48 protein-coding genes (2 of these 48 cut by a window edge) are annotated in these 57,671 nt (G+C 72.3%); 18 read left to right on the forward strand and 30 right to left on the reverse strand.

Features of this window, described 5'->3' with window-relative positions; all coding sequences use genetic code 11:
• On the forward strand, nt 1-82 hold the 3' end of the coding sequence (locus tag AB0M08_RS07045; protein ID WP_364489769.1) for a LysE family translocator. 548 nt of this gene lie to the left of the window's left edge; 82 of the gene's 630 nt are visible here — the last part of the coding sequence; the start codon falls outside the window, past its left edge; it ends in the stop codon at nt 80-82.
• A gap of 58 nt (nt 83-140) precedes the next feature.
• On the opposite strand, the gene AB0M08_RS07050 is transcribed toward AB0M08_RS07045, so the two are convergent.
• From AB0M08_RS07050 to AB0M08_RS07080, 7 genes are all read right to left on the reverse strand, one after another.
• Nucleotides 141-842 carry an HAD family hydrolase gene (locus tag AB0M08_RS07050; RefSeq protein ID WP_364489772.1) on the reverse strand — a complete coding sequence of 234 codons (702 nt, stop codon included), beginning with the start codon at nt 840-842 and terminating at the stop codon, nt 141-143.
• A gap of 60 nt (nt 843-902) precedes the next feature.
• Nucleotides 903-2,042, reverse strand: a complete 1,140-nt coding sequence (gene wecB, locus AB0M08_RS07055) for a UDP-N-acetylglucosamine 2-epimerase (non-hydrolyzing) (protein WP_364489775.1) — start codon at nt 2,040-2,042, stop codon at nt 903-905.
• Entirely contained in the window at nt 2,039-4,183 is a 2,145-nt protein-coding gene (locus tag AB0M08_RS07060; RefSeq protein ID WP_364489778.1) for an ATP-grasp domain-containing protein, read from the reverse strand. Before AB0M08_RS07060 ends, wecB begins: the two co-directional genes overlap by 4 nt.
• Nucleotides 4,180-5,514, reverse strand: a complete 1,335-nt coding sequence (locus AB0M08_RS07065) for a glycosyltransferase (RefSeq protein ID WP_364489780.1) — start codon at nt 5,512-5,514, stop codon at nt 4,180-4,182. Before AB0M08_RS07065 ends, AB0M08_RS07060 begins: the two co-directional genes overlap by 4 nt.
• A complete protein-coding gene (locus AB0M08_RS07070) occupies nt 5,511-6,197 on the reverse strand; it encodes a PIG-L family deacetylase (protein WP_364489783.1) in 687 nt (228 codons plus the stop codon). Before AB0M08_RS07070 ends, AB0M08_RS07065 begins: the two co-directional genes overlap by 4 nt.
• A 2-nt stretch (nt 6,198-6,199) precedes the next feature.
• Entirely contained in the window at nt 6,200-6,727 is a 528-nt protein-coding gene (locus tag AB0M08_RS07075; RefSeq protein ID WP_364489786.1) for an LPXTG cell wall anchor domain-containing protein, read from the reverse strand.
• Between the two features lie 90 nt (nt 6,728-6,817).
• Nucleotides 6,818-8,068, reverse strand: a complete 1,251-nt coding sequence (locus AB0M08_RS07080; RefSeq protein ID WP_364489789.1) for an alpha/beta fold hydrolase — start codon at nt 8,066-8,068, stop codon at nt 6,818-6,820.
• 103 nt (nt 8,069-8,171) lie between these two features.
• Between AB0M08_RS07080 and AB0M08_RS07085 the strand changes: the two genes are divergently transcribed.
• Nucleotides 8,172-8,573 carry a hypothetical protein gene (locus AB0M08_RS07085; RefSeq protein WP_364489792.1) on the forward strand — a complete coding sequence of 134 codons (402 nt, stop codon included), beginning with the start codon at nt 8,172-8,174 and terminating at the stop codon, nt 8,571-8,573.
• A 100-nt stretch (nt 8,574-8,673) separates the two neighbouring features.
• Here AB0M08_RS07085 and AB0M08_RS07090 read toward each other — a convergent pair whose 3' ends face one another.
• Nucleotides 8,674-9,645, reverse strand: coding sequence for a lipase (locus tag AB0M08_RS07090; RefSeq protein WP_364489794.1), 972 nt, complete (start codon nt 9,643-9,645; stop codon nt 8,674-8,676).
• Nucleotides 9,646-9,830: 185 nt separating this feature from the next.
• Here AB0M08_RS07090 and AB0M08_RS07095 point away from each other — a divergent pair, with 185 nt between their 5' ends.
• The 3 genes from AB0M08_RS07095 (at nt 9,831) to AB0M08_RS07105 (ending at nt 14,567) form a co-directional block, all read left to right on the forward strand.
• Complete coding sequence (locus AB0M08_RS07095) at nt 9,831-11,699, forward strand: diguanylate cyclase (RefSeq protein WP_364489797.1); 1,869 nt, start codon at nt 9,831-9,833, stop codon at nt 11,697-11,699.
• A 202-nt stretch (nt 11,700-11,901) separates the two neighbouring features.
• Nucleotides 11,902-13,323, forward strand: a complete 1,422-nt coding sequence (mptB, locus tag AB0M08_RS07100; protein WP_364489800.1) for a polyprenol phosphomannose-dependent alpha 1,6 mannosyltransferase MptB — start codon at nt 11,902-11,904, stop codon at nt 13,321-13,323.
• A gap of 284 nt (nt 13,324-13,607) precedes the next feature.
• Nucleotides 13,608-14,567, forward strand: a complete 960-nt coding sequence (locus AB0M08_RS07105; protein WP_364489803.1) for a Midasin — start codon at nt 13,608-13,610, stop codon at nt 14,565-14,567.
• A gap of 29 nt (nt 14,568-14,596) precedes the next feature.
• On the opposite strand, the gene AB0M08_RS07110 is transcribed toward AB0M08_RS07105, so the two are convergent.
• From AB0M08_RS07110 to AB0M08_RS07145, 8 genes are all read right to left on the reverse strand, one after another.
• Nucleotides 14,597-14,857, reverse strand: coding sequence for a Txe/YoeB family addiction module toxin (locus AB0M08_RS07110; RefSeq protein ID WP_364489806.1), 261 nt, complete (start codon nt 14,855-14,857; stop codon nt 14,597-14,599).
• Nucleotides 14,854-15,111: a type II toxin-antitoxin system prevent-host-death family antitoxin gene (locus tag AB0M08_RS07115; RefSeq protein WP_364489809.1), complete on the reverse strand. Its 258-nt coding sequence runs from the start codon at nt 15,109-15,111 to the stop codon at nt 14,854-14,856. Before AB0M08_RS07115 ends, AB0M08_RS07110 begins: the two co-directional genes overlap by 4 nt.
• A 54-nt stretch (nt 15,112-15,165) precedes the next feature.
• Nucleotides 15,166-16,662, reverse strand: coding sequence for a M1 family metallopeptidase (locus tag AB0M08_RS07120; protein ID WP_364489812.1), 1,497 nt, complete (start codon nt 16,660-16,662; stop codon nt 15,166-15,168).
• A gap of 78 nt (nt 16,663-16,740) precedes the next feature.
• Complete coding sequence (locus AB0M08_RS07125; RefSeq protein ID WP_364489815.1) at nt 16,741-17,139, reverse strand: hypothetical protein; 399 nt, start codon at nt 17,137-17,139, stop codon at nt 16,741-16,743.
• Nucleotides 17,136-18,230, reverse strand: coding sequence for a hypothetical protein (locus AB0M08_RS07130; RefSeq protein WP_364489817.1), 1,095 nt, complete (start codon nt 18,228-18,230; stop codon nt 17,136-17,138). Before AB0M08_RS07130 ends, AB0M08_RS07125 begins: the two co-directional genes overlap by 4 nt.
• A complete protein-coding gene (locus AB0M08_RS07135; RefSeq protein WP_364489820.1) occupies nt 18,227-20,674 on the reverse strand; it encodes a hypothetical protein in 2,448 nt (815 codons plus the stop codon). The genes AB0M08_RS07130 and AB0M08_RS07135 overlap by 4 nt, the downstream gene beginning before the upstream one ends.
• 1 nt (nt 20,675) lies before the next feature.
• The gene (locus AB0M08_RS07140) at nt 20,676-21,728 is read right to left on the reverse strand and encodes a hypothetical protein (RefSeq protein WP_364489823.1); all 1,053 of its coding nucleotides are present in this window, start codon (nt 21,726-21,728) and stop codon (nt 20,676-20,678) included.
• Between the two features lie 49 nt (nt 21,729-21,777).
• Nucleotides 21,778-23,598 carry a hypothetical protein gene (locus tag AB0M08_RS07145; RefSeq protein ID WP_364489825.1) on the reverse strand — a complete coding sequence of 607 codons (1,821 nt, stop codon included), beginning with the start codon at nt 23,596-23,598 and terminating at the stop codon, nt 21,778-21,780.
• A 180-nt stretch (nt 23,599-23,778) separates the two neighbouring features.
• Here AB0M08_RS07145 and AB0M08_RS07150 point away from each other — a divergent pair, with 180 nt between their 5' ends.
• The 4 genes from AB0M08_RS07150 to AB0M08_RS07165 all read left to right on the forward strand — a co-directional run bounded on the left by AB0M08_RS07150 (nt 23,779) and on the right by AB0M08_RS07165 (nt 32,998).
• Nucleotides 23,779-26,406, forward strand: coding sequence for a hypothetical protein (locus AB0M08_RS07150; RefSeq protein WP_364489828.1), 2,628 nt, complete (start codon nt 23,779-23,781; stop codon nt 26,404-26,406).
• A gap of 244 nt (nt 26,407-26,650) precedes the next feature.
• The gene (locus AB0M08_RS07155) at nt 26,651-31,573 is read left to right on the forward strand and encodes an AAA family ATPase (RefSeq protein ID WP_364489831.1); all 4,923 of its coding nucleotides are present in this window, start codon (nt 26,651-26,653) and stop codon (nt 31,571-31,573) included.
• 7 nt (nt 31,574-31,580) lie between these two features.
• Entirely contained in the window at nt 31,581-32,630 is a 1,050-nt protein-coding gene (locus AB0M08_RS07160) for an alanine racemase (RefSeq protein ID WP_364489834.1), read from the forward strand.
• Between the two features lie 59 nt (nt 32,631-32,689).
• Entirely contained in the window at nt 32,690-32,998 is a 309-nt protein-coding gene (locus AB0M08_RS07165; RefSeq protein WP_364489837.1) for a hypothetical protein, read from the forward strand.
• 24 nt (nt 32,999-33,022) lie between these two features.
• On the opposite strand, the gene AB0M08_RS07170 is transcribed toward AB0M08_RS07165, so the two are convergent.
• The 10 genes from AB0M08_RS07170 to AB0M08_RS07215 form a co-directional block, all read right to left on the reverse strand.
• Nucleotides 33,023-33,541 carry a hypothetical protein gene (locus tag AB0M08_RS07170; protein ID WP_364489840.1) on the reverse strand — a complete coding sequence of 173 codons (519 nt, stop codon included), beginning with the start codon at nt 33,539-33,541 and terminating at the stop codon, nt 33,023-33,025.
• 41 nt (nt 33,542-33,582) lie between these two features.
• The gene (locus AB0M08_RS07175; protein ID WP_364489843.1) at nt 33,583-34,104 is read right to left on the reverse strand and encodes a hypothetical protein; all 522 of its coding nucleotides are present in this window, start codon (nt 34,102-34,104) and stop codon (nt 33,583-33,585) included.
• Nucleotides 34,105-34,137: 33 nt separating this feature from the next.
• Nucleotides 34,138-34,668, reverse strand: coding sequence for a hypothetical protein (locus AB0M08_RS07180; protein ID WP_364489846.1), 531 nt, complete (start codon nt 34,666-34,668; stop codon nt 34,138-34,140).
• Nucleotides 34,661-35,659, reverse strand: a complete 999-nt coding sequence (locus AB0M08_RS07185; RefSeq protein ID WP_364489849.1) for a hypothetical protein — start codon at nt 35,657-35,659, stop codon at nt 34,661-34,663. Before AB0M08_RS07185 ends, AB0M08_RS07180 begins: the two co-directional genes overlap by 8 nt.
• A 5-nt stretch (nt 35,660-35,664) precedes the next feature.
• On the reverse strand, nt 35,665-35,985 hold the full coding sequence (locus AB0M08_RS07190; protein ID WP_364489852.1) for a hypothetical protein: 321 nt from the start codon (nt 35,983-35,985) through the stop codon (nt 35,665-35,667).
• Nucleotides 35,982-36,380, reverse strand: a complete 399-nt coding sequence (locus tag AB0M08_RS07195; protein ID WP_364489855.1) for a YbaB/EbfC family nucleoid-associated protein — start codon at nt 36,378-36,380, stop codon at nt 35,982-35,984. The genes AB0M08_RS07190 and AB0M08_RS07195 overlap by 4 nt, the downstream gene beginning before the upstream one ends.
• 190 nt (nt 36,381-36,570) lie before the next feature.
• Nucleotides 36,571-37,002, reverse strand: a complete 432-nt coding sequence (locus tag AB0M08_RS07200) for a response regulator (protein ID WP_364489858.1) — start codon at nt 37,000-37,002, stop codon at nt 36,571-36,573.
• A 161-nt stretch (nt 37,003-37,163) separates the two neighbouring features.
• Nucleotides 37,164-37,742 (reverse strand): hypothetical protein, encoded by a 579-nt coding sequence (locus AB0M08_RS07205; RefSeq protein ID WP_364489861.1) that lies wholly within the window; start codon nt 37,740-37,742, stop codon nt 37,164-37,166.
• Nucleotides 37,739-38,260, reverse strand: a complete 522-nt coding sequence (locus AB0M08_RS07210) for a sigma-70 family RNA polymerase sigma factor (protein WP_364489864.1) — start codon at nt 38,258-38,260, stop codon at nt 37,739-37,741. The genes AB0M08_RS07205 and AB0M08_RS07210 overlap by 4 nt, the downstream gene beginning before the upstream one ends.
• Before the next feature lie 62 nt (nt 38,261-38,322).
• A complete protein-coding gene (locus tag AB0M08_RS07215) occupies nt 38,323-39,978 on the reverse strand; it encodes a rhamnogalacturonan lyase B N-terminal domain-containing protein (protein ID WP_364489867.1) in 1,656 nt (551 codons plus the stop codon).
• Between the two features lie 213 nt (nt 39,979-40,191).
• Here AB0M08_RS07215 and AB0M08_RS07220 point away from each other — a divergent pair, with 213 nt between their 5' ends.
• From AB0M08_RS07220 to AB0M08_RS07230, 3 genes are read left to right on the forward strand one after another with little or no spacing between them, the layout of a single operon-like run.
• Nucleotides 40,192-40,668, forward strand: coding sequence for a SigE family RNA polymerase sigma factor (locus AB0M08_RS07220; protein WP_364489870.1), 477 nt, complete (start codon nt 40,192-40,194; stop codon nt 40,666-40,668).
• A gap of 2 nt (nt 40,669-40,670) precedes the next feature.
• A complete protein-coding gene (locus AB0M08_RS07225) occupies nt 40,671-41,783 on the forward strand; it encodes a hypothetical protein (RefSeq protein WP_364489873.1) in 1,113 nt (370 codons plus the stop codon).
• Nucleotides 41,784-41,826: 43 nt separating this feature from the next.
• Nucleotides 41,827-42,504: a BTAD domain-containing putative transcriptional regulator gene (locus AB0M08_RS07230; RefSeq protein WP_364489876.1), complete on the forward strand. Its 678-nt coding sequence runs from the start codon at nt 41,827-41,829 to the stop codon at nt 42,502-42,504.
• An 18-nt stretch (nt 42,505-42,522) separates the two neighbouring features.
• Here the strand turns inward: AB0M08_RS07230 and AB0M08_RS07235 are convergent, their stop codons facing one another.
• Nucleotides 42,523-43,383, reverse strand: coding sequence for an RICIN domain-containing protein (locus AB0M08_RS07235; RefSeq protein ID WP_364489879.1), 861 nt, complete (start codon nt 43,381-43,383; stop codon nt 42,523-42,525).
• Nucleotides 43,384-43,484: 101 nt separating this feature from the next.
• Between AB0M08_RS07235 and AB0M08_RS07240 the strand changes: the two genes are divergently transcribed.
• Complete coding sequence (locus AB0M08_RS07240) at nt 43,485-45,638, forward strand: molybdopterin oxidoreductase family protein (protein ID WP_364489882.1); 2,154 nt, start codon at nt 43,485-43,487, stop codon at nt 45,636-45,638.
• A 421-nt stretch (nt 45,639-46,059) separates the two neighbouring features.
• Here AB0M08_RS07240 and AB0M08_RS07245 read toward each other — a convergent pair whose 3' ends face one another.
• Complete coding sequence (locus AB0M08_RS07245; protein ID WP_364489885.1) at nt 46,060-48,150, reverse strand: serine/threonine-protein kinase; 2,091 nt, start codon at nt 48,148-48,150, stop codon at nt 46,060-46,062.
• 198 nt (nt 48,151-48,348) lie between these two features.
• Between AB0M08_RS07245 and AB0M08_RS07250 the strand changes: the two genes are divergently transcribed.
• The 5 genes from AB0M08_RS07250 (at nt 48,349) to AB0M08_RS07270 (ending at nt 55,276) form a co-directional block, all read left to right on the forward strand.
• The gene (locus AB0M08_RS07250; protein ID WP_364489887.1) at nt 48,349-49,518 is read left to right on the forward strand and encodes a histidine kinase; all 1,170 of its coding nucleotides are present in this window, start codon (nt 48,349-48,351) and stop codon (nt 49,516-49,518) included.
• Nucleotides 49,515-50,186, forward strand: a complete 672-nt coding sequence (locus tag AB0M08_RS07255) for a response regulator transcription factor (protein ID WP_364489890.1) — start codon at nt 49,515-49,517, stop codon at nt 50,184-50,186. The genes AB0M08_RS07250 and AB0M08_RS07255 overlap by 4 nt, the downstream gene beginning before the upstream one ends.
• A gap of 524 nt (nt 50,187-50,710) precedes the next feature.
• Complete coding sequence (locus AB0M08_RS07260) at nt 50,711-51,256, forward strand: PadR family transcriptional regulator (RefSeq protein ID WP_364489893.1); 546 nt, start codon at nt 50,711-50,713, stop codon at nt 51,254-51,256.
• Nucleotides 51,257-51,271: 15 nt separating this feature from the next.
• Nucleotides 51,272-52,927, forward strand: a complete 1,656-nt coding sequence (locus AB0M08_RS07265) for an acyl-CoA dehydrogenase family protein (protein ID WP_364489896.1) — start codon at nt 51,272-51,274, stop codon at nt 52,925-52,927.
• A 72-nt stretch (nt 52,928-52,999) separates the two neighbouring features.
• The gene (locus AB0M08_RS07270; RefSeq protein ID WP_364489899.1) at nt 53,000-55,276 is read left to right on the forward strand and encodes an EAL domain-containing protein; all 2,277 of its coding nucleotides are present in this window, start codon (nt 53,000-53,002) and stop codon (nt 55,274-55,276) included.
• On the opposite strand, the gene AB0M08_RS07275 is transcribed toward AB0M08_RS07270, so the two are convergent.
• Nucleotides 55,221-57,314, reverse strand: a complete 2,094-nt coding sequence (locus tag AB0M08_RS07275) for a 3-hydroxyacyl-CoA dehydrogenase NAD-binding domain-containing protein (protein ID WP_364489902.1) — start codon at nt 57,312-57,314, stop codon at nt 55,221-55,223. The genes AB0M08_RS07270 and AB0M08_RS07275 overlap by 56 nt on opposite strands.
• 13 nt (nt 57,315-57,327) lie before the next feature.
• Nucleotides 57,328-57,671: the final stretch of an acetyl-CoA C-acetyltransferase gene (locus AB0M08_RS07280; RefSeq protein ID WP_364489904.1), read on the reverse strand. Its footprint extends 868 nt past the window's final position; the window shows 344 of its 1,212 coding nt (coding positions 869-1,212); the start codon falls outside the window, past its right edge; its stop codon occupies nt 57,328-57,330.

Here is a 57,671-nt window from a genome sequence, read left to right on the forward strand (position 1 = left end):
GCGGATGCGGACGCTGGGGCGGATCGGGGCGTTCTGCATGATCGGGCTGGGGGTCTCGACCGCGCTCGCCGACGCGCGATAGCCGGGCGCCCGGGGAGGCGGCGGCTACCGGAACGCGGCGGACGGCCGGAACGCGGCGGCTACCGGAAGGTCAGCAGCAGGGCCACCGCGCTCTCCAGGTCCGGCACCACCGCCGTGGCCGCGGGCTCGTCCGGAGCCTCCGCGTACTCCCCGGTCCGCACCCGGATCGACTGCGCACCCACCCCCGCGGCGACCGCCACGTCCTTGCCCGGGCGGTCGCCGATCACCACCACGTCCCCCGCGGCCACGCCGAGCTCGCTCGCCGCCCGCAGCAACCCGCCCGGGTGCGGCTTGCGTGTTTCCCGTCCCCCCAGCTCGTCCGTGATCACGACCGTGCTGAACGCCTCGCTCAGACCGGTCGCGGCCAGCTTCGCCCGCTGGATCGCCGGGTTGCCGTCGGTCAGGCACGCGAGCGGGTACCGGGCCCGCAGCGCGGCCAGCGCCCTCGACACCCCGGGGTAGCGGGGGAGCCGCCGCGGCTGGTAGCCGGTGAACGCCGCCACCAGCGTGGGCAGAAGCTCGCGCGCCCGGACGGCGGGTACGCCGTACACCTCCAGCGCCCGGTCGATCGTCCCGCCGCGGTCCGAGCCGGCGACCAGCTGACGGCGGACGGCCCGGCTGAGCCGGATCGGGTCGAGGCCGGCGGCGGCACCGGCGCGGCCCACCGCGCGGGACGCCCCGTACAGGTAGGCGGCCTGCGGGTACAGCGTGTCGTCCAGGTCGAGGACGACGGCGGCCGGCGGTCGCTCCAGGGTGATCATGCGGCGCTCCCCAGGGTCCGCAGGGTGATCATGCGGCGCTCCCCGGCATCCGTGGCGTGATCACGCGACGCTCTCCAGGGTCCACGGCAGGCTGCCGTCGGTGTAGTCCGGCTCGTCCAGGGCCAGCAACTCCTCGGTGGACGGGTCGGCGAGCAGCGCCGCGATCCGTGCCCCGGTGTAGCCGTCGCCGTAGGGGCACGGCAGCGCCGCGATCCGGGCCAGCTCGTCCGGTGCGCTCAGCCGTCCGGCGGCGGCCACCGCCTCGTCGCTGATGCCGGTCAGGACCGCGGTGCCGGCCTCGACGCCCTCCCAGCGCGGGGTGGAGCGCCGCAGCACCACGACCGGCACGCCCAGGTGGGCCGCCTCCTCCTGCAGACCGCCGGAATCGGTCACCACCACCCTGCTGCGGGCCAGGGCGCCGAGGAGTTCGTCGTACCCCAGTGGGCTCTCGCAGGTGACGCCCGGCAGGGCGGTGAGGCGGTCGATCAGGCCGTGCTGCTCCAGCCTGGCCCGGGTTCTCGGGTGGATCGGGAAGCGCACCGGACCGATTCCGGTCAGCCGTCCGATCACCTCGACCAGCTCGGTGAGGCGCGCGGGGTCGTCGACGTTGGACGCCCGGTGCGCGGTGACCAGCACGCCGGTGCGGCCGGCGGGCGGGACCGGGCGGACGCCCCGTTCGCGCAGCGCGTCGATCACCGGGTTGCCGACCACGAAGATCCGCTCGGCGGCCACGCCCTCGCTGATCAGGAACGCCGCGGCGCGGTTCGTCGGGGCGAAGTGGATCTGCGCGGTGGCGGCGGCGACACGGCGGTTCACCTCCTCGAGGCTGCGCGGGTTGAAGCTGCGCAGGCCCGCTTCCAGGTGCGCGAAGGGTACGCCGGCACCCCGGGCGGCCAGCGCGTACGCCGGCACGGTGTGCGTGTCGCCGAGCGCCAGCACGACGTCGGCCGGGTGCTCGGCGAGGGCCTCGGCGGCACCGGCGACCAGGTCGGCGAGGCGACTACGGCTGCCGGGCGGGGTGAGCCGGACGTCGGGGGTGAGGCCGAGGTCGCGCTGCACGTCCCCGCTCATGGCGGCGTCCTGGTGCTGCCCGGTGTCGACGGTGACGACGTGGTGCCCTGCGGCGCGCAGCGCGTGCACCACCGGCGCCAGCTTGATCACTTCCGGTCGCGTGCCGAACGGCACCATGATCCGCTTCATCGGGCGAGCTCCAGCTCAGGTGCAGCCGTGACGCCAGCAGGAATTTCCGAGATGTCGGGAACCTCATAAAAGATCTCGTCGAAGTGACGGGTCATCCGCAGGCCGGCGCGGAAGCCCATGGCCGGGAGCGCTTCGCCGGGGTTCAGGATCCCCTTCACGTACGCGTTCACGACGTTCGCACCCGCGGCGAGCGTGAGCGGGAGTCCCCCGGAGAAGCGCGGGTTCACCTCCACCACCGTCACCTCGCCGTGCTCGTCCACGAAGCCCTGCACGTTGGCCGGCCCGGTGTGCCGTACCGCGCGCAGGGTCGCCGCCACCACCTCGGTGACCGCGAGCGACGCGAACGTGGTGCCCTGGACCGAGATGCCGCCCCGGGTCTCCTCGCGCCACCGCGGCACGCAGGCGACCATGGTCCCGTCCCGGTCGACGAGCGCGTCGGCGGTGAACTCGCGCCCGCCGAGCCGTGTCTGCGCGATCGGCTCGGGCACGGTCGCGAACGCGTGCGCCAGGTCCGCCGGGTCGTCGACCAGGACCACGTCCCGGCTGCCCCGCCCGTGGGCCGGCTTGACCACCCACGGGCCGGGGATCCGGTACGCGGTCTCGAGTGTCCACGCCGTCGCCGGGTGCGGTACGCCCGCCGCGTGCAGCGTGGTCGCGAACGTGATCTTGTCCAGGCAGATCTCCGGGTGCTCGGGAAGCCAGACCGGCGTCGCGGTGCCCGCGGCCCGGAGCGCGCCGTACTCCTCGGCGACCGTGCAGACCAGCGCGTCCGGCCGGTGCTCGGCGAGGATCGCGCGCAGCGCCTCGGCGTATCCCGGCCGGTCGGCCCGGGGCAGCACGGCACTCCTCGCGGCGAGCCGCAGGCCGGCCCCGTCCGGGTTGGCGTCGAGCGCGAGCACCTGCTCACCGGCCGCCTGGAGTGCGCGGATCACCGCGACCCCGGCGGGTCCGCCGGCGCCGGTGACCGCGATGAGTCGCCCGGTCGGCGTGACGGCACCCATCGGGGAAGCAGCGGTACCCACCGAGCCGGCGGCGCCCACCGGGGAACCGGCGGCGCCCACCGGGGAACCGGCGTCGCCCGCTGAACCGGTGTCGCCCGCCGGGGCGCGCATCAGCCAGGCGCGGGCCCAGAGGCGCAGCGCGGTCACCTCGGCCGAGCCGAGCGGCTCCCACTGCCGTTCGGCGACCGCCTCGGCGAGGGCGTCCAGCACCTGCGGGTCCGTCTCGTACGACGCCACGGCCAGCAGCGTCGCCGTGTGCACGGAGAGACCCTTGCCGGCCAGCTCACGGACGATCGCGGCGCGCCGGGCGGCGTTCTCGTGGCCCACCCGGTAGTCGACGCGCCGTTGTTCCCGGCGCTTGGCGAGCCTCCGGGCGAGCGCCTTCGGCAGCACCCGCCGGTACATGAACGAGGTCACCTGGATCTGCGACGGCTTGGCGTCCGGTGTGGTGGTGCCCGGTGTGGTGGCGTCCGAAGCGGTGGTGTCCGGCGAGAGAGGTGCGCGGTGTCCCAGGCCCGGCTTCGCCCACGCGGCGGGACGGTCCGCGGTGTGCCGGCCCGAGCGGTCCTGCTCGGCGCGCTGTGCGTCGTACATGGTCAGTCCGATCATGATGAGCAATCCGAAGAGGGTGTACGCGAAGTTGATGACCGCGCCGATCCAGTCGTGGAAGAAGATCAGCGCGTCCACCGCGAGGTAGCGGCCGGCCAGGAGCGAGAGCACCAGGCGCACCTGGTTGGCGGCGAGCACGAAGACGGCGGCCACCACGAAGCCGAGCAGCGCCTGCGGCCGTTGCCGGAGCGCCACCAGGGCGAGCGCGGCCAGGGCCAGGACGCTGCTGAGGATCGTGCAGGAGCCGGTCACCGTGGCGATGACGGGTTCCATGCCGGGCCCGAAGACCACGAAGGAGTCGCCGAGGACGCCGGAGATCCGGTCCACGTGGAGCAGGTCGATGATGTGCGAGGCGAGCGAGACCTCGAAGTACCGGGCCCGTTCGACGAGCAGGAGGTAACCGACGACGCAGCCGAGGACGGCGGCGAGCATCTCGGCCATCACCAGCCCGCGGCGGCGAGACGTGGCATTCGTACGGCTGTTCCGCGACAGGAGGAGGTCGTCGAGGCGGCGGGAGATGCGCGAACTCACGTCGCCCCCGAACGGGCCGTCTTCACCCAGCTGTAGGTCGTACCCCACATGCCCTCGAAGTAGGACTTGGTGGCGGTGAGGATCGACATGCCGAACGCCGGGATGAAGCCGACCAGCATCCACACCGCGCGCCGCTCCACCCGGCCCAGCACCAGGCCGACCGCGAGTTCGCAGAACGGGCCCGCGAAGAGCAGCGCGGAGAGCGACACCATCTGGATGATCGACGCGTCGCCGATGCCGAAGGCGTGCAGCGCGATCAGGATCAGGCCCAGACCGCAGAGCACGGGTACGTGGTAGACCCAGAGGAAGAGGATCGTCTCCAGCTTCTCCATCGGGCTCAGGTGCGGCGTACGCAGAATCGGCCGCCAGTAGTCACGCAGGCACTTCTGATGGCCGCGGGCCCACCGGTACCGCTGCTTCCAGAAGCGCTGGGACGAGAGCACCGCCTCCTCGAAGTCCACGGCGGACGGGTCGTACCGCACCCGGTGCCCCTCCAGCAGCAGGCGCAGGGTGAGGTCGGTGTCCTCGGTGACCGTGTGCGGGTTCCAGCCGCCGAGCGCACGGATCAGCGAGGTCCGTACGGCACAGTTCGCCCCGCCGTACGCGGGCAGCTCGAACAGGGCCTGCCGGCCGTACTCGTTGACCAGGTAGCCGGAGAGGTAGTCGATGAAGATGGTGGTCGCGAGCGACGACTCGACGCCGTTGCGGACCACGCACCGGCCCATCACCGCGCCCACCTTCCGGTCGCGGAAGTGCCGGACCAGCCGGCGCAGCACGTCCGGCTCGGGCTGGTGGTCGGCGTCGAAGATCACCGCGATCTCCGCGTCGACCAGCGCGAGCGCGTCGTTGAGCGCACCGGACTTGCCGCCGCCGGCGCCGGGCCGCCGGTGCAGCACCCGCAGCCGGGGGTCGGCGAGCGCCCGCTCGTCCAGGCGCGCGCCGGTGCCGTCGGTCGAGGCGTCGTTGACCACGACCACGGTCAGCCGCTCGCGCGGGTAGTCGAGCGAGAGCAGCGCCGACACCATGCCGTCGACCACCAGCTCCTCGTCCTTGCAGGCGACCAGCACGGCCACCGTCGGGGTGAAGTCGTCGGTGCCGATCAGCGGCGCGTTCAGGTCGCCCTCGGCCCAGCGGGCGGCGGAGACCGCGAACGCGAGGTGCCGGAAGAAGAAGACCAGGAAGATCACGTTGAGGGCGGTGGCCATCCAGCCCAGCGTCCGGTCGACGCCGAAGAGCAGGATCGCCCCGACGAGGACGACCGCGTGGACGAGCAGGGCGAGCCGATAGCTCTCCCGGTTCGCGCCAGGCCGGTGGCGTCCTCCTCGGTTCATGTCATCCTCTTCGTCTCGTAGGTCGGCATCTCCAGCGACAGGGACGCGGTGGTGGTCAGCGCGGGTGGCGGCGCCAGGTCCCAGACGAACCGGGACGGCGTGAACGCCTCGGCGAACCGGACCCGGGCCTGCGCGCCGAAGTGCCGGGCGGTGGCCGCGACCACCTCCGGGTCGACCATGGCGGAGCTCTCCACCTGGCTGCGGTGACACGACAGCGCCGCGATCTTGCGGTCCAGGTGCGCCGAGATGTCGACGTAGAGCGACGGCTCGAACCGGGTGGTGGACGGGCTGCGGTAGTGCAGGACGCGGCGGCTGTGCCGGGCGGCCGAGACGGTCGCGGCGGCCACCGCGCGGTGGTCCTGGTGCGAGTCGTCCGGCGCGTGCACGTAGACCACGTCCGCCTCGACCTCGCGGATCGCCTCCTCGATCACCGCGATCGTGGTGGCGTCCGGGGCGACCGCGCAGTCCAGCATCCGGCCCCAGAGCAGCAGGCAGTCCAGGCTGCGGGCGGCCGCCTCGGCCTCGGCGCGGCGGTCGGCGACCAGGCCGGGGCCGTTCTGGCCACCGGTGACCACCAGCATGGTCACCGCGTCCCCGGCGGCCCGGTGCGCGGCGAGCGTGCCGCCGCAGCCGAGCTCGATGTCGTCGGGATGTGCCCCGATCGCCAGCACGCTGCGCATCATGGCTACTGCGCCGCCTTGCGCCGCTTGCGCCAGAACACGAATCCGGCGATCAGGCCGGCGCCGACCAGGGCGATCAGCGGGCCGGTGCCGTTGCCGGAGGCGGGCAGGCTGACGTCGCTGCCGCAGGTCTGCTTGTTCCAGTTGGCGGAGACGCTCTGGCCGCCGACGGTCCAGGTGGCCGTGGTGCCCTTGCTGAGCCAGCCGGTCGCCCAGGTGGCCGTGTGCGTACCCGGCTTGAACGTGGTGGTCACGTCGTCGTCGGTGCTGGAGGTGCCGCCGCTGAGGGAGAGCTTGTTGTTGCTGCCGGCCGCGATGGTCGTGGTGGAGCTGGAGTTGTTCACGTATCCGTACACGGCGCGGTAGGTGTTGTTCTTGCTGTTCTGGACCACGCAGTTACAGGTGGGCGAGCCGTTCAGCGTCGACGAGGCCTCGGCCACCCCGGGGGTGAGCGTGACGATGGCGGCGACCATCGAGACCGCGGCGGTCGACATCAGGGTGCCGCGACGGCGCAGTGACGATAGGACGGGCATGGGAGAACCTCCGCGATGGGGTAGTGGTCGCGATCTCCCCGATCGGCCGCATCCCCGCCCGCTTGAGGCGCTGCCCGGTTGCGAGCCGGGTCACCGCAGCCCGGCGGCCATCTCCATGAGGTGTTCCAGTACGGCCGTGCCGGAGACGCGCAGGCCGTCGTGCTCGTATTCGTTCGTCACCCATGTCCGGACGTTGCCCACCGCCGCGGCGGTCTCCAGGGAGAGGCCCATGTCGACGTACATGTCGTCGGCGTAGACCGCGGCGCAGACCGGGACCTCGTTGGCGGCCAGGCGTGCGGGGTCGACGAGCGGCGTCCAGTCGTCCTTGGCGGCCAGGATGTCGGCGGCGCCGGCGAACGGCCGCAGCGCCCGGATCTCCCGGAACATCCAGGGGTACATCATCTCACCGGTGAAGAGCAGCGGGTCGGCGAACTCCGGGTGCCGCTCCATCGCCCGGGCGGCGGCCCAGCCGGTCGCCGCCCCCTGGCCGTAGGTGTACTCCTGCAGCGCGAAGAGCGGTTTGTCGACGAAAGCGGTCCGCTGCATCACCTCGTACCGGAAAGTGTCGGAAAGATCTTGATCGTGCCAGGCCTCGTCGAGCAGCCAGTGCAGGGCGGCGAACCCGCTGCTCGCCCCGAAATCGCTGCCGAGTAGGCGGAACCGGTCGACGGTGAGCCGGTCCCCGTCCGGCAGCCGGACATCGTTCTCGGTGAGATGCCGATATATCCGCTTCAAAGCCGCGGCGTCGCCCGGGAACTGACGGTAGTACTCGGCGTTCTTCGCGGCCACCCGCGGGTAGGTGCGAGCGTAGACGTCGTCGGCGGTCGCGGTGAGACCCGGCAGACCGCCGGTGATGTAGCAGGTGCGCAGCCCCTCGGGTGCCTGGGAGAGGTAGCTCAGCGTGACGAAGCCACCGTAACTCTGCCCCAGCGTGTCCCACGTCGCGCCACCGGCGACGCGCTGTCGCAGGATCTCCGCGTCGGCGACGATGCTGTCCGCCCGGAGCAGGCCGATGTATGCCGCCAGCTCCGCGTCGGTCGTTCCGCAACTGATCGTACGACCGGAGAGGGGCGTGCTCCGTCCGGTGCCCCGCTGGTCGAGCAGGAGCACGCGGTGGCTGCGCGTGGCGTGCGCGATCCAGCCCTCGGCGCGCGGCGGACGGGGCGACTTGCCACCCGGCCCGCCCTGCAGGAACAGCAGCCACGGCAGGTCGTCGCCGGCCCGGTCGCTCGCCACCACCTCCCGGGCGAACACCTCGATGGTCTCGCCGTCCGGCCGCCGGTGATCCAGCGGGACGACGACGGTGTGGTCGGCGAAGCGGAGCCCGGGATGTGCGATCACCGGATCAGCCTATCCAGCGATAAACATCGACGTCGGTGTTTATCGGGGTGGTGTCCGGACATTACCTCGCCGATCCTTTCCGCTCCCGATAGGAGGAAACGGCATGATCGTCACCAAACTGCGGGCCACCGCGGTCGCGGCGAGCCTCGTCGGAACGGCCGGACTGGTCGGCTTCACCGCGTCCCCGGCCCTGGCGCAGGCCTCCCCCTGCGTGCAGAAGGTCGCCGTGGTCAACAACGGCGGCTTCGTCATCGACTTCCAGCTGACGTCCCGCGACGGGCAGCTCTCCGCCGCGACGGACGACTACCCGATCAACCAGTGGCGCCTGGTGGACCTCGCCTCCACCCCGTTCGCCGAGGGCACCGACGTGCGCCCGCTCGTGCACGCCGAGGCCGGCGACGACGTGCTCGGCAACGTGTTCGTGTCGTACTGCGCGAACGGACAGACCGCGACGTACACGGCCAGCGGCACCACCCTGAACTACTCGGTCACCCTGCTGACCTGAGAAACCCTGCTGACCTGAGAAACCCTGCTGACCTGAGATCACCCTGCTGACCTGAGATCCGGCCCGGGTGCGCGGCTCATCGGGCCGTGCACCCGGGCCGTCAGCCACGGGCGTAGGCGCGCAGCGGTGGCTCGGCCGCGAACATCGGTGCGGTCAGCATCGACGTGGTGCTCTGGGCCAGGGCCGCGGCCGCGTTCGCCGGGAACGCGAGCGGGTCGACCGACGGCATCAGCGGCCATCCGCACGTCGCCCGGTTCGTGCGGGACGGCCGGACCGGGCCCGGGTGGGTGAGCGCGTCCTCGCCGAGCAGCCAGGCCGCGTTGTCGTACGCCATCCCGAAGTGCTCGACCGTCTCGTACCGGCACAGATCCTGCACCCGCACGTTGGCGACCAGCGCGGACGGGGGCAGCGCCGACCGGGCGTACGGAAGAATGATCTCGTCGTGTTCGGTCATGATCTGGGTGTAGCTGATGCCGGGCCAGATCTGAGGGCCGGTGTTGAGCGCGGTCAGGAACGCCGAGCCGGTGCGCTGTTGCCAGTACGCGGCCGAGCAGGACCGGGTGGCCCCGCACTGGACGGCGAACTCGTCGGTGCCGTGGTTCGAGGACGCGAGCGAGACGTAGTCGTCGACCATCCGGCGGGTGTCCGGCCAGTACTTGAGCGCCCAGCGGCCGATCATCCCGCCCTGGCTGTGGCCGACCAGCGAGATCCGCCCGCCCGCGACGGCGTGCATCCGGCGGATCCCGTGGACCACGTACTCGGCGGCGGTCTGGATGTCGCCGTTGCCGCTCTCCGGCAGGTCGACGTCGCAGTGCGCGCGGTGCCCGGCGTCGAGGGCCCGGTCCCAGTTCCAGGAGAAGTTCGCCCGGGCGGTGGAGGTGGTGCCGTGCACGAGCAGCACCGGGGCCCGCCCCGAGCGCCGGGTGCCGGCGAGGTCCCCGGTGCAGTGCAGCGCCCCGTCGAGCCGGGCCCGCGGCACCGAGAGCGGGATCCCTGGGGCCGGTGCCGCGGCGGCGCCCGCCCCGGGGAACAGAGCGGCGATGATGGCACCGAGGGTGAGCATGACGCGCATGGGCGGTTCCCTGCCAGGAAGAATGATCAAGACTCAGCCGTGGAACGAGTCACGTGCGGCGGCGGTGACGCGCACGGTCGCCCTCCCGTGGAGGGTGCGGGACGGCGCGCTCCGGGTACCCGTACCCGGAAGATTAAAGATGGAGCGTGAGCGGCCGACTAACGATGCGGTAGAGGAGGGTGGTCGTGAGCGCGGAACGGCAGATGTTCGGCGGCGTGCGCCGCGGGACGAACCTGCGCGACCACCGGAGCGCGAAGCGGTGGGTGCGCGGGCCGCTGGCCGTGTACTACCTGGTGCTGGCGGTCGCGAACGCGGTGATCCTGACCGGTACCGCACAGTTGATCATGGTGCTGCTCTGCGCCGGGACCGCCGCGGTGCTGGCGATCACCGCGCTGTGGCCGCCGAGGCCGGGGCGGCGTACCGCCGAGGCGCTGGTGTTCCTGCTGGTGGCGGTGCACGTCGCGCAGATCGCGGTGACCGGGAACCTGCACTGCACGACGCTGCTGATGCTGAGCATGGTCGGCGTCGGGGGAGCGGTCACCTCACGCTGGGCGGCGGCCGGCGCCTGGCTGTTCGGGTGCGGCGGATGGGTCGCGTCGGTCGCCGTGGTGCCCGCGCTGCGTACCCCGGAACTCGCCTTCTACAGCACGCAGATACTGCTCGCGGCCATGCTCGGGGTGATCCTCTTCGAGGGGCTGCGGCGCCGGCAACGGCAGCTGCGGACGGCGCGGGACGAGCTCGCCGCGACCGCGCAGCGGTTCAGCAGCCTCTTCCTGGCCTCGCCGACCGGGGTGGCGATCGCGGACGGTGGCGGCGCGCTGGTCGGGGTGAACCCGGCCTTCTGTGAGCTGGTCGGGCTGACCGAGAACGAACTGATCGGCACGAGCAGCGCGCCCTACCTGAAGACCTCGCCCGGCGACCCGGTCACCGTCTGCGGGATCGAGCAGCGGTACGTGCGCCCGGACGGCAGCGTACGTTGGGCGTGGCTGACCAGCGGCGCGGCGGGCGTGGGGTCCGGCGAGCCGTGGACGATGATCCAGCTGCAGGACGTGACCGACCGGCACCTCGCCGAGAAGGCGGTCCGGGAATCCGACCGGCTGCTCGCCGCGGTGTCCGCCGCGGCCCGCCGGATCCGGACCGGAGAGAACGCCCGCGGCACGATCATCGCGGCGGTCCGCGACCTCGCCGAGGCCGACACGGTCACGCTGCTGGAGCCGTGCCCGGACCTCAGCAGCCTGGTGGTGACCGATTCCGACGGCGCCGCGATCGTCGGCACCCGGGTGCCGCTGGACAACACCTCGATGATCTCCCGGGTCTACCGGAGCGGTGACCCGATCTTCCTGGCCGACCCGGACCAGGACCCGCGCGTCTCACCGGCGCTGCTCGAGCTGGTCGGCGGCCGCTCCATGCACTGGCAGCCGGTCGTCGTCGAGGGCACCCCGATCGCGGTGCTCTGCGTGGGCTGGCGCCGCCGGGTCTCCTCGGTCAGCGATCACCGGGCGCGCGCCGTCGAACTGCTCGCCGACGAGACCGCGCTCGCCATGGATCACGAGCGGCTGCTGCGCCGGCTGGAGCAGATGGCGTTCACCGACTCGCTCACCGGACTGCCGAACCGCCGCGCCTGGCAGAGCTCGCTGAGCCGCCTCTTCGGCGCGTCCTCGCTGGTCGTGGCCATCGTGGACCTCGACCACTTCAAGCGCTACAACGACACGTACGGTCACCCGGCCGGCGACGACCTGCTGCGGCACGCGGCGGCGGCGTTCGCGGCGGAGCTCCGCGAGGGCGACCTGATCGCCCGGTGGGGCGGCGAGGAGTTCGTGATCGCGCTGCCCGGCCGCGACCCGGAGGACGCGGCCGGCATCCTCGACCGGGTGCGCCGGGCGATGCCGCGCGGCCAGACGTGCAGCATCGGCTATGCCGCCTGGGACGCCGTCCGGGACGCCGCCGAGACGCCGGAGGGGTTGCTCGAACGCGCCGACAACGCCCTCTACGCGGCCAAGGACGCGGGCCGCGACCGGGTCCAGGCCGCCGAGCCGGTCGCCCTGCCGATCTGAGCTTCCCGGGTACGCCGTCTCGCGCGGCCTCGCCTTCTCCGCGTGCCCTCGCCTTCTCCGTGCGGCCTCGCCTTCTCCGTGCGGCCTGAATGTCGCTCAGGTGTCGACCAGCGGTGGCCGTACGTTTCGAACATGATCGCTACGGTGGGGCGGCCGATGGGGCCGGACCGGGCGCCAGCAACGCCGTGGCGGGACACCTCAATTGACCATAGTCGACTACCGTGCCGCTGATCACCGGCTCGTCGCGGGGCAGTGGCTGGGCACCGCGGGCAGCGGGCTCATCGTCCTGGGCGGCGTCTTCGCGGGAGTCGGGCCCTCCGGCGACCCGGCCCAGCTCCGGTCCGACGCGGGCGCGGCCGTCATGGTCCCCACCGCGGTCGTCTACGCCGGGATGGCCCTGCTGACGCTCGGCTGGTTCACCCTCGGCCGCACGGTCCTCGCCGGCGGTACGACCACCCGTGACCTGATCCGGACCGGGGTGATGTGGGCGGTCCCGTTCGCGCTCAGCGGCCCGATCTTCAGCCGGGACGTCTACAGCTACCTGGCCCAGGGCGCGATGACCGTCTCCGGGCTGGACCCGTACCGTTTCGGCCCGTCCGCGCTCGGCGGCGAGCTGGCCGCCGGCATCCCGCCGATCTGGCAGCACACCCCGGCGCCGTACGGCCCGGTCTTCCTGAGCCTGGCCGGCGGCGTCGCCACCCTGACCCGGCAGGAGCTCTGGCCGGGACTGATCGCGATGCGCCTGCTCGCGGTCGCCGGCGTCGCCGTGATCGGGGTGGCCGTCCACCGGATCGCCCGCGAGTGCGGCGTGGATCCCGGCGCGGCGCTCTGGCTCGGCGTGCTCAACCCCCTGGTCCTGCTGCACCTGGTGGCGGACGCGCACAACGAGGCGGTGATGCTCGGCCTGCTCTGCGCCGGCCTGGTCCTGGCCCTGGACCGGCGCCCGCTCGCCGCCGCCGTTCTGATCACGCTGGCCGGCCTGGTCAAGGGCCCGGCCCTGCTCGGCCTGCCGTTCGTCGCGGCGCTCTGGGCGGGGTACCTCCCCGGCCGTGCGCCCCGGCTCCGCGCCGCCGGTGCCGCCGCGCTGACCGCCGCCGGGACCGCCGTGATCGTCACTGCGCTGACCGGCACCGGTTTCGGCTGGATCCCGGCGCTGCGGACACCCACCCGCGCCCGTACCTGGATGTCCCTCACCACGGACCTGGGTTCCCTGATCGGCCGGATACTGAGGACACTGGGCCTGGCCGGGGCGGACGAGACCCGCCAGGCCGTCTGGCTCGCCGGACTGGCCGCCGCCGGGGTGATCGTCCTGCTGCTGCTCCACCACGGCCGGTCGCTGGGGATGGTGACCGCTTTCGGGCTGGCGATGACCGCCCTGGTGATCCTCAGCCCGGTGGTCCACGCCTGGTACCTGCTCTGGGGCGTCATCCCGATCGCCGCCGCCGCGACGTCCGCCCGGATCCGCGGGGTGGTGGCGTACTCCTGCCCGGTGCTGTGCCTCCTCTCCCCGCCGAACGGTGTGGAGCCGGGCGTCCAGCTGGTGATCGGCGCGGTGTGCGGGGTGGGTCTGGGGGTGCTCGCCTACGGCCTGCAGGGTGCGGTCGCCGCACCCGTTCGGCGGTGAGGGGCGGTGGGCGTGCGCGGTCGACGGTGAGCGGGCGGTGGGCGCAGGCGGTCGGTCGTGAAGGGGCGGTGGTGCGGGTGATGGGGCGCGGGTTTCGTGCGGGAGTGCCGGCTGGGTGTGGGGGTGGCCGGCTGCGGGGGTGTGGTTGGTAGCGGAAGGGGAGTGGGTCGGGGGCAGGTCGGTTCATGATCGTTTTGGGGGCGCGAAGCGTTCTACGGTGGTTACTCCCAGTAGAGCGGTGCGGTGTCTGAGGAGGCATCGGCCGGTGTTGCGAGAGGCTCCGTATGAAGTATCGCCGTGCCGTCAGTGTGGCTGCCACCGCCGCGACCGCCACGTTCACGCTGCTCTCGATGTCCGGGGCGGCGATGGCGGCGGACGCGCACGCCGCCAAGGCCAGGTCCGGGGCGAGCAAGGACACCGACCGGGACGGGATGCCGGACAAGTGGGAGAAGGCGAACGGGCTCAACCCGAAGCGCAACGACGCCCGCGGGGACAAGGACCGGGACGGGCTCAGCAACAAGGCGGAGTACAAGCTCGGCACCAGCCCCCGGCGCGCGGACACCGACGGTGACGGGATGCCGGACGGCTGGGAGGTGTCGAACCGGCTGAACCCGAAGCGGGACGACGCCGCCGCCGATCCGGACGGGGACGACCTCACCAACGAGCAGGAGTACGCCCTCGACTACGACCCGCGGGACGCCGACACCGACGGGAACGACGTCTCGGACGGTGACGAGGACGCGGACGACGACGGGCTCACCAACCTGGAGGAGTACCAGCTCGGCGACGACCCGACCGAGGCGGACACCGACGGGAACGGGGTGGACGACGGGGACGAGGACACGGACGGCGACGGCGTCACCGACCTCGACGAGCTGACCCAGGGCAGCGACCCGCTGGACGCCGACGACGACGGCAGTGACGGCGACGAGGACGCCACCGACGACGGAGACGCGAGCGACGGGGACGGGAGTGCCGACGACGGGGATGACGCGGACGGTGACGGTACGGACATCGCCGGGACGATCAGCGACTTCGACGACGCCGGCGGGGTGCTCACCTACGACACGCCCGAGGGCATGACGGTCAGCGTCACGGTCACCGACAGCACCGAACTCGGCTGGTACCGGCAGTCCGCGGCCTGCCCGGACCCGGCGACGGTCGCCGACCTCACCGCGTACCGCCAGCTCCGCAAGGTCGAGACCGACGGTGACACCGCCGAGGAGATCACGCTGATCTGCTGAGAGCCGGACCGCGACGAGCGCCGCTCACGTCATTCGTAGTGGTAACGGCAGGAGATGATGGTGATCTCCTTCGGGTCCACCGCGGAGACCAGGCGGTGCTCGTCGTCGATGCGGCGGGAGCGGAGGCCGGCGAGGTTGTTGCGGAGGATCTCCGGCTTGCCGATGCCGGATCCGTCGGGATCCCGCTTGATGTCCGCGATGAGCGCGTTGATGCGTTTGAGGACCTTGCGGTCCTGGGTCTGCCAGTACAGGTAACCGTCCCAGGCCTGGTCGGTCCAGCTCGGCTTCACTCGGTCTCGTCCAGGTCGCGCTCCGTGGTCCGGCCGGCGCGCCACTGCTCGATGCTCGCCGCCAGATGCTTCGCGTTGGCCGGCGACCGGAGCAGGTAGTTCGTCTCTACGATCGCGTCCCAGTCCTCCTTGCTGACCAGGACCGCGTTGCCGTGCCGGGAGACGATCTCGATGGGTGTGCGGTCCGCGTTGACGCGCTCGATGAGGGGGAACAGGGTCTTGCGCGCCTCGCTGGCGCTGATGGCCTCGGTCATGGGGTCCTCCCGAGAGTGGTACGAAATACGTATACCACTCTCGGGAGGGTTTCGTCAGTGCTCGTTCAGGAGGGTGTGGGTCTCGCTGATGGTGGCCCAGGACCTGGGCTCGGCCGGGGTGGTGGTGGCGGTCTTCGCGGCGGTCGTGGTGAGGACCGGCTTGGACGGGGTGTAGAGCCAGGCGGTGAAGAGGGCGGAGAGGTCCTGGCCGGAGATCTTCTCGGCGAGGGCGGTGAACTGCTCGGTGGTGCCGTTGCCGTACCTGTGGTCGGCGACCCACGTACGCAGGATCTCGAAGAAGGCGTCGTCGCCGACCGCGAGGCGCAGCTGGTGCAGGGTCATCGCGCCGCGGTCGTAGACGGCGTCGCCGAAGAGCTGGTCCACGCCCGGGTCGGCCGGGGCGGTGGTCCAGACGGCGGCGTCGTCGGGGTAGGACGCGTACAGGTAGTCGAAGATCTCCTGGGCGGTGCCCTCGTCGTTCTTCTCCGACCAGAGCCACTCGGCGTAGCTGGCGAAGCCCTCGTTCAGCCAGATGTGCTGCCAGTCGGCGACCGAGACCGAGTCGCCGAACCACTGGTGGGCGTTCTCGTGGGCGATCACGTACGTGTTGGAGCCGCGCCGGAAGAAGGCCGCCGAGTAGTTCGGGCGGGTCTGGTTCTCCAGGGCGAAGCCGAGCGTGCCGGGCGGGGCGACGACACCGCCGCGGGCCTCGAACGGGAACGGGCCGAAGACCGAGGCCTCCCAGTCGGTGATCTCGGCGGTCCGCTCGACGCTGGCCTCGGCGGCGTACCGGAAGTCCTCGGGGAGCAGCGTCGAGTAGGCGTTGTAGACCTGCGACCCGTCCGCGGTGGTGTCGGTGGTGACGTCGTAGTCGCCGACGGTCAGGAACGTCAGGTACGTGGCCTGCGGCTTCAGCGAGCGCCAGCTCCACCGGGTGTACCCGAGGTTCTCCTGGACCGGCGTACGGGGCATCACGCCGTTGCTGATCGCCTCCAGGCCGTTCGGCACCGAGACCGAGACGTCGAAGGTGGCCTTGTCCGACGGGTGGTCGTTGCTCGGGTACCACCACCAGGCGATCTCCGGCTCACCCACGGCCAGCGCGCCGTCCGGGGTGCGTGCCCACGCGGTGTACCCGGCGGCCACCTTGGTCGACGGCACGCCGGAGTACTGCACCACGATGGTGATGGCGCCGCCGTCCGCGATGGTCCGCGCCGGGGTGACCACCAGCTCGTGGTCGCCCTCGGTGGTCCAGGTGGCCGGCCGGTTGTTCACCTGGATCGACGCGACGTCCAGCACGAAGTCCAGGTTGAGCCGGCTCAGGTCCTGGGTCGCGGTGGCCAGGATGGTGGTGGTGCCGGTCAGCTTGTCGGTGGATGGCGTGTAGCGCAGCCGGATGTCGTAGTGCTCGACGTCGTACCCGCTGTTCCCGTAGTCCGGGTAGTAACTGTCGCCGGCGCCCGAGCCTCCCGGGGAGGGGGCCGCGTAGGCGGGCATGGCCGTACCCGCGAGGGTCAACGCTGTGGCGAGTGTGGCCACGAGCAGTCGTCGCACGGTGGGCTTCCTTTCGACGGTGGTCGATCAGTCACCCGGAAATCTATCGAAGAAGCCCTACGTCTGAAGTGACATGTGTCAATGATGTGCCGATGGGTGGCAGTGCCGGATGTCGTTGGCGGCGATCATCACCCGGCCGCCGGGCACCATGGTCTTCTCCACCGGGTGACCGCGGCCGGTGGAGAAGACCAGGCGGATCCGGGGCGCGCCGCCGTCGCGGCAGCCGGAGATCCGCAGGGTGCCGTCGCCCACCCGGTGGGTCACCGTGCGCCGGTTCTGCACCGGGATGGCGATCGCGGTACCGCTGCGTGGCCGGACGTCGATCCGCCCGGACATCACCGGCCGGGCCCGGTACCAGCGGATCAGCGGCCAGACCGCGGCCGTCACCGCGAGCGCCAGCACGCAGAGCCAGGCGAGATCCGGCACACCGTGCGTGCTTCCCGGGGGCACCGGGCCGAGCGTGTAGGCGTGGTTCACGATGCGGCCTTCCCTAGGTGGACGGGTACCCGGAGCGCGCTCGCGCCCGGCTGGTGGAAGAGCACGGCGAGCCCGCCCGAGTCGGAGACGGCCTCCGCCCGGTACGTCCCGGCGGGCAGCGCCGGCGCCAGCTCGGTCTCGTACGGCGGATGACCGTTCGCGGTCAGCCGGACCCGGAGCACCGTCGTGCCGGGCCCCGCCTCGACCTCGACCGGTCGGTCCGCGTCGAGCCGTTCCCAGCGATTGGCGAGCAGCCCGTGCGCGACCTCGTGCACGGCGAGCGCCACCTCGTACGGGCAGACGTCGTCGACCGTCACCCGCCCGGCGGCGATCGCGGCGGCCCCGAGCGCGGCGGCGGGCAGCGGCTCGGGCAGCGCCACCGGCGTCACGCTCGCCCGGTGCCGGGCCTCGGCCGCCGCCGCGACGGCGGCCTCCCCCTCGGGCAGCCCCAGCGTGATCAGGTGCAGCGGCTGCCGGCGCAGACCGGCGGCCAGCGCGGCGGCGGCCACGGCCTTCCCCAGCAGGCGGTCCCGGTCCGGGTTCCCGGCCTGCAGGGGTACGCCCACCGCCGGCCGGCTGCCCATCCGCGCACCGCCGGCACCGAGCACCGTGAGCCCGAGGACCGTCAGCATCGCCCCGGTCTCGTCGACGTCGCAGACCACCACGGCGTCCGCGTCCGGCGGGAGCGCGCCGACCGCGTACGCGTAGGCCGCCGCCGCGATCGGCGTACCCACCACCCGGTCCACCGGCAGCCGCAGGGTGCCGACCAGCAGGTCGTGCAGGTACCGGACCGCGGTGTCGTCGTCGGCCAGCCAGGCCGGGACGGCCACCACCACCGGGCCGCCGCCCGCCGGGAGCGCCCCCGCGAGCAGCCCGAAGTAGTGCTCGGCCGCCCAGGTCACGCCCTGCCGCAGGTTGGCCATCGCGACCGACCCGGCGACCACCCGGTCGGTCGCCTCCGGATGGTCCGCGGTGCCGAGCCGGACGGTCTCGCCGCGGTAGGTGAGGTGCCCGGCGAGTACCCGCGGCGACCCGCCCGGCGGCCAGCCGGCCACCACGGTCCGTCCGGTCCGCCAGTCGATCCCGGTCATGAGCGTGCCTCCGGTGACGGCAGGAACTGCCCGGTCCGGGTCCCGCGCCCCCGGGTCCACCAGCGGGTCCGCCCGCGCGGGTCGCGGTCGTCGAGGGCCAGCAGCTCGTCGATCGCGCAGGCCTGCTCCCGCTCGGCGAGCAGCTCGCGGATCCGTTCGTACAGCGAGTCGATCTCCCGGTCCAGCTCGCCGACCCGCTGGTCCTTCCAGGTGGCGGCCCGCCCGGCCAGTTCGTCCCGGGGACCGCCGGTGAGCAGCGGCAGCACCGCGCCGAGCCCGGAGCAGAGCACCTGGGTGTCCCCGCCGGGGGCCAGCTGCTCGCCGACCCGCCGGGTGAGCCCGTACACCTGGTCCGGGTCGTGCAGGCCGGGCCAGGTGTCCAGGGCGGACCGGAGAGCGGCCGGCTCGCACCCGGCCCGGCAGGCCTCGGCCATCGGGGCGGCCAGCTCGCTCGCCGGTCCCGCGGTCAGCGCCGCCGACCGGGCGGCCCGCAGCGCCGCCTCGCGCCGCAGGTCCGGGTCGGCGGCGATCAGCCTGTCCCGGATGCCGTCGGTGCCGGGCCGGAACAGCAGACCGGGCCGGGCCCGGGCCACGTCGGCGATGTTCTGCAGGGTGACCACCGGGTCGTCCCCGCCGTGCGTGTGCATCAGCTCCAGCAGCACCAGCGCGTCCTCGGTGGCCTGTTCCCCGCAGAGGAGGGTCACCAGGTCGGCGCGGAAGGGCGGGGCGGCCTCCGGGAACTCGGCGGCCAGGTCGGCGAGGCGGCGGGCGTACCCCGGATGGCGGGCGAAGGCGGACGGGCGCCGGAGGCCGGGTGGACGAATCCGCCCGTGCAGGAGCAGCAGGAGGTCGGCGGTGGCCCGCCCGGACGGGTCGGCCAGCGGCAGCTTCTCCAGCCAGCGGTCGGCCGCGTCGTCCCGGGGGTTCCGGACCGCCGCGGCGACCAGGTCGGGGAGCAGGCAGTCCAGCGCGGTGCCCGCCTGATGCCGGTCCGAGGCGAGCCGGGTGGCCACCCTCAGCCAGTACGGGTCGGTGATCTCCGGGCCGTCGTGCCGTACACCCTCCGCCACCGCGGCCAGCAGGGTCGCCCAGCCCGGCGGCTCCGCGGCGCCGGCCAGCCAGCGCGGGACCTCCCGGCCGCCGTGCTTCACCAGATCGCCGCACGCGTGCTGGTGCACCGGCTCGAGCAGCCAGTCCCGGGTTCGCTCGGCCGGTAGCCGCGCGGTGACCACGAGGCCGACCAGCAGGGCGACCGGACGGCAGGCCCGCAACTGGTCCAGCAGGAGCGGCAGCACCTCGTCCGGCCCGGCCCGCTCCACCGGGTCGACCAGCGCGGCTACCCACTGGTCGTCGAGCCCGCCGTCGCGGTGCCGGTCCCGGAACGCGGTGACCAGCTCCTGCTCCAGGCCGGGCAGCCAGTGCCGGGCGACCAGGGCCAGGTCGTCCGCGGTGCCGTGGCGCAGCAGGTGGACCAGGAACGCCCGGTGCAGTTCGGGCGCCAGCCGGTCGGCGAGCTGGTGCGCGGTGGCCAGGTCGCGGACCTCCCCGGTGTCCGCGTCGCGCCCCTGCCGCAGCGTCTCGGCGACCGCGACCAGACGGTCCAGCCCGGCGAGCCGGACCGTGGCGGCCTGCGCGGCCCGGTCGCCGAGCTGCTCCGGCATGCTGGTGGTGGCCGCCAGATGGTCGAGCACCGCCGCCAGCGGGTAGAGCTCCAGCAACTCCTCCAGCCGCTCCCGGTACGCCTGGGCCGCCGGATAGTTCCGCAGGTCCGGCGCGACCGCCGACTCGACCAGCACGGCGTCCTGGTCGGTCGGCCGGCCCACCGCGATCTGGAACGGCCCGTTGCTGTCCCGCGCGGTGCCGGTGCAGGCCACCAGCGTCGCCCGGGTCGGCGCGGGCAGCAGCGCCGCGACCCCGTCCAGCCGGCGGGCGATCTGCACCGGGCCGACCCCGGCCGGCGCCTTCACCCGGACCGGTCGGCACAGCGTCAGCGCGGCCACACTCGACGCCCAGCGCAGCACCTCCGGCGTCCCGCTCAGGTCCTCCAGCCCCGGCCCGGTGACCTTCGGCTCCGGCATCGGCGCGCTCCGGTCCCGGTCGAGCAGCTCCCAGACCGACCGGGCGTACTCGGCGAGGCTCTCCAGCCCGACCCGGCCGTCGGTGTCCAGTCGCAGGTAGAGCACGGCGAGGACGGGGCGGCCGCCGGCGTCGCGCCGGTCGGTCCAGTCCCACCAGCAGACCCGTACCTGAGGGCGTGGCCTGTCGGCCGCGGCGAACGCCGCCCACGGCAACCCCTCCGAGCGGGGGTTGCCGAGCGACAGTTCCCGCAGCTCGGCGGCGATGGCGGCCCGCTCGGCGCCGTCCGCGCTGCACTCGATGATCGCGTAGTCACGGCCGCTGCCCGCCTCTTTGCTCCACCACGCCCAGGCGTCCAGGCTCGGCACGTCAGTGTTCCGTCCGGATCGACTCGTACAGCTCGATCAGCGTCTCCCAGACGTTGACCGGGTTCTGGTTGCGGATGCGCTTGGCCCGTCCCTCGACCACCACGTTGAGGAAGTCCTCCTCGTCGAAGTCGTGCTCCGGGTCCACGTAGAACCCGATCGCCGAGACCACGTGGTACCGGGTCCGCTCCGGCCGGAAGTAGCGGGTGACCATCTCCGGGATCCGTGCGTCGTTCGGCTCGACGCTGCGCCGGCAGAGGTCGCCGAAGAAGATGGCGGCCGGGTCGCCGCTGGGCACGGTGGGCTGCCGCCCGGCGTTCCGGTCGACCAGGTCGAGGCTCTTCGCGGCGGCGTACACCATGGGATCGTCGAACTTGGAGACGCAGACCGAGAGATGGTGCGGCAACCGGCCGGCCGCGCCCTGCTCGGCGAGGCGGCTGTCCAGACCGCGCAGCAGCCGGTTGAAGTACTTGAAGGTGGGCACCAGTTCGGCGGCCGGGTCGGTCTGCTGGGCGACCGCCTCGCGCAGCATCTTGGTCGGGTCGACCAGCAGGATGATCCCGCGTGAGCGGCACAGTACGTCCAGGATGCCGGTGCTGCCCGGGGAGAGCAGATCGCCGCCGGGCGGGTCGACCACGGCGAGGTCGAACTCCACCCGCTCGCCGCGCTCGACGGTGGTCCGGCCGAGCAGCCCGCGCCGGGTCCGGTCCCGGTACTCGCCGCGCACCGTCCAGGTCTCCGAACCGGCCTCGACGGTGGCCTCCGGGAAGCGGCGGTCCTCGGCGGACTCGTACAGCTCGTCGACGAGGGCCGAGCCGTGCGACGGCGGGATGGCCCGCCACTCGCCGTAGACGTCGGTGTCCGGCCCGCCGTGCAGGATCGCCGAGAGCAGCGTGGTCTTGCCGCCGCCCGCCGGGCCGACCAGCACGATCGGGGTGGTCGGGCGCTCCGGTCTCCCCGGGGGCGGCGCGGGGGCGGGCCCGGGTGGCTGCCGGGGCGCTATCACCGGCGCCCGGCGGTCGGTCTCGTAGCGGGTCTCACCGAACGTTGCGGACATCTGCGGCCCCTCTTCTCTTCTCGAGCTAAGACGGGAACGGCGTTTTTCTTTACGGCGGGAGCGGCGCGCCCAGGGCGAGCCGGGGACGGTCGACCGGTCCGAGCACCTCCTCCAGCAGGGTGAGCAGGTGCGCCTCGGACATCACCGGCGTACGCGGGGAGAGCTGGGCCCAGGCCTGCTCGGCCCACTCCCGCCCGGCCCGCCCGCCGGGGCTGCGCGGATCGCCCATCGGGCCGGTCAGCACCGGGATCACGTCGGTCCCGGCGGGCAGCGCGGCGATCAGGCCCGGGATCGCGTGGTGCGCGGGGCAGGCGGGCAGGAACATCCGCTGGCCGGGCGGGTGCGGCGGGCGCCCGGCCAGCACCAGCACCAGCTTGCGGGCGTCCGGGCGCCAGGTGAATCCGGTGGCCACCGCGAGCGCGTCCTCCAGCGGGGCGACCAGGTCGGAGACCGCGCGGGTGCCGGTCATCTCGGCGAGCCGCAGCTGTGCCGCGACCGGGTCGCCGAGCGGGTGCTCGACGATCTCCACCGGCCAGTTGCGGCGCTGGTGATCGCCGTATCCGACCACACCGACCCGCAGGCGAGGCCCGGCCAGCGCGGCGATCAGCTCGACCGCTCCCCGGGCGATCTCCAGCCGTTCCCGGACGGCGGTCCGCTCCCGGTCGCCGGGGTACAGACCCCGTTCGACGGTGAGGACCACGTCCGCCGGTTCCGGTTCGGGCGAGACCTTCAGCAGCGCCGGCAGGTCGGCGGCGAGGGCGGGCCAGCCCCCGGGTGCCGGGCGGGCGTCCGGGTGGGAGACCCGTACGCTGCCCGGGCCCTCCTGGCGGACCGTGACCACCGCCCGCTCGCCCGGCGCGAGCGGCAGCACCAGCACCCCGGCCGCGGCCGTCGGGTCGTCCGGCTCGGCGCCGTGGTGCAGCACCGGGATGACCGTGTCGCCGCCGGTGCCGTAGACCTCCACCTGCGCCTCGCGGGTCTGACCGGGTACCAGCACCGCGGGCGGGAAGACCGGGCGGGCGCGGGGGCGGGCGGTCCGGCTGGCCGGGTCGTACCAGGCCAGCAGGGCGTCGTACCCCTCCGGGCGGGGGACGGCCGCCATGATCTCGCCGGCCAGCCGCTCCAGGTCCTCGTCGCCGGGGGAGGGCAGCACGGTCTGCGGCGCCAGGCGGTCCCGGGCCACCCCGGCGGCCGTCTCCAGCAACATCCAGCCGGGCGGGGGCTGGATCAGGGCCAGGGGCGGGCGTATCCGGGGGGCCAGCTCGCCGCAGACCCGGGTGATCGCCGCCCGCCAGTGCACCCGGCTCACCGGCTGCGTGCCCACCCCGCCGGCCAGCTGGAACAGCTGCTTGTCCCGGTAGGCGGGCACCTCCGGGCAGACCTGGTGCCAGGACCGGGACCAGAGGGTGGCCAGGCCGGGCTGCCCGCGCTCGGCGAGGAAGAGCGTCAGCCCGCGCACGTTGACGTCCAGCAGTGACAGCCGGCTGTGCGCCTCGCTGCCGCGCAGCTCCGCGGCGGCGTCCGGCAGGACCACGGCCGGGCCGGTCAGCGTCACCGGGCCGTCGCCGGCTTCCGCTCCGCCCTTCCCCGGGTCCTTCCTCGCGTACGCCGAGAGCCGGGCGAGTCCGGCGAGAGGGTCCCGGTCGGCCCTCGGGGCGGCAACCGTGGCCGCACGCAGGTCGTGGTCCCCCTGGGCCTGCCGCAACCTCGTGGTGAACCCGGCCAGCTCGTCGGGGCCGGCCGAGCCGACGCGTACCGGAGAGAAGAGCTGCCAGCCGCAGTGCTCGCAGAGGGCGGGGCGCGGTCGTGCTCCGGCCGGAGGCTCGGCGCACACCGGACAGACGGCCCGGCGGCTGGGGGGTGTGTCCATGAGACCCCTTTCTCGCATCCGCGGCCGTATGACCATTTTGCGTCAGACCGGGCGATTGCGCCTTCCCCCGAAAGCGGCCGAAAATCGCATCGGGGACGTCCGGTGCCTGCTCGTGGGCACCGGTGCGGCGGACCCCTGCGCGGTATCCCCGTCAGTCCTGCGAGACCTCGTGGAGGTGGCATGACGACCGGCGACGAACTGATCTGCGGGCTGCGCCCGGAGGAGCCCCTCTACTACCTGGACCAGCAGTTCGGCACCAGCGGGCAGGCCCGGGTCTATCGCGGCCACGGCCCGGGACCGGACGGTGGCCCGGTCACGGTGCGCGTCTGGAAACCGGCGGACGGGCGCGATCATGATGTTCAGAAACGGTCATGGCGCAACGGGGCGGCGGTGCTGCGCAGCCTCGCCGGGGTGCCCGGGGTGTGCCGTGCGCGTACCGACTTCGATGGTTATGTCTGGCGGGCCGGCGCCGATGCGGCCTCGTCCGGCCCCGCTCTGTCCGGCCCCGCTCTGTCCGGCCCCGCTCTGTCCGGCCCTGCTCTGTCCGGCCCTGCTCTGTCCGGCTCCGCTCTGTCCGGCCCTTCTCCGTCCGCCGAGCCGGTGCCGATTCAGATCCTGGAGTGGATCGAGGGGGAGAGCCTGCACGACCGTCTGCGTCCCGGCTCCCGCCTCGCGGCCCGGGACGGGGACCTGCCCGGAGCCGAGGTGCTGCGGGCCCTGGCCGACACGCTCCGGGAGCTCAGCCGGCGCGGGCCCATCATCCACCAGGACATCGAGCCGAACAATCTGATCATCGCGGACGACGGGCGGGTGGTGCTGATCGACTTCACCAGCGCGCGCTCGGAGGGCGGGCTGACGCACTTCGTCGGCAAGCGGGACTACGCGAGCCCGGAGGTGCTGGCCACGCTCGCCGAGCGGGAGGGGGTGGAATGGGACACGCCGCCGGCGATCCCGAGCGTCGCGTCGGACGTCTTCGGGTTCGGGAGCGTGGCCCTCTACCTGCTGTTCCGGACGCCGCCGCGGACCGGGTACGTACCCAACCTGGACCGGATCCGGATGCCGCCGGGCCTGCGGTCCCACCTGCTCGACGGGGTGCTGGCCGCCGCGGCGGAGCGGCCGCGGGTGGGCGCCCTGCACACCTGGATCGACAACCTGGTGAAGATCATTCAGGTGACCGGGCTGGAGACGCCCGGGGTGCGCTGGCCCCGGCTCGTGCCGCCCGCGCCGCGCCGCCCGGAGTCGCCGGGTTCGCCGGGGCCGCTGGGTTCGCCGGGGCCGCCGGGTTCGCCGGGCTCGCCGGGGTCTCGCTGGGCGGAGCCGATCTCCCGTTCCGACCGCTTGGCCGATCCTGTGGGCCGGGGCGATCGGTGGTCCGAGTCGGGGGCGTGGGAGTCCTCTCTCGGTGGCCTGTCCGGGGAGGACCGGTCGTCCGGATCACGCTTTCGGGGTGACCGGGCGGGTGAACCGGCGGCGCCGGTGCTGGAGCGCCGGGTGCCGGGTGCAGGGCTGGCCGGTGGGGTATCGCCGGAGGCGGGGGTGACCGATGCGGGGCTGACCGATGCCGGGCCGGTCGAGACCGGGTCGTCGAATCCGTCGCTCGGGTTTCCCGAAGTGCTGGATCTCCGGGATGTTCCCGGGTTGCTCGCACCGGCGCCGATCTCGCCGATCGACATGCCGGCGACGGTGCGGGCGGAGGACTGGCCGGGGCTGCGGCCGGCGGTCGACCCGTGGGATCCGGAGGGGCTGCCCAGCACCGAGGAGCTCGATCCCGGGGATCTGGGGCCGGGGGATCTGGAACTGGGGGAGCTGCGTCGCGCTGAAGCCGGGAGCGGGATGGTGAGCGGATCGGAGCCGGTGCCGGCCGGGGGCGGGTTCCGTAGCGTGTCGGCGTTGCGGGAGGCGGCCGAGGCGCGTCCGGTGCCGGCGCCCGCGCAGCTGCGTCCGCCGGGGTGCCGTACCGTGCTGACGCTTCCCCACCAGAGGGCCGCGCCGGCGCGGGACCAGCCGATCGAACCGGGGGTCGCCCGGGTAGCCAACGCCTCGTCGCCGCTGGCCCCGCGTCCGGAGCCGACCCGGATCGACGGATTTCCGGGCGCGACTGGCGGCGCGGGGGTTGTGGGGCAGGCCTTCACGGGCGCTCCGGGCCTGGCCTTCGCCGGGGCGGTGCGTCCGGCGGTGCCGCCGGGGGAGACCGGGACGAAGCGGCCGCCGACGGAGTTGCTTCCGGCCGGAGACGAGTTCCTCGGGGGGAGCGAACCGGATACCGATGCCCTGCGGGCCGGTGCCGGGTATGCCGGTTCTCCGCATACCGGTTCGTTGCAGGCCTCGTTGCACGCGGGGCCCCCGTACGGCGAGGGCGGGCGTGCTGGAGCCGGGGTGGCCGGTGGCTCGGACGGGTGGGGTTCCGGCGGGGCTGCGGGTGGGATGTCCGGGGGTGTCGCCGGGCGGGGTGAGAGCGGGATGTCCGGGGGAGTCGCCGGGCGGGGTGAGGCTGCGGACGGGTGGGAGGGGCTGCGGCACTATCTGCTGGGGATCGAGTACGCGCTGGTGCCCGGGGCGGCGGCGGGGGCGTCGTGGCTGGTCTGGCTGGTGTCGAACGGGCTGGTGGGTAACGCGGAGTCGTACGGGAGCCTGATTCTTGTCATGGTGGCGGCGGCTGCGGCGGAGCTGATCGTCTATCCGGCGGGTGCGCGGCTGCTGGGCATGAGTGAGCGGTGGGGTGGCACGGTCTGGAGCTGGCGGGTCCTGCACATCCCGGCGGGCGTGATCTTCCTGCTCGCGGTGGCCGCTTACGCCTTCGTCTTCTGAGCGGCGGGAGTGATCGGGCCGCTCCGGTGGGGCGCTTGCCGCACCCTCTCGAGCGCGAGTCCGGGTATCGATGTATGCGCTTGGAGTCTGACCATTCGTGCTGGTCACGGCGGGGTGGCGGGGTGCATTGACGAAACGGGATGGCGGGGCAGGGAGCGGGAGAGTCCTATTTGGGTGGATAAATGCTGACTATTCGGGTGGCGATATGGTGAAAAATCGTGTCGGAAGGAGCATTATCCGGTCTATGGGCGAGGAGGTGCTGTACCGCAGCGAGCGGACGCTGGTGTTCCGCCGGGACAGCACCGACGGGCGGGGGAACGGCGGGCGGGGGAACGGCGGGCACGGGGGCGATGGACACGGGACCGTGATCGTCAAGCGGGCCACCGGGGCCGGTGCGATGCGGCGGATCGATCACGAGCGGGCGGTGCTGCGACGCCTCGGCCAAGCCCCGGGAGTGCCCCGAATGGGGCCCCACCAGCCCCGTCACCTCCTGATCATGGAGGACGCGAATGCGCGTACGTCGGAAAACGAACAGATGCCGGTGTCGCGCCTCCTGGCGGTCGCACGCTCCCTGGCCGCGACGCTCGCGGCCGTGCACCGGGCCGGAGTGCTGCACCGCGACGTGACGCCGGCGAACGTCCTGATCACGCCGGACGGGACGCCGCTGCTGATCGACTACGACCTGGCGCTGATCGGGGACGACGGGGGTGAGCCGGCGGGCGGGCCGGTCGGGACGCTCGGCTATCTCGCGCCGGAGCAGACCGGGCGGACCGGGCTCACCGTCGACCGGCGCGCGGACCTCTACGGGCTCGGCGCCACCCTCTACGCCCTCGCCGTCGGCGCGCCCCCCTTTCCCGGCGACGACGCGCTGGAACTGGTCCGGGACACGCTGGTCCGGATCCCGGTGGCCCCGGTGGAGCGCCGCCCCGAGCTGCCGGCCCGCCTCAGCGAGATCGTCATGCGGCTGCTGGAGAAGGACCCGGATCGCCGCTACCAGAGCGCGGAGGGGCTCGCGTACGACCTCGGCCGCTGCGCGATCGACCCGGACGGGGGCTGGGAGCTGGGCGAACGCGACTTCCCGGCGTTCCTCTCGGCGCCCGGCCACCTGGTCGGGCGGGAGCCGGAGGTCCGGCTGCTGTCCCGCGCACTGGACCGGGCCGCGATGGGCGGCAACCCGGCCGTGCTGATCACCGGGCCGCCGGGCATCGGCAAGAGCGCCCTCGCCCACACCCTGCGTGCGCTGGTCACCGGCCGGGGTGGGTGGTTCGCGGCCGGGCGTTACGACCAGCACGGCGCCGGCACCGGCAGCGGCGGCATCGCCCGCGCCGTCGTCGCGATGACCCGGCTGCTGCTCGCCGAACCGGAGACCGAACTCGCCGCCGACCGGGCGCGGATCACCGAGGTGCTCGGGCCGAACGCCGACCTGGCCGCCTCGCTGATCCCGGAGATGGCCGCCTTCCTGGGCCGGGAGGGCCCGGCGGGGGTGGCCGACCCGGCCACCACCTCCGCCCGGGTCGGCTCCCTGGTGCCCGCCCTGTTCCGGGCGGTGGCGGCCCGGCACCGGCTGGTGGTTCTCCTCGACGACCTGCAGTGGGCGAGCAGCACCTCGCTGCGAACCCTGGACGCGCTGATCGCGATGGGCCCGGTCCCGGGGCTGCTGGTCGTCCTCGCCTACCGGGAGCTCGACCGCCCCGTCGGCCGCTGGGTGCACGAGGGGCTGGCCGAGCCACCGATCGTGCTGACCGGTCTCGATCGTGCCGGGCTGGCCGAGCTGGCCGGTGCGGTACTGCGCGCCGATCCGCCGGCGGTGGCCGGGCTGGCCGGGCTGATCGAGGAGGGGAGCGCCGGGAATCCGTACGCGGCCGTCGAGCTGATCAACGCGCTGCGCGCCGAGGGGGTCCTCGCGCCGGGCGACCGGGAGGGCTGGGCCTGGGACCCGGCGGCGGTGACCGCGTTCGTGGCCCGGCACCGGGTGCCCGAACTGCTCGCCGGGCGCCTCCGCCAGCAACCGGAGCCGGTACGGCGCCTGCTGGCGGTCCTCGCCTGTCTCGGCGGCGACGCGCACCCGGACCTGCTGGCCGCCGCGGCCGACGTCGGCGCGGGGGAGTGTGCCGCCCGGACGGCCCCCGCGATCGCCGACGGCCTGATCGACGCGCCGGACGGCGGCACCGTGCGCTTCCGGCACGACCTGGTGCACCGGGCCGCCGGGGAGAGCCTCGCCCCCGCCGAGCGCGACCGGCTCCGGCTGGCGATGGCCCGCCGCCTCGCCGGCCACGACGAGTTCCGCCAGGAGGCCGCCGAGCAGTACCTCGCCGTGGCCGGGCTGATCCGCACCCCGCGCGAGCGCCGCGCCGCCGCCGACCTGCTCTACGCCGCCGCCCGGCGGGCCGCCCAGCTCACCAACTACCCGGCGGCGGAGCGGTTGCTGGAGACCGCCGCCGGCCTCCTCGACCGGGGTGCCGTCCGGGACGCGGTCGACGTCGAGCGGCACGCCACGCTCTACTGCCTGGGCCGGCTCGACGAGGCCGACGGGCTCTACCGGGACCTGTGGGAACGCCCGCTCACCAGGGCCGGGCTGAGCAGCGCCACGGCGATCCAGATCAACGCCCTGGCGCTGCGTGGCCGGACCCGCGACGCGATCACGCTCGGCCTCGAGGTGCTTCGCCGGTACGGCATCCAGCCCCCCGAGGACGTCCCCGCGCACAACCACGCGTCCGCCGCCCGGCTCCGCGACTGGGTCGGCGGGGACACGCCCCCGTACCCGGAGACCGAGACCACGGACCCGATGATCCTGCAGGCCGGGAAGCTGCTCAACCGGATGCTGGCGCCCACCTACCTCAGCGACCGGACGCTGCACGCCTGGCTGGTCCTCGAGGCGCACGACCTCTGGCTCCGGTACGGCGTGTGCGCCCCGCTGGTCGGCACGCTCGGCGGGGTCATCTGCGTGACCATCGACCACGGCGACGACTACCGGACCGGCTACCTGCTGACCGGGCACGCCACCGCGACCGGCCGGGCGCACGGCTACCAGGCCGAGACCGCGGTCTGCCGGTACATGCACCTGTTGCTCGCCGTGCACTGGTTCGAGCCCCTGGAGGAGGTGGTCGAGGCCGCCCAGCAGTGCCGCGACGAACTGCTCGCGGTCGGCGACGTGCAGGTGGCCGGACTGCTCTGGGCCCGGCTGCTCTCGGTTCTGCTGGACACCGCGGAGTCGCTGGACGCGGTCGCCGACGAGATCCCGATGGCCCTGGCCTTCGCCGAGCGCACCGGCAACCGGTACGCCCAGCTCGTCATACTCGGGTACCGGAACCTGGTCCGGGTACTGCGCGGCACGCCCGACCAGCGCCCGTCCCTGGACGAGGTCGCCGCCCTCCCCCCGGCTCTCGCCACCGCGCACATCAACCACGCCCTGGTCGCACTCTTCACCGGTGACGAGGCGGCGCTCGCCGCGTCCTCGACGGTGGCGATGGAGCACAGCGGGGCGGTCCGCGGCTTCTACGTCTCCGCGCTGGCCCGACTGGTCCGCTGCCTGAGTGACCCGTCCGATCAGGAGGCCCGGGACTGGCTGGCCCGGCGCGCGGCCGACGCGCCCCGCAACTTCCGGCCGCTGCTGCTGCTCGTCGACGCGGAGCGGGCCCGGCACGCCGGCGACCCGGTCACCGCCGCCCGGTACTTCGACGAGGGACTGACCGAGGTGGCCGGCCGGCCGTGGCACCACGCGCTGCTCGCCGAGCGCTCGGCCCGCTTCCACCTCGGCGAGGGGCTGCACCACGCCGGGCGGCGGCTGCTCGGCGAGGCGCGGGACGCGTACCGGGCGTGGGGCGCCACCGCGGTGGTCGCCCGGCTGGAGGCCGAGTTCCCGTTCCTGCGCGCGACGGTGAGCGGCACCGTCAGCAGCGAGTCCGGGACCGACCGGATCGACCTGATGGCCATCCTGCGGGCGTCCCGCGCGCTGAGCTCGCAGACCACCCTGGCCGGTCTGGAGGAGCGGGTCGCCGACGTGCTCAGCGCGATGACCGGCGCCACCCACGTGCACCTCGCGCTGCGCCGGGAGAAGGAGTCGCCCTGGTACTACACCGCCGGGCCGCCGCTGACCGCGGTCCGGTACGTGCTCCGCACCGGCCGGCCCCTGCTGGTGGCGGACGCGACCCGGGACGACCGGTTCGCCGGTGACCCGTACCTCGCCGGGCTGGACAGTTGCGCGCTGCTCGTGCTGCCGATGCCGAGCCGTACGGTGGAGAGCGCGGTGCTGGTCCTCGCCAACCACCACCAGCGGGCCGTCTTCTCCACCGATCGCCTGGAGACCGTCCGGCTGATCGCCGGGCAGCTCGCCGTCTCGCTCGACAACGCGCTGCTCTACGACTCCCTGGAGAGCACGGTCCGTTCGCGTACGGCCGACCTGAACGCCAGCAACGACCGGCTGCGCGCCGCCCACCTGGAACTCGCCGACCGCAACCGCGAGCTGGAGTCCGCCAACCGGCTCAAGGCCGACCTGATCGGCATGCTCGGCCACGAGATCAACAACCCGCTCGCGATGATCCTCGGCTACCTCGACCTGGCCCTGACCGAGGAGGACCTGCCCGCCCCGGCGACCGAACTGATCACCAAGGTCTACCGCAACACCCAGCGCCTCACCGGCATCGTGCACGAGGTCCTCGCCCTGGTCAGCATCGACGCCGGGCGCCTGGTCGCGGCGCCCCGCCCGGTACGCCTCGCCGGGCACCTCGACACCGTGCTCCCCGACGGGACCGGATCAGACTGCCCGCCGGACCTCTGCGTGCTGGTCCAGCCCGGCCACCTCGACCAGATCCTCACCAACCTGATCAGCAACGCCGGCAAGTACGGCGACGGCGTCACGGCCATCGTGGTGGAGGTCCACGAGCACACCGTCACCGTCGAGGTCCGCGACGAGGGCCCCGGCGTGCCACCCGAGTTCCGCGACCGCCTCTTCGGCCGGCTGGCCCGGGCCGAGCGCACCGCCGCCAAGGTCTCCGGGACCGGGCTGGGCCTCTACATCGTGCGCGAGCTCGCCCGCGCCAACGGCGGCGACGTCGTCTACCGGCCCGGGCCCGTGCGGGGGTCCCGCTTCATCCTCTCGCTTCCGCTCGCGTCGTCTTCGGCGTACGACCTCCCTGGGCTGCCACCCGGTTTCCTGCTTGATAGATGATTCCCCGGTGACCACGCCCCACGCTGACCTCGCCACGCCCCACGTCGCCGTCGACGCGGGTGTCCTCGACCGGAACCTGCGCGCGATGGCCGTCGGCGCCGCGTCGCGGGGACTGGCGCTGCGTCCGCACGCCAAGACCCACAAGTGTGTGGAGATCGCTCGCCGCCAGGTCGAGCTCGGCGCGACCGGTCTCACCGTGGCGACGGTCGCCGAGGCCGAGGTCTTCGCGGCGGCCGGGCTGACCGACCTGTTCATCGCGTACCCGGTCTGGCCCTCGCCGTCCCGGGTGGCGCGCCTGCGTGCCCTGACCGAGCGGGCCACCGTACGGGTCGGCGTGGACTCGGCCGAGAGCGCCGCTGCCCTGTCCCGCGCGATCCCCGGCCTGGAGGTGCTGATCGAGGTGGACAGCGGCCACCACCGCAGCGGCGTGGCACCCGCCGCCGTCGGCGAACTCGCCACGACCCCCGGCCTGCGGGTGGCGGGCGTCTTCACGTTCCCGGGTCACGCGTACGGTCCGGGAAGGCAGCGGGACGCCGCCACCGAGGAGGCCGCCGCCCTCGCCGCGGCCGCCGCCGCCCTCCCCGCCGGCATCGTGGTCAGCGGCGGCTCCACGCCGACCGCCGCGCTGACCACCGCCGGCCCGCTCACCGAGATGCGCCCCGGCGTCTACGTCTTCGGCGACGCGCAGCAGCTCGAACTCGGCGCCTGCGGCTGGGACGACATCGCGCTGACCGTGGCCTCGACGGTGGTGAGCCGCTCCGCCGACCGGATCATCCTGGACGCCGGCAGCAAGATCCTCGGCGCCGACCGCCAGTCCTGGGCGACCGGCAACGGCCGCGTCCTCGGCCACCCGGACGCCCGCATCACCGCCCTCTCCGAGCACCACGCCACGGTCGTCCTCCCACCCGGCGCCCCGCTCCCCCCGCTCGGCACGGTTCTGCGCGTCGTCCCGAACCACGTCTGCGCGACCGTCAACCTCGCCGACACCCTGCACGTCGTCACCGACGGCGAGGTGGTCGACCACTGGCGAGTGGCCGCTCGCGGCGCGAACACCTGATCTGTGGGAAAGTCAACGCCGGATTGACGCCCATCGGTACGAGGCGAAACCGTGGACCCATGATTCTCGACGAGGAGATCCCGGACAGCCCACCCGAGCTGCGCAACGCCGTGGCCTGCGAACTCTACGCCCAGCTGGCCCTGCGCAACGAGACCATCGACCTGGAGGCCGTCCCCGGCGTCGCCGACGCGATCGCCCACCGCATCGCCCAGTCCTTCCACGCCGACTGGTCCCCACCGTGGTCCACCGACCCGATCGACACCGAGCCGATCGGCTCCGAGGCCGCCGTCTTCCACGCCTCCGCGCTGCCCCCGTCCACCGAGCGCTACCCCGTCTTCGACCGCCCCGCCCCCACGCCGGGCCGGTGACCCCGGCTCGGTACTCCGCACGGGTCAGCCACGCTTGGCGGGGTTCCGGATGAACAGCCTGGCCAGCGGACGGCCCGGGAGGACGGTGACGATCAGGAGGCCGATGGTCGCGATGATCATCGGGAGATAGAGGATGCCGGGCATCTTCGGGAAGTCGGCGGTGTAGATCCGGCAGCCGTGGCGGTACGCATAGCTGCGGCAGGAGCGCTCCTCCACCGCGACCTCGCCGGAGAGGGACCGCATGGAGTGAACGGTCACCGTGGTGGGCGGCTGGTCGCCGAAGGGCTCCGTGTGCCATGTCGCGGTCGCCGCGCAGGTGTACGGCGTACCCAGGGCGTGGTGTTCGCAGGAGGTCACGGTGGCCGTTCCGGTGGCGATCGCCTTGTCCGTGTCGGCGCCGAACCGTTCCAGCGAGAAGAACACCACGAAGGTGGCCGGGAGCCCGATGGTCGCATAGAGCAGCGCCATGAAGACGAAACCCCACGTATGGACGCGGCGCTGATATCTCTCCACCGCCCGCCCGGTCCCGGTCTTCCTACCCACGTGACATCCCCCCGTGTTCGTCCCGTCGACGGCAATACTGTTCAGACTGTGGGTTCGGCGGGCTTCCCGACGATCCGCTTGGCGAGGCGGCGCGTCCCGTACAACCCGGTGATCATCAGGACGAGCATGACGATGACCGGCGGGATGAATGTCGCACCGGACCGGTGTGGGAAACCGGTGGTGTAGATACGGCAGTGGTGGCGCCTGTAACTGCAGCGGAATTCCTGCACCGCCACCTCGCCGGAGAGGAGGCTCATGGAGTACACGGTCTCCTGGGTGGGTGGCGGTTCGGCGAGGACGCTGTCGGATTCCCACGTCACCTCCGCCGTGCAGGTGTATGGCGTGCCCAGAACGTGGTGTTCGCAACTGGTCACGCTGGCCGTTCCAGCAGCCTCCACGACGGATCCCACGTCGGTCCCGAATCGCTCCATCGCCGTTAGCACAACGCCGGAAACGGGCAGCATGATGAGAAACGCGAACAGCATCCATAGCGAGACCGCCCACCGGTCAGTGCGCTGCTGAGCCGCCTTGGCGATCTTCCCGGCGCGCGTTCTCCTACCCATCTCCCATTTCCCTGTGGTCGACCGTGATGCTGGTCAGGCGGCGGATTCGGTCGACTTTCCGAAGATGCGTGCGGCGAGGCGCCGTCCCGCGAAGACGGCGGTGAGTGCGAAGACCAGGATCGAGCCGACCATCGGGAGGTAGGCGATGCCGGGTAGGCGCGGGAAATCCGTGGTGTAAATCGAGCAGGTGTGGGCGTATACGTACTTGCTACGGCCGCACTTGAGTTCCTTCACCGCTACTTCGCCGGAGAGGGCTCGCATCGATTTGACGGTTACATCCGCGGGCGGTTCGCCGGAGCTGTTGCCGGGCTGCCATGTCGCAGTCGCGGTGCAGGTGTATGGCGTGCCCAGGGCGTGGTGTTCGCAGGAGGTCACGATGGCTGTGCCGGTGGCGATCACGCTGGGACCGGAGGTGGTGCCGAATCGCTCCAGCGAGAGGTACACCAGAGTGGCGGCCGGAAACGCAACAAACAGGAAGAAAGCCATCCCGAAGATGACCCCCCACCAGTAGGTGCGGCTCTGACGTGCCGCGGCGACCTTTCCGCCCCGGGTTCTCCTACCCATCCGACAGTTCCTTCTTGTTGTCCTTGGTGGCTTTAGCGGCTTCTTTGCCGGTGAACAGGGTGGAGTTGTCGGCGATAGTACCGAGCACTCCGGTAGTGGCCCTGTCGACCCAATGGGTGTACTTCAACGTTGTGGCGGCCGAGTTCAGGCCCCGTTTCGCCCGCTCGTTCTGGCGTTGCAGTTTGTCTGCCCAGTTGTGAATCGATTGGGACCGGCCCTCCAGGGACTTGGCCGCCCGTTTGCCTGCCGCGCCGAGTTCATCGAATTTCGTGGCGAATCGCTTGATGACAGTCAGCAACTTGGCCAGACGCTTGGCCAGGCGGGTTGCCAGCAGGGTGGCGTCGACCGTGACACTGGTGAGGAACGCGGCGACTGACCCGCCCAGGGTCACCGCTGAGGAGGCCATGGCGATCAGCGCCTCCGTGATCACCCGACTGACGAACGACGAGATGATGTCGAATATGATTGCGCGTTCGGTGGCGACCACGACTCCGGCGAGTGCGACTCCCTGCGAGGTGTTGTCGGCGTGCTCGGCCAGTGCCCGAAGGCCTTGAATGTACTCCGAGGCTGCTGTGCGGTAGCCCTGAGCCGCGTCGCCCGTCCAGCCGGCGACAGTCGACATTGCCTTTTCGTACTGATCCGCGGTGGTGACGAGCCTGCCGCCGATGTTGTCCCAGGTCGTTGAGACAGCCAGAATGGCGCGATGGTCGCCGGTCAGTAACTCCAGCGGTTCCCGTAGGAAGTCCACGTGCTCTAACAGCCAGCCGACGCCAGCCTTGACGATCTCTCCCAGTGGATCTATGACGAAAGCTAGGCCGTCGAGGCCAACCGACAGCGTATCCACCCCGACGGTCAGTGCGTCGAATTTGCCTTCGGTGATCAGGTCGTTCCACCAGCCGACGCCGCTGTCGAGCGCACCGGCGCCGGCTACCTTCTGAGGGAGTTTGTCCCAGACGCCTTCCGGCGTGGCGATCAGCGGCTCATCTGCCATGCCAATCACCTGCCCGATTCGCCGAGGGCGCTGAACATGGCGGCGATCTCATCCTCGTTGCGCAGGTAGCACTCGTTGTTGCTCTGGACACCGGTGGAGAAGGCCTGGGCCAGGTCGCTCGCATTGGCGAGCAGATCGCAGGTGTCGCCGAGGGCGAGCTCGAGCACCGGCGGCAGCACGGCCTGCAGGAGTAATCCGTACGCCTCGGTGCCCCCGAAGCCGACCGCGTCGCCCGCGGCGCGGCACTCCGCGACGTCCGCGGCGATGGCCTTGACCTCGGCGGCGTGGGCCGCGAGCTGGTCGGGGGTGACCTCGAAGCCGCTCATCGGGGGGCCTCGCCGGGCTCGTCGTCGTCGAGTGGGGGCATCGTGCTCTTCAGGAACGCCATTGCTGAGGAGTCCTCGCCGACCAGGCCGGACATGATGTCGAGCATGCGCTGGGAGGCTTCGGTGCAGGCGGCGCGGTAGGCCTCCATCGTCCGGGTCGAGAGCTGGGCGGTGGTCAGTTCCTGGGCGCGTGGGCCGAAGCGGAGGCCGAGCAGGACGCCGGACGGGTTGACGGTCACCCAGACGCTCTGGTCGCGGCTGACCGCCTCGACGCGGGTTTCGGCGAGTTCCTGCTGTGCGCGGTGTGACTCCGTGGTCAGCCGTGTGGTGCGTTCCTCCTGCTGCCGGATCCAGAGTTCTGGATCGCTCAGTTCCCCACCGAACGCAGACGTCATCGATTACCTCTCCCCGTGAGCGCGTCAGGGTACCTGCCGTAGCTGTGCCTTACCGGGCGGTGGGGAGCGCGCTGCCGCCGGTGCCGTACCGCCGTCCCGGCCGTGACCTGCCACGACGTCGGCGGCGGGCGGCGAAGCGGGCGGCGGTGTCGGTCGGCATCCCGACGATGGGCGCCGGGATGCGGGGCGGTCAGGGGAGGATGGCGACGTCGCTGTAGAAGGAGCGGATCTGCTGGACGGCGCTCTCGAAGGATGAGAGGTCCATCGGCTTCGTCACGAAGGCGTTGGCGTGCCGGACGTAGCTCGCGGTGATGTCCGGGACCGCGGTGGACGTGGTCAGGACCACCACCGGGATGGACTTCAGCGTCTCGTCGGCCTTGACCTCGGCGAGGACCTCGTGGCCGGACATCCGGGGCATGTTGAGGTCGAGCAGGATCAGGTCCGGGCGTACGGCGTCCTGGTACGCCCCGCGCCGGCGGAGGTACTCCATCGCCTCGGCGCCGTCGACCACGTGGTGGACGGTGGGCGGCTCGGGGGTGTCGAGCAGCGCTTCCTCGATCATCAGGGTGTCGGCGGGATCGTCGTCGACGACCAGCACGTCGAGTGTTCGGTGAGCAGTCATGACCCTCGTTCCGTCTCTGCGGTGCGGATCCGTCGAACTCGGACAGTTGACGTATGGCAAATAATACGCCGGAGGTAGGCGAAGCGGGGCGGGGCTCGCCTGTCGGAAGATCTTCGCAGACGAGCCCGCGGCATCCGGCTGTGGGATGGCTGGGAAGACCCCTAGAAAGCCGCCTCGTAGAGCGCGCGGAGACCGACCGCGTCGGCCTCGCCGCTGTAGCCGCAGATCAGGATCGATCCCTGGGCGGCGGCGACCAGGTACTCCTTCCCGGTCTCGAAGGTGCCGCTGCCGAGCATGGTGTCCGACGCGCCGCCGTCCTCCTGGGTGACCCGGACCTGGGCGGCGGTCGCGCCGAGATACACCTTGCTGACCTGCAGCGTCACCACCGTGCCGTCGATGCCGGTGACGGTGCCGGCGAACGCGAAGTCGGCGGAGTCCCGGAGCACCTCGGCGGTCGGCTCGACACACTTCGCCCGGGCGCCGGTGGCGGTCAGGTCGACGGTCACGGCGGATGGCACGGGCAGCACCTCGGTGGTAGGCGTGGCGGGGCGGAGGAACAGCAGACCCGCCCCGGCGAGCAGGACGAACGCGGCGGCGATCAGCGCGACGCGCCGCCAGGGGAACGAAGTGGTGGACATGGTCTCCTCCAGGAGCCGGTCGAGCTGCTGGGGAGCCATCGGTGGCAGCGACGCCGCCGGGTCCGCGGCGCGCAGTCGTGTGCGCAGGTCGTCGTCGGTCACGGCCGGCTCCCCTCGGTCGAATCCTCATGTCCGGCGGGCGCCAGGAGCTTTCGCAGGCGTTGTTTCGCGCGGTGCAGGCGGATGGTGGCGGCGTTCACCGAGACGCCCAGGACCACGGCGATCTGTGCCGGTGACAGGTCTTCCCAGGCCCAGAGCCGCAGCAGTTCGGCGTCCTCGGCGCGCATCGCCCGCAGCGCGACGGCGAGCTCGTCGTCGGCGGGCGCCGGGCCGTCGATCGCCTGCGGCGGAGGATCGAGGACGGCGATCCGGGCGGCGAGGCGGGCTTGGCGGCGCCGGCCCCGCTCCGCGTTGGCCAGGCAGTGGCGAGCTATCCCGTACGCCCAGGGCAGGTGCTCGGCCGGCATGACGTCTCGCCGCCGCCAGCAGACCAGCAGCGTCTCGGAGAGCACGTCGTCGGCGGTCGCCGGGTCGGTGCGGCGGGCCAGGTAGCGGCGTACCGCGTCGATCACCACGGGGGCGATCGACGCGAACCGCTCCCGGCGGGCGTCCACGTTCACGAGGTCCACCCTGTGTCATGTCCGGGAGCGGTGCGCGCCTTTCACGTCCGTACCGGAGAATCTCAGGAGAGAAGGTCGATGCAGTCGATGGCGACGCCGGGGCTCAGGTAGGTGTCGCCGGAGGAGCCGCTGACCACGGTGAGCTTGAGGATGTTCCACTGGCTGGTGTCGGTCTGGAACGCCGAGGCCGGGACGGTGTAGCTGAGCGTCGTCAGGTACGAGTGGTACGCCCCCACGGTGAGGCTGCGGGTGCCGGAGTTGCTCGGCGCGGTCGGGATCGACGACGTCCAGCTGTTCACGGTGACCTGGTGGCGGCCGCCCGCGTAGCTGGCCGAGAGCCCGATCCGCAGGGTGTGCGCGGCGGCGGCCTGCGCGGCGGTCAGCTTGAAGTAGACGAGCAGGTCGTTGTTCACCCCGACCCACTGGTAGCAGGGGAAACCGCTGGTCGCGCTCGTGCCGACGATGAAGTTGCCGGTCCACGCGGCGGCCCGCGGGTCGGACGGGTGGGCGTACGTCATCAGGTCGGCGTTCTTGAAGCCCTTCGTCGAGCCGGTCCAGTCGCCGATCCGCCAGATCGCCGACGTGCTGCTCGGGTCGGCGGTGATGGTGATGGTGTTCAGCGTCGTGGTGCCGCCGGCGGTGACGGTGACCGAGCCGGTGTACACCGGGAGCTCGTCCTTGTAGATGCTCATCGTGTACGTCCCCGGCAGCATCCCGGTGCAGCTGAAGTACCCGGTGCTCGCGGTCGCGACGGCCCAGTACTGCGCGTCGGCGTTCGCGAAGCCGACCGTGTACGTGTACGTGGTGTCCCGCCCGCCGATGCCGACGCCCGCGACCCGCCCGCGCCCGGAGGCGGCGACGTAGCTCCGGATGCCGAGGCCGTCGGCCCACGAGGTGTCGCTGCTCAGCGCGGGTGCGCCGCCGTCGGTGAAGGCCAGCCGGTACGGCCCGTGCAGGCCGTAGCGCTGCGCCTCGGTCTGTGCCATGCCGTACCAGACGATCTCGTACAGGTCGGGGGAGCCGGTGCTGCCGCTGCGGAGCAGGGAGCGGTAGAACGGGCCGCCGGACGCCTTCTCGTGGTTGCTCCGGACCATCCAGACGCCGACGCTCCCGGAGGAGGTGGTCGCGCCGATGTAGTCGTAGTCCATCACCCGCACGCCGGAGTAGTGCTTGGAGTGCGTGGTGCCGTCGGTGGCCTGGAAGACGTCGCTGGACTCGATGGTGGTGACGGTGTCCGAGTCCCACGCGTCGCCGCCGGTGAAGCTCAGCACTCCCGGCTTGAGGCGGACGATGTAACGCTGCATGGTCACCGAGTCGGCGGCCTTGTACGTCCACATGTAGATGTTGTTCTCGCCCGCGCGGGCCACGTAGTAGTGCGTCAGCGTCCCGTGCACCACCGTGATCGTCACCGTCGTGGTGGTGCTGGAGATGGTCACCGTCGAGTCGCCGAGGCCGGTCTCGACCTGCGAGTTCTTGCCGTTGTAGCCCTGGTACTCGACGCCGCGGTAGACCAGCGAGACCAGGTCGCCGTTGACGTGGCTGACCTTGAAGACCAGGTTCGCGCCGGTGGTGACCACGTAGTTGGTGCCGTCGTCGGTGTAGGAGATGGTGGCGGCGCTGGCGGGCAGCGCCGTGGTGGTGATCAGCGCGCCGGCGCCGGCGGTCAGGCCGGTCACCGCGGTCGCCTTGATCAGGCTGCGCCGGTTCAGTCGTGACATGGGGGATCACTCCCGGGGTCGGGGACGGGGATGCGGCCCGGGAGATGTCTGCGTCGGCCGCCTTCTCGGCGCGCCTGGGGATGACGCGGACATCGATGGCCGGATTCGGACGCTATCAGCTGTATTCGCGGAAGTGAATTCTTGGTGCCGTCACCACACATCGGCGAACCGGCGCGTTTCCCTGTCGGAGCATCGTCGAGGGGGAGGACGCCAGTGCAGTTCGAGGAGTTCGCGGCGGCGCGGTTACCGGCGCTGCTGGGGTACGCGACCCTGCTCTCGGGGGACCGGGAACAGGCCGCCGATCTGGTCCAGGAGGTGCTGACCAAGGCGCTCCTGAAGTGGAAGCGGATCGGCGGCATGGACGAGCCGTACGCCTATGTCCGCAAGATGCTGACGAACGAGTACCTGTCGTTCCTGAGGCGGCGGAAGATGACCGTGCCGATAGATGGCGATTTATGTGATGAGTCGCATGCCGAGCGCGATGAGGAGCTCTGGGAACTGCTCCGGGGACTGCCCCGGCAGCAGCGCGTGGTGATCGTGCTGCGCTACTACGAGGGGCTGAGCGACCCGGAGATCGCCGAGGTGCTCACGTGCCGGCCGGTCACCGTTCGCGGGTACGCCAGCCGGGCCCTGGCCACGCTGCGGGTCGAGCTGCCCGCGTCCTTCTCCATCGCCACGGGGGTGCGGTAGACATGCGTACGCTGGATGATCTTCGCCGGTCGCTGGACGAGCACGCCGGGAGCGCCCCGGACGGGTTCGGCATGGTGGAACGGGCCCGGACCGGTGCCGGGCGGATCCGGCGGCGCCGCCGGATCCTGCAGGGCGCGGCCGCCGTGGTCGCGGTGCTCGCCACGGCGGTGGCGGTGCCGGTCGCGCTCCGGGAACGGGCGTCCGCCCCGATCGCCCCGGCGGCGAAGCCGTACCGGACGGCGGAGCAGTACTCGCTCACGCTCGCGGCGGACTCCGCGTTCGTCGTGCCGTGGCACACGCTGGACCGGACCCGGCAGATCCTCTCGGTGGCCAACGCGGCGGCCGTCGTGGCGGACCGTCCCGAGGAGGTCGGCGGCAACACCGGTGCCCAGGTGGTGGCCTTCGACCCGGGTGTGTTCGACCCGGCGGACCTGCGCGCGGGCGAGGCGGTCACCGTCTCCGGGCAGCGGGCCTGGTACGCGGCGGCCCTGCCCTTCGACTACGCCACGGTGCTGCCGATGGTGGACACGACGCCGATCCGGATGAACGTGCCGGCGGTCGGCTGGGAGGGCGCGTCCGGCGTCTGGATCGTCGTGTACCGGCCGCAGCGGAGCACGCCGGCCGCGTCGACCCGGGCCGAGCTGCTCGAGGTGGCGCGGGACGTTCGGCTGCGGGACACCCTGGAGACCGTACGGTCGCCGTTCCACCTGGGGTGGCTGCCGTCCGGGCTGACCGCGGACGCGCTGGAACTGCACGACCTGGCGCAACTGGCGGGCAAGTCCGTGTCGGTCGCGTTCGGCGACGGGACGGACGCGCGGGCGCTGAGCGTGATGGCCCAGCCGGCCGCCGGGGACCGGGACTGGGAGACGATCCGGCCCGAGCTCGGCGAGCCGGAGAAGGTCGCCGGGTACGACGTCTGGTACCAGACGGAGAAGGCGTCGGGGCTCGTGCCGGGCGAGGGCGGGAGCGTCACGTCCGTGGTGGCCGGCACGTGCCACCTGAGCATCTCGGTCGAGGACCGCAACCGGATCACCGAGGCGGACGTGCACCGGCTGCTGACCGGCCTGACGCTCGGGAAGTGCGCCGACGTGTCGACGTGGCGGGCGCTCCTGTAGCCCCGTCTATCGGTTGTCGACCGGGATCCGGTTCACTGGGCGGGTGTCTCTGGTCTTCGACACGCTCGGGCCGCTGGAGGTACGGCGGTCCGGGCGTGTGCTCCCGGTCGGGCCGCCACAGCGGCGGCGGCTGCTGATCCGGCTGCTGATCGCGGACGGGGCGCCGGTGGCCCGGGACGACCTGCTGCACGACCTGTGGCGGGGCGAGCCGCCGGGCGGGGCGGTGGCGTCGGTGCACGCGCACGTCAGCCGGTTGCGTGAGGTGCTCGGAGCGGAAGGCATCGCCCGGGACGCCGCGGGGTACCGCCTCTTGAGCGCGGCGGGGGCGCGATCGAGCGTACGGTATGAGATCTCCTGGAAGACGGCCCGGAAGCTGTACGCCGTGGGTGAGACGGCAGCCGCCCGGGGTGTGATCGAGGCGGGCCTGGCCGGGTGGCGTGGTGCGGCGTATGCCGACGCGGCGGCGTGGCCGTTCGCGCGGGCCGCGGCGGCCCGGCTGGAGGAGATCCGGACGGCCGGGGCGGAGCTGCACGTCCGGATCCTGCTGGCGGCGGGGGAGACGGCGCTCGCGGTGGAGGCGGCGCGGCGGCTCGTGGTGGCGCATCCGGTCCGCGAGACGGCCGGGGAGCTGCTGATCGAGTCGCTGAGCCGGGCCGGGATGCCGATGGCCGCTCTCGATCAGCGCAACCGGATGCGGGCCCGGCTGGCGGATCTCCGCTAGCGTCTCCTCCCGCCTCGCTCAGCCGAGCTTCCACTTCTGGTTGGACGTGCCACCGCACTCCCAGAGCTGCAGGCGGGTGCCGTTCGCGGTCTCCTGGTCGCGCACGTCGACGCACCGGCCGGTGACCGTGTTGACCAGGTCGTGCGAGCTGTTCAGGGTCCACTTCTGCGCGGTGCCGCCGTCGCAGGTGCCGACCTGGACGTCGGTGCCGTCCGCCATGCTGCCGCCCTCGGTCTCCAGGCAGAGGCCGAGCGAGCGGACCGTGCCCCCGGTGAACGTCCACTGCTGCCAGCCGGCGCCGGAGCAGTCCCAGATCTGCAGCGGCGTGCCGTCCTTCTCCTCGCCGTCGACGACGTCGATACAGCGGCCGGAGGCGTAGCTGACGATCGGGCTGCCGTCGGCCACCGTCGTCGTGCCGGTGTCGCTCTCCGTGCTGCTGTCGTCGTCCGTGCTGGCGTCGCCGTCCTCGCCGGTTGCTGTCGCGTTTTTCGTGCTCTTGGGTGTTTTGCGGGGCTTGCCGCTTCCCGAATCGCCGTCCTGGTAGACGGTGATCGTCGAACCGGGCGCGAGGCTCTCCCCCGCCGTCGGAGCCTCCTCGGCCGCCGTGGTCTCGGCCGTCGGCGGGGGCATCTCGAACGAGGGGAGCGCGTCCGGGTTCTGCCGGTCGTCGCGGCGGCGGTCCGGGTCGGTGGCGTAGCCGATGCCGATGGCGATCAGCGCCAGCACGACGGTGACGGCGGCGAGCACGAGAGCTCGACGTACCTTATCGGACTTCTCGTCTTTATCGTCTTTTTCTTCGACCGGCACCTCGGTCGTCGTCACGAAGGTGCGAGCGAAGGCCTTGAGGCGCTGGGCGGTCGTCTGCTCGCTGATCGCCATTCTCCAGGTCCTTTTCCGGTACGCCGTGCGAGAAGCTACCTCCGCGTCGATGGCCTCCCAAACGCTCGACAAGAATCCGGCGATCACCCGACACTGTGGGGATGGCCGACGACGTCCGGATCGCACACCGCACCTGCCCGCTCTGTGAAGCCGCCTGCGGGCTGGAGCTGACCGTCACCGGGGACAGGGTCACCGCGGCCCGTGGCGACCGGGACCACGTGTTCAGCCACGGCTTCGTCTGCCCGAAGGGCGCCACGTTCGGGCAGCTCTCGCACGACCCCGATCGACTCGCCGGGCCGCTGGTCCGGGGCGAGCCGGCCAGCTGGGAGGAGGCGTTCGCCGCGGTCGAGGCCGGGCTGCGCCCGCTGCTCGGCGAACCGGACGGCATCGCGTTCTACCTCGGCAACCCGAACGCGCACACGATGGCCGGGGGCCTCTACGTCACGCCGATGCTGAAGGCGGCCCGCTCGAAGAACGTCTACTCGGCGAGCACCGTCGACCAGATGCCCAAGCACGTCTCCTCCGGCTACCTCTTCGGGCACCCGCTGACCATCCCGGTGCCGGACATCGACCGGTCCGAGCTGGTGCTGATCCTCGGCGCGAACCCGTGGGAGTCGAACGGCAGCCTGGCCACCGCGGCGGACTTCCCCGGACGGCTCAAGGCGGTCCAGGCGCGCGGCGGGCGGTTCATCGTGGTCGACCCCCGGCGGACCCGGACCGCCGAGCACGCCGACGAGCACCTGTTCATCCGGCCGGGGACGGACGCGTTCCTGCTGTTCGGGGTGGTGCACGCGCTCTTCGCGGACGGCCTCGTCGAGCTCGGCCGTCTTGAGGGGCACGTCACCGGCGTGCCCGAGGTCCGTGATCTCGCCGCGTCGTTCGCCCCTTCGCTCGTCGCGCCGATGTGTGGCATTTCTGCTGACCGCATTCACCTGCTCGCACGGGAGATCGCCGCCGCGTCGAGCGCCGCGGTCTACGGGCGGATCGGCACGTGCACGGTCGAGTTCGGCACGCTGACCAGCTGGCTGATCGACGTGGTGAACATCCTGACCGGGAACCTGGACCGCCCCGGCGGCGTGATGTTCCCCCGCGCGCCGCACGAGCCGGTCTCCTCGCTCGGCGGTCGCAAGGGCTTCCGGACCGGGCGCTGGCACAGCCGGGTACGCGGGTTCCCCGAGGTCAAGGGCGAGCTGCCGGTCGCCACGCTGGCCGACGAGATCGAGACGCCGGGGGCGGGGCGGGTCCGCGCGCTGATCACGGTCGCCGGGAACCCGGTGCTCTCCACGCCGAACAGCGCCCGCCTCGACCGGGCCCTCGGCGAGCTGGACTTCATGGTGAGCGTGGACCCGTACCTGAACGAGACGACCCGGCACGCCGACGTGGTGCTCCCGCCGCCGGACGCCACCCGCAAGGGCCACTACGACTTCTCGTTCCTGGCCCTCTCCGTCCGCAACTTCGCGGCGTACTCGCCCCCGGTCCTCCCGCCCGATCCCGGCGCCCTCGACGAGTGCGACATCCTGGCCCGGCTCACGCTGATCCTCTCCGGACAGCCGGCCGCCACCGACCCGTCGGTGCTGCACTCCCGGCTGCTCGGCGCACCACTCGCGCCGGGTGACTCGCCCGCCGAACGGCTGCTGGACGCGGCGCTGCGGGCCGGGCCGTACGACCTCACCCTCGACGACCTGCGCGCCCACCCGCACGGCATCGACCTGGGCCCGCTCGAACCGCGGATCCCGTCCGTGCTGCGTACCCCGTCGGGCACCATCGAGCTGGTCGTCCCGGCGATCGCCGCCGACGTGGACCGGCTGCGCGCGGCGCTCGCCCCTTCTCGCTCCTCGTCGAACCCGGCCGATCTCGTCCTGATCGGCCGCCGCCACCTGCGCTCCAACAACAGCTGGATGCACAACGTCCCGGCGCTGGTGAAGGGCCGCGACCGCTGCACCCTGCAGATCCACCCGCAGGACGCCGCCCGTCTCACGTTGACCGAGGGCGATCAGGCCCAGGTCACGTCGCGGGCCGGCACGCTCGCGGTCGGCGTCGAGATCACCGATCGGGTGATGCCGGGCGTGGTCAGCCTCCCGCACGGCTGGGGCCACGACCGCCCCGGCACCCGCCTCTCGGTCGCCGCGAACCACCCCGGCGTCAACACCAACCTCCTCACCGACGAACTGGTCATCGACCCCCTCTCCGGCAACAGCGTCCTCAACGGCATCCCCGTCGAGATCAAACCCTTCCCCGAGGTACGCCTCCCGTAACGTTCCCGCTCCCCGGCCGGCCCTCACGGGTGCCCCGGGCTGTCCCAGACACCCGTGACCCTGCTGGTCACATCTGGACCACCTGGGCGGGACGCCGGATCCCGTGACCGGGTGCCCGCCCGAACACTCGCCGTCCGCGGATCGCCGGCCCGCCTGCCGGGGTTCGTTCGTGGACCCGGCCGGGCGGTACCCCGCGGGCGGTGAGCCGGCGGTGAGCCTGCGGTGAGCCTGCGGTCCGGGGTGGCTCGGCCGGTCCGGGGCGCCTCGGCCGGCCCGGCTGGCGATCCGGGGTGTCTCAGGCCCTCCGAGGCACCCGTGACCACCAGCCATACCCGGCCCCGGTCCCACACCCGGCTTCTGCCCGCTTCCCGGCTCCCGCCTTTCCGTGAGCCGGGGAGCGGCGCGTGCCGTGGGCCGGTTATCAGGGGGTGTAGAGCTCGGCTAGCGCGGTGGCCGTGCCGTCGGTGCTGGTCAGCTCGACCAGGCCGCCGCCGGTGACCCGCTCGGCGAGTTCGGTCGCCGAGATGGTGCAGGTGCCGACCGTGACGGGGTTGCCGGCGCAGCGCTCCGGGTCGTCGAACGTGCTGGTCAGCTTCGGGGCGGCGGACGTCGGCAGGGTGACGACCATCCGGCTGTCCTCGGTCAGCCACTCCCGCTCGCACGGGGTGTCCGCGGTGGGCTTGAGGTGGAGGGCGGTGCAGTACTCGTCGCCCGACAGGAAGAGGACCGGTTCGACGACGATCGACCGCGAGGCCGGATAGTAGGCCCGGACCTTCACCACCGACGTGGTGCTCCCCCGCCGTACGTCGGTGAACGGGGGAAGCGAACCGGCCGGCGACGGGGCGGTCTCCTCGATCGGGCGGATCTCCGCGCCGGTGACCAGCGCGGTGGCCGTGACCTCGTCGTTCTTCGCGGTGTCGATCGGGGCGACGCCGAAGGCCACCGTGCCGGCGAGCAGGCTCGGGTCGGTCAGCGCGGTGTGGAGGGTGGACTGGCCGTCGACGGCGACCGAGGCGGACTCGTCGCGCAGGGTCAGCAGAACGCGCCGGGGCTGTCCGGGAGTGAACAGGGTGGTGTCCGCCGACGCGAGCATCGTGGTCTGCACGGCGCCCTCGTGGCGGATCCGGACGATCGTGGGGCAGAGGTCGAGCCAGTACGCGCCGTCGCCCGCTGCGCGGAACCGGATCTCGCCGCAGGACCGGGCGTCGTCGACGGCGATCGTGGCGGAGATCGACTGGTCGCCGGCGAACGTCTCGCTCGTGCCGGGGCAGAGCATCTCGAAGTCGGACGTGGTCATCAGCAGGCCGTTCCGGAACGAGCAGCGGCCGCCGTACTCGTCGGTCGACGCCTTCCACTGGCCGCGGCGGTCGAGGGCGTCCACCACCCACGGGCCGCGGACCGCACCGGGCGTCGGCATGGTGGCCTGCTCCGGCTCGGCCGCGGTGCTCGGACCGGGGGCGGGCGCGGGCTGGGCGAGGCTCCGGCTGTAGAGGCCGACACCGGCCATGATCAGGGTGACGGCGGCGGTCGCGGCGACCAGTGTCCGGGTACGCCGCCGCCTCGGCGGAACCGCTTCGACGGGTTGCCCCAGGCGTGCGCCGGCGCCGGAGACGTGCCGTCCGGACAGCTGGGCCGCCTCGGCGACCTCCCGCAGGCGGGGGTCGAGGGTCGGCGGGCGGCTGATCGCGTACGGGTCGGTGTTCTGCGCCAGCAGGAGGTTGAGCAGTTCGTGGGCGGTGGGGCGCTCCTCCGGGTCCTTGGCGAGCGCCAGCGCGACCAGGTCGGCGAGCGGCCCGGTCAACCCGGTCAGGTCGGGCGGCTGGGTGAGGATGCGGGCGGCGGTGGCGACCGGCGAGTCGGCCCGGAACGGGGTGCGGCCGGTTCCGGCGTACGCGATGACGGCACCCCAGGCGAACACGTCCGCGGCCGGGGTGATGTCCCGGTGCACGCCGTCGAACCGCTCCGGGGCCATGTACGCCACCGTGCCCACCATCTGGTCCGGATGTGTGTGCTGGCTGGTCACCTCGAGGGCCCGGGCGATGCCGAAGTCGATCACCTTCGGGGTGCCGAGCGCGAAGAGCACGTTGCGCGGTTTGAGGTCGCGGTGGATCACCCCGGCACCGTGGATGGCGGTCAGCGCGGTGGCCACCCCGACCGCGACGCCGTGCAGCCGGCTGTCCGCGAGCGGGCCCTCCTGCGCGACCACCTCGTCCAGGCTGGGGCCGTCGACGTACTCCACCACCAGGTACGGCGTCGGGTGCTCCGGGTCGGCGTCGAGGACCGCGGCGGTGCAGAACGGCGGGACCTGGCGGGCGCGTTTGACCTCACTGCGGAACCGCCCGCGGAACTCCTCCTCGTGGGCGTACTCCGGCTTAATGATCTTGATGGCGACCAGGGGACCGTCGTCGCGGCGCCCGAGGAAGACCGCGCCCATGCCGCCCTCGCCCAGACGGGACAGCAGCTGATAGCCGCCCAGCGATGCCGGATCGCCGGGACGCAGCGGGCTCTTCATCGGCCGACCCATCGACGTCGCTGGACAGAACGGCCATACAGTACGCAGCCCCGCCCGCACTCCCGGCGCCGGGCCGACGGCCGGCTCCGAGCGCCGCCGTCAGGACCGCCCGGGGCCGCGGCTGCTACCGGCGTCGTACCCGGGGAATACCACCGGGGTTGGATGCCGTCCGGCGGCCGCCGCCGTAGCGTGGCAGCAATGCAGGTGTTTCCGCCGGCGCCGCTGCATCGGCTCGCCATCGTGCAGCGCCGGCCGTGGCTGGCCGACGTGATCGCCGGGGTGCTGGTGGCCGGGCTGGCCGCGAGCGGGGCGCTGACCGGTGCGGGCGAGATGCACCACGTGCCGCTCGCCGCCGACCTGGTGACCGCCGGGATCGCCGGTCTCGCGGTCGGGCTCGGGCGGGTCGCGCCGATCCCGGTGCTGATCATCTCCGCCGCGATCGAGGTCGGGTACCTCCTCACCGGCTGGGCCATCCCGCCGCTGATCTTCGCGGTCTGCGCGGCGCTGTACCGGCTCGCGGTCCGCTACGACTGGCGGGTCTCCTGGCCGGTGGCGATCGTGCTCTCGGTGGTGTTCGCGCTCGCCTCGGCGTTCGGGACCGGTGCCTGGTGGACGCCGATCGCGATGCTCTTCGTCGCGGCGACCGGCATGGCGACGGCGGCCGGGGACGCGGTGCGCAGCAGGCGGGCGTACATCGCCGAGGTCGAGGCCCGGGCGCGGCGCGTCGAGCAGAGCCGGGAGGAGGAGGTGCACCGCCGGGTGGCCGAGGAGCGGCTCCGGATCGCCCGGGAACTGCACGACGTGGTCGCGCACCACATCGCCGTGATCAACGTGCAGTCCGGTGCGGCCGCGTTCGCGCTGACCCGGCAGCCGGAGGCCGCGGGAGCGCCGCTGAACCACATCCGGCGGGCGTCCAGCACCGTGCTGCGTGAGCTCACCTCGATCGTCGGCCTGCTGCGCCAGCCGGGCGAGGCCGCGCAGGGCAATCACCCGCAGCCGGGCCTCGCCCAGCTACCGGAGTTGCTGGAGAGCTCCGGGCTGACGATCGAGTACACCGAGCGCGGTGAGCCCCGGGCGCTGCCGGCGAGCGCGGACCTGGCGGCGTACCGGATCACCCAGGAGGCGCTGACCAACGCCCGCAAGCACGGCCGGGTCCACGAGCCGGTCCGCGTCACCTTCGACTGGGCCCGGGACCGCCTGACCATCGAGATCAGCAACGTCATCGCCACGCCGTCCGGGGTGATCGGGTACGGGCTGATCGGCATGCGGGAGCGCGCCGTCGCCGCGGGTGGGACGATCCAGGCGGGCCCGGACGGCGGCGTCTTCACCGTTCATGCCACGCTTCCCGCTGTGAAGGATGAGATGTGACGATCCGGGTCCTGCTCGCCGACGACCAGACCCTGATCCGGGCCGGTTTCCGCCTGATCATCGACCTGGCCGACGGCATGGAGGTGGTCGGCGAGGCCACCGACGGCCGCGAGGCGGTCCAGTTCGCCCGCGACCACCGGGCCGACGTGGTGCTGATGGACATCCGGATGCCGCAGATGGACGGCATCGAGGCGACCCGCACGATCGGCGCCGACGAGCAACTGGCCGGCGTCCGCGTGATCATCCTTACCACGTTCGAGGCGGACGACAACGTGCTGGCCGCGCTCCGGGCCGGCGCCAGCGGCTTCCTCAGCAAGGACGTCGAGCCGGAGGAGCTGCTGCGCGCCATCCGGGTGGTCGCCGCCGGCGACGCCCTGCTCACGCCGCGCGCCACCCGGGGCCTGATCGACCGCTTCCTGGCGCCGTCCTCCGACACGCCGTCGGTCTCCCCGGCCCTGGAGGTCCTCACCGAACGCGAGCGCGAGGTCCTGCGCCTGGTCGCCCTGGGCCGCTCCAACGAGGAGATCGCCGAGCACTTCGTCCTCTCCCCGCTGACCGCCAAGACCCACGTCCACCGCGCGATGACCAAACTCGGCGTCCGCGACCGCGCCCAGCTGGTCGTGATCGGCTACCAGAGCGGCCTGGTCCGCCCCGGCGAGCAGCCCTGACTACCACCCCAGTAGCAGATCAAGACCCTTCCCCGGTACGCCCGAAGCACTGCCACCCGGCCACCCGGCCACCCGGGACGAGCTCGCCACGTGCCCGATCAGGCGTCCGTGAGCTGGTTGCCGACCTGATGCGCAATGATCAGTGATGACACGTGGAAGTGGTGCCTGGTGGCATCCGCCCGGGGGCGCGGTGGGCCGGCGAATGATGGAAAAGTCTTGTGCTCCGGCGAGCCGACGTACGAGGCGCGGGCAGCCAGTTCAGCCAGGTTCCGATCGGGCGGCACCTCGCTGACTGAGCGACGCATGGGGCGCCGGCGCTTCGTAGCTCGCATGCCGACCAGTATCACCCACGGAGTGGTGATTCCAGGAAGGTAAGGCACGGGTGGGGGACGGGCACTCATCCAGTCTGATCTCGCGGCAACCGCGGGTGGTCAAGGGCGATTGCGGCCGGTACGGGAGCACGGCCGATCGCCCGGGGCGGCGAGAAGCTTGCTATGCAACGAGTTGCATAGGAGGATGCGGGCGTGGCGTTGGAGCATGCGATTCTCGTGTCGTTGCTGGAGCAGCCCGGGTCGGGGTATGAGCTGGCCCGGCGGTTCGAGCGGTCGATCGGGCGGTTCTGGACGGCGACGCATCAGCAGATCTACCGGGTGCTCAAGCGGATGGAGAGCGACGGCTGGGTCACCGCCGAGGAGGTCGGGCAGGACGGGCGGCCGGACAAGAGGTCGTACTCGGTCGCCGCGAGCGGGCGGGCGGTGCTCACCGAGTGGCTGCGCGGGGCGGTGCAGCCCGAGGCCGTGCGGCACGATCTCGCGGTACGTGTCCGCGGGGCGGCCTTCGCCGACGCGGCGGGGCGGGCCGCGCTGATCGCCGAGGTGGAGCGCTACCGAGCCGGGCACGAGGAGACGCTGGCACGCTATCTCGTGGGGGAGAAACGGGACTTTCCGGATGTGAGCGCGCTGGAACCCGGGGATCGACTCCAACACGTCGTGCTCCAGGGCGGGATCGCCTACGAGCGGATGCTCCTCGCCTGGCTCGACGACGTCCTGATCACGCTGCGCTCCCTATAGAAAGGACCCCGAACAGTGTTGTTCAACCCCCACACCTACGATCCGGCGCACTTCGACGCCGAGACGCGCCGGCTGCTGCGGGCGACGATCGACTTCTTCGAGGAGCGCGGCAAGGACGCGCTGCTGCAGCGCTACATCGACCGGGTCTGGTACCAGGACTTCCTGGACTTCGCGGCGAAGGAGGGGCTGTTCGCGACCTTCATGACGCCGGCCGCCGACGCCGCCGGCAACCCGGACAAGCGGTGGGACACGGCCCGGAACGCGGCGCTCAGCGAGATCCTCGGCTTCTACGGCCTGGACTACTGGTACGTCTGGCAGGTCACCGTGCTCGGCCTCGGCCCGGTGTGGCAGAGCGCGAATACCGCAGCCCGCGAATCGGCAGGAAGGCTCCTCGACGAGGGGCACGTGATGGCGTTCGGGCTCTCCGAGCGGAGCCACGGCGCGGACATCTACGCCACCGACATGGTGATCGCCGACGACCGGGCGAACGGGACGAAGTACTACATCGGGAACGGCAATGTCGCCGGGCTCGTATCGGTGTTCGGAAGGAACGACCAGGGCTACGTCTTCTTCGCGGCGGACAGCCGGCGGCCCGGGTATCACCTGATCAAGAACGTCGTGAACAAGCAGATGTACGTGAGCACGTTCGAACTCCGCGACTACCCCGTACGCCAGGCGGATGTCCTTCATGAGGGGCAGGGCGCCTTCGACGCGGCGCTGAACACGGTGAACATCGGCAAGTTCAACCTCTGCACGGCGGCGATCGGGATCTGCGAGCACGCCATGTACGAGGCGGTCACCCACGCGCACCGGCGGATGCTCTACGGCAAGCCGGTCACGAACTTCGCCCATGTGCGCCGGGAGCTCTCCGACGCGTACGTGAGGCTCGCCGCCATGAAGCTCTTCAGCGATCGCGCGGTTGATTATTTCCGGTCAGCGGGACCGGATGACCGCCGCTACCTGCTCTTCAACCCGATGACCAAGATGAAGGTCACCACCGAGGGCGAGCGGGTCATCGACCTGATGTGGGACGTGATCGCGGCGAAGGGCTTCGAGGCGGACACCTACTTCGACAAGGCGGCGATGGACATCCGCGGCCTGCCGAAGCTCGAGGGCACGGTGCACGTCAACCTGGCGCTGATCCTCAAGTTCATGCCGAACTACCTGTTCAACGCGGTCGAGTACGAGCCCGTGCCGGAGCGGAAGGACGCGGCGGACGACGAGTTCCTGTTCCGGCAGGGTCCGGCGCGCGGTCTGGGCGCGATCAGGTTCCACGACTGGCGTGATGTTTACGATAAATACGGACATATTGCCAACGTGGCGATATTCCGCGAGCAGGCGGATGGTTTCTGCCAGCTGAAAATCGATGGAGAGCAGTACAAAGACCTCGACTTCCTGCTCTCCGTCGGGCACCTCTTCGCGCTGATCGTCTACGGACAGCTGATCCTGGAGAAGGGCGCCGACCCGCAGCTGCTCGACGAGATCTTCGCGGTGCTGGTCCGGGACTTCTCGGCGTACGCGACCGAACTGCTCGGCAAGGCCGCGACCACCGAGGAGCAGGCCGCCTGGGCGCTCGCGCACGTCCGCCGCCCGGTTGCCGATCCGGAGCGGACGGCTGCGATCTGGGAGCAGGTGCTCGCGCTCGTCGGCGCGTACGAGATGCGTCCCTGACAGTTCCTTGAATCCTCCCCGCCCCGTCCGATCAGGGGACTCGCAAGGTCGGACGGATCGGGGGAGGGTTCGGTGTTCAGCACGCTGCGGCGCGATCCGGTGCTCCGTGCCCTGACCGGGCTCACCCTGCTCGGCTGCGTGCTGTTCTTCGTGTTCGCCGGCCGCCCGGACTGCCAGGTCAAGGTCTACTGGGTGGCCCAGGTGCCGCTGGACTTCGCCCTCGGGTACGGCGCCTGGCGACTGCGCCGGCTCGCCGACGCCCAGTACCGGCGGTTCTGGTCGATGATCGGGTTCGCCGGGTTCTCGTTCACCGCCGGGGACGTCTTCCAGTCGGGCACGGTGCTCTTCGCGTACTCCGGAACGCCGTCGCTGAACGGTGGCATGGTGCAGACGGTCTGCTTCGCGGTGGGCATGAGCAGCAACGTGATCGCCTGCCTGATCTTCCCGCAGGGCCTGCGCACCGCGCGGGAGAAGCTGATCTTCTGGCTGGACGCGGCGACCGTGCTGGTCGGCGGTGGCGCGGTGGCCTGGTGCTTCGCGTTCAACCCGATGGCCGGTACGCACGTCGACCGGCTCAACGCGAGCGTCACCGCGGCGCTGGTGCTGGTCGCCACGTTCAGCGCTACCAAGGTCGCGCTGCTCAAGGCGCCGCCGATGGCCCGGATCGCGGCCTGGCCGATGGTCGGCGCGGCGATGGTCCAGGGCGTCAGCACGTTCCTGCCCGGCGACTTCCAGAGCATGGACCACGCGTACGTCTACGCCATCCGCCTGATGCCCTCGCTGCTGATCGCGATGGGCCCGTGGGTCCAGGCGGTGATCCTGCGGACCGGCGGCGCGCCGCACACGGTCAAGCGCCGCCCGTACAGCCTGCTGCCGTACGGCATGATCGCGGTGACCTTCGTGGTCTTCTTCATGATGCTGCCGGAGACCGCCTCCTCCCAGCTGGTCGGCGCCACCACCGGCGTCGTGGTGATCACCTTCCTGGTCGCCGGGCGGCAGCTGGTGGCGTTCCACGACAACATGGTGCTGATCGGGCGCCTCGACGTGGCGATGGACGAGCTGCGTCACCGGGCGTCCTTCGACAGCCTGACCGGGCTGGCGAACCGGACCCACTTCCACGAGGCGATGGCCGCCGGCGGCGAGGACGGCGCGGTGATGCTGATCGACCTCGACGACTTCAAGACGATCAACGACACGATGGGCCACGCGGCCGGTGACCAGCTGCTGGTCATCGTCGCGGACCGGCTGCGGGCGGCGGTACGCGAGGGCGACATGGTGGCCCGGCTCGGCGGCGACGAGTTCGCCGTCCTGCTGCCCGGCTGCGGCACCGCGGAGGCCGGGATCATCGCCGAGGCGATCCTGCGCAGCCTCGCCGTCTCGACCGAGATCCGCCAGCACACCGTGCTGACCCGGGCGAGCGTCGGCGTCACCGCGGCCCGCCCCGGTGACGACCCGTCCGTGCTGCTCAGCAACGCCGACATCGCCATGTACGAGGCGAAGCGCCGCGGCAAGGGCATGTGGGTCGCCTACAGCGCCGAGATGGGCGCCCGGATCAGCGCCGAGGCGGTGCTGATCCGGGAGATGAACCAGGCCCTGGAGACCGGCGAGTTCGACCTCTTCTACCAGCCGATCGTGCGGCTCGCCGACGAGCGGATGACCGGCGTCGAGGCGCTGATCCGCTGGCGGCACCCGGTCCGCGGGCTGGTCTCGCCGATCGAGTTCATCCCGATCGCCGAGCGCACCGGGCAGATCGTCGCGATCGGCCGCTGGGCGCTGCGCGAGGCCTGCCGCCAGGGCGCCGCGTGGTACGCGCGCGGCGAGCCGTTGACCGTCGGCGTCAACGTGGCCGGCCCGCAGCTGCGCGACCCGAACCTGGTCGCCGATGTGGCCACCGCGCTCGCCGACAGCGGTCTGCCGCCCGGCCTGCTCAGCATCGAGGTGACCGAGACGGCCGTGCTCGACGACGAGGAGTCCCACGAGGCGATGGTCGCCCTGCGGGCCCTCGGCGTCCGGCTCGCCCTGGACGACTTCGGCACCGCGGCGTCCTCGCTCGGCCTGCTGCTCACCTGCCCGGTCACCACGCTCAAGCTGGACCGCTCGTTCGTCGAGTCGATCACCACGGTGGGCCGCCAGTCGGCGGTGGCCACCGCGGTGAGCCAGATGGCGAGCGCGCTGGAGTTCTCCTCGGTCGCCGAGGGCATCGAGACCGAGGAGCAGCGCGACCTGCTGCGCAACCTGGGGTACGAGTACGGCCAGGGCTACCTCTACTCCCGCCCGGTGCCGCCGGAGCAGATCAGAGGAACAGGGCACCCTCCGCGGCCTTCGTCAGCAGCAGCGCTGGCGGGGTGAACCGCTCGCCGTAGCGTCCGGCCAGCTCACGGGCCCGCTCGGCGAAACCGGCCGGGCCGCCCGGGTACTGGTTGATGTACTGCAGCACGCCGCCGGTCCAGCCCGGGTAGCCGATGCCGAGGATGGACCCGACGTTCGCCTCCGGAACGGAGAGGAGCACGCCCTCCTCCAGGCAGCGCACGCTCTCGATCGCCTCGATGAAGAGCATCCTCTCCTGTACGTCGGCGAACGGGATCTCGGCGGACGGGTTCTCCGGCGCGGTGCCGGAGAACGCCGACAGACCCGGCCACAGGCGGACGCGCCTACCCTCCTCGTACTCGTAGAAGCCCGCGCCGGAGGAACGGCCCGGCCGGCCGAAGTCGTCGATCATGCGCTCCAGGACCGCGTCGGCCGGGTGCGGCACCCACGCGTCGCCGGCCGCCGCCCGGTTCTCCCGGCTGATCCTCCGGGGCAGGGTCAGCGTGAGCTCGTCCATCAGCGCGAGCACCGGTGCGGGGTAGCCGGCCTGGGTGCTCGCCTGCTCGATGGTGGCCGGCGGGACGCCCTCGGCGAGCATCGCCATGCCCTCGTTGGTGAACGTGCCGATCACCCGGCTGGTGAAGAATCCGCGGCTGTCGCCGACCACGATCGGCGTCTTGCGGAGCGCCCGCACCACGGCGAGCGCCCGCCGCAGCGTCTCCTCGCTGGTCTTCTCCCCGCGGATCACCTCGACCAGCGGCATCCGGTCGACCGGCGAGAAGAAGTGCAGGCCGATGAAGTCCGACGGGCGGCGGACCCCCTCGGCGAGCAGCGTGATCGGCAGCGTCGAGGTGTTCGAGCAGAGCAGCGCGCCGGGCGACACCACGTCCTCGATCTCGGCGAAGACCTTGTGCTTGAGCGCCGGGTCCTCGAAGACCGCCTCGATCACCAGTCCGGCACCCGCCAGATCGCGGGCCTCGCCGGTCGGCGTGATCAGATCAAGAAGGTCCTTCGAAGCCCCGAGCTTCTCCGCGTACGCCTTCCCGCGCTCGGCCGCCTCCCGGGTGACGTCGCGCAGCACCACCGGCAGTCCCGCCCGGGCGCACACGTAGGCGATCGCCGCACCCATCATCCCGGCGCCGAGCACCGCCACCGTGCCGATCGGCGGGGTGTCCCCGACGTCGCGGGCGTTCACCTCGTTCAGGTCGAAGAAGAACGCCTTGATCATGTTCTTGGCGATCGGGCCGCGGACCAGCTCGATGAAGTACCGGCTCTCGATCGTGAACGCGGTGTCGATGTCGACCTGGGCACCCTCCACGGCGGCCGCGAGGATGTTGCGCGGTGCCGGGTAGGGCGCGCCCTTGAGCTGCTTGCGGAGCGTGGCCGGGAAGGCGGGCAACTGGGCGTACGGGATCCCGCCCGGAATCCGGTAGCCCTCGGCGTCCCACGGCTGGGCGGCCTCCGGGTGGGCCGCGATCCACGCCCGGGCCGCGGCGATCAGCTGCTCCGGGGTCTCCACCAGCTCGTCGACCAGGCCCAGCTCCAGCGCTTTCGCGGCCCGGTGCCGCTTCCCCTTCAGCAGCACCTCGGTCAGCGCCGTGGTCAGGCCGAGCAGCCGGACCGTACGGGTCACCCCGCCACCGGCCGGTAGCAGGCCGAGCGTGACCTCGGGGAGTCCCACCTCGGCACGCGGGACCGCGATCCGGTGGTGACAGGCGAGCGCCAGCTCGTACCCGCCGCCCAGAGCCGCGCCGTTGATCGCGGCGACCACCGGACGGCCCAGCCGTTCCAGGCGGCGGAACTGCTCCTTCACCGCGGTGGCCCGTTCCAGGGCGAGGGTCTCCTGGCCGGGCTCGACGGCGCGCAGCGAGTCCAGGTCACCGCCGGCGAACCAGGACTTCTTCGCCGAGGTGACGATCACCCCGGTGATGTCGTCCCGCTCCGCCTCCAGACGGCCGACGACCGCCGCCATGCCGGCGATGTACGCGTCGTTCATGGTGTTCGCGCCGCGGGACGGGTCGTCCAGGACGAGGGTGACGACGCCGTCGGCGCCGCGCTCGTAGCGGATGGTCTCGGTCATCGGGATGTCCTCCTCAGAGCCGCTCGACGACGGTGGCCACGCCCATGCCGCCGCCGATGCAGAGGGTTACCAGGCCGTACCGCCCCTGGCGGCGTTCCAGCTCGTCGACGATCGTGCCGAGCAGCATGGCGCCGGTCGCGCCGAGCGGATGACCGAGAGCGATCGCTCCGCCGTTGACGTTGACGATCTCCGGGTCCACCTTGAGGTCGTCGGTGAAGTTCAGCACCGCGGCGGCGAACGCCTCGTTCATCTCGACCAGGTCCAGGTCGTCGACGGTCAGCCCGGCCTTGGCGAGCGCCTTGCGGGCGGCCGGCACCGGGCCGGTCAGCATGATCGTGGAGTCGGCGCCGCTGAGCG

The organism is Actinoplanes sp. NPDC051851, assembly GCF_040681165.1.
GTDB lineage: Bacteria > Actinomycetota > Actinomycetes > Mycobacteriales > Micromonosporaceae > Actinoplanes.

What these genes read in the sequence shown, in the direction of transcription:
- AB0M08_RS07235 (WP_364489879.1), bottom strand. Translation starts at nt 43,383, where the DNA reads ATGGCGATCAGCGAGCAGACGACCGCCCAGCGCCTCAAGGCCTTCGCT.
- AB0M08_RS07250 (WP_364489887.1), top strand. Translation starts at nt 48,349, where the DNA reads ATGCAGGTGTTTCCGCCGGCGCCGCTGCATCGGCTCGCCATCGTGCAG.
- AB0M08_RS07150 (WP_364489828.1), top strand. Translation starts at nt 23,779, where the DNA reads ATGACGACCGGCGACGAACTGATCTGCGGGCTGCGCCCGGAGGAGCCC.
- AB0M08_RS07065 (WP_364489780.1), bottom strand. Translation starts at nt 5,514, where the DNA reads ATGAACCGAGGAGGACGCCACCGGCCTGGCGCGAACCGGGAGAGCTAT.
- wecB (WP_364489775.1), bottom strand. Translation starts at nt 2,042, where the DNA reads ATGAAGCGGATCATGGTGCCGTTCGGCACGCGACCGGAAGTGATCAAG.
- AB0M08_RS07225 (WP_364489873.1), top strand. Translation starts at nt 40,671, where the DNA reads ATGCGTACGCTGGATGATCTTCGCCGGTCGCTGGACGAGCACGCCGGG.
- AB0M08_RS07155 (WP_364489831.1), top strand. Translation starts at nt 26,651, where the DNA reads ATGGGCGAGGAGGTGCTGTACCGCAGCGAGCGGACGCTGGTGTTCCGC.
- AB0M08_RS07215 (WP_364489867.1), bottom strand. Translation starts at nt 39,978, where the DNA reads ATGTCACGACTGAACCGGCGCAGCCTGATCAAGGCGACCGCGGTGACC.
- AB0M08_RS07200 (WP_364489858.1), bottom strand. Translation starts at nt 37,002, where the DNA reads ATGACTGCTCACCGAACACTCGACGTGCTGGTCGTCGACGACGATCCC.
- AB0M08_RS07190 (WP_364489852.1), bottom strand. Translation starts at nt 35,985, where the DNA reads ATGAGCGGCTTCGAGGTCACCCCCGACCAGCTCGCGGCCCACGCCGCC.
- AB0M08_RS07175 (WP_364489843.1), bottom strand. Translation starts at nt 34,104, where the DNA reads ATGGGTAGGAGAACGCGCGCCGGGAAGATCGCCAAGGCGGCTCAGCAG.
- AB0M08_RS07090 (WP_364489794.1), bottom strand. Translation starts at nt 9,645, where the DNA reads ATGCGCGTCATGCTCACCCTCGGTGCCATCATCGCCGCTCTGTTCCCC.
- AB0M08_RS07140 (WP_364489823.1), bottom strand. Translation starts at nt 21,728, where the DNA reads ATGTCCGCAACGTTCGGTGAGACCCGCTACGAGACCGACCGCCGGGCG.
- AB0M08_RS07085 (WP_364489792.1), top strand. Translation starts at nt 8,172, where the DNA reads ATGATCGTCACCAAACTGCGGGCCACCGCGGTCGCGGCGAGCCTCGTC.
- AB0M08_RS07240 (WP_364489882.1), top strand. Translation starts at nt 43,485, where the DNA reads ATGGCCGACGACGTCCGGATCGCACACCGCACCTGCCCGCTCTGTGAA.
- AB0M08_RS07165 (WP_364489837.1), top strand. Translation starts at nt 32,690, where the DNA reads ATGATTCTCGACGAGGAGATCCCGGACAGCCCACCCGAGCTGCGCAAC.
- AB0M08_RS07275 (WP_364489902.1), bottom strand. Translation starts at nt 57,314, where the DNA reads ATGACCGAGACCATCCGCTACGAGCGCGGCGCCGACGGCGTCGTCACC.
- AB0M08_RS07105 (WP_364489803.1), top strand. Translation starts at nt 13,608, where the DNA reads ATGAAGTATCGCCGTGCCGTCAGTGTGGCTGCCACCGCCGCGACCGCC.
- AB0M08_RS07075 (WP_364489786.1), bottom strand. Translation starts at nt 6,727, where the DNA reads ATGCCCGTCCTATCGTCACTGCGCCGTCGCGGCACCCTGATGTCGACC.
- AB0M08_RS07130 (WP_364489817.1), bottom strand. Translation starts at nt 18,230, where the DNA reads ATGACCGGGATCGACTGGCGGACCGGACGGACCGTGGTGGCCGGCTGG.
- AB0M08_RS07180 (WP_364489846.1), bottom strand. Translation starts at nt 34,668, where the DNA reads ATGGGTAGGAGAACCCGGGGCGGAAAGGTCGCCGCGGCACGTCAGAGC.
- AB0M08_RS07050 (WP_364489772.1), bottom strand. Translation starts at nt 842, where the DNA reads ATGATCACCCTGGAGCGACCGCCGGCCGCCGTCGTCCTCGACCTGGAC.
- AB0M08_RS07195 (WP_364489855.1), bottom strand. Translation starts at nt 36,380, where the DNA reads ATGACGTCTGCGTTCGGTGGGGAACTGAGCGATCCAGAACTCTGGATC.
- AB0M08_RS07115 (WP_364489809.1), bottom strand. Translation starts at nt 15,111, where the DNA reads ATGACCGAGGCCATCAGCGCCAGCGAGGCGCGCAAGACCCTGTTCCCC.
- AB0M08_RS07185 (WP_364489849.1), bottom strand. Translation starts at nt 35,659, where the DNA reads ATGGCAGATGAGCCGCTGATCGCCACGCCGGAAGGCGTCTGGGACAAA.
- AB0M08_RS07245 (WP_364489885.1), bottom strand. Translation starts at nt 48,150, where the DNA reads ATGAAGAGCCCGCTGCGTCCCGGCGATCCGGCATCGCTGGGCGGCTAT.
- AB0M08_RS07145 (WP_364489825.1), bottom strand. Translation starts at nt 23,598, where the DNA reads ATGGACACACCCCCCAGCCGCCGGGCCGTCTGTCCGGTGTGCGCCGAG.
- AB0M08_RS07070 (WP_364489783.1), bottom strand. Translation starts at nt 6,197, where the DNA reads ATGATGCGCAGCGTGCTGGCGATCGGGGCACATCCCGACGACATCGAG.